Genomic DNA, 56,955 nt, shown 5'->3' with positions numbered 1-56,955 from the left:
TCGTGCGCCTGATGCAGATGCTCCAGCGCAACGAGGACGTGCGCCAGATCGAGGCCGCGCTCAAGCACGACGCGGTGCTCACCTACCGGGTGCTGCGCTACATCAACTCGCCGGCCATCGGGCCGGGCGTGGAGATCCAGTCGCTGCGGCATGCGGTCACCATGCTGGGCTACTCGCACCTGTTCCGCTGGCTGGCCCTGCTGCTGGCCACCAGCAACAAGGCCTCGACCTCGCCCTTCATGACGCGCAAGGCCATCATGCGCGGCCGGGCGGTGGAGCTCATGGGCAAGGGCATGCTCACGCCCACCGACGGCGACAACCTCTTCGTGGTGGGCATGTTCTCGCTCATCGACCAGTTGCTGGGCGTGCCCATGGAGCAGGTGCTGGCCAAGGTGCAGCTGGCCGAATCGGTGCAGCAGGCCATCCTGCATCGCCGCGGCGTGTACGGCCCCTTCCTGGCCTTGGCCGAAAGCTCCGAGCAGAACCCAGCGCAGACCGCGCGGCTGGCCGAGGACCTGTTCATGAGCCCCGGCCAGGTCAATGGCGCGGTGCTGTCGGCCCTGGTGTGGTCGCAGGAAGTGGGGGCCGCCGAGTCCCCGTACTGATGAAGGTGCGAGAAGGCGGACATTTGCCCGCCTGATCGGCCCATTGCATCGCCCGCCCGGCCCCTACATTGAAGCCTCGACTCCAGGGCGACCGTGAACACAGAATTCCTCTTCACCGAAAGCGACTTCACCCGCGTTCGGACCTTGATCCACCGGCGTGCCGGCATCGCCCTGGGCGAGCAGAAGCGCCAGATGGTCTACAGCCGGCTGTCGCGGCGCCTCCGCGAGCTGGGCCTGCCCGAGTTCTCCACCTACCTGGCCATGCTGGAATCGCGGCCCGATGGTGACGAGTGGCAGGCCTTCATCAACTCGCTGACCACCAACCTGACGTCCTTCTTCCGCGAGGCGCACCACTTTCCCGTGCTGGCCGACTTCGTGAAGCAACGCAAGCAGCCGCTGGAGATCTGGTGTGCCGCCGCGTCCACCGGCGAGGAGCCTTACTCCCTGGCCATGACGCTGATCGAGGCGCTGGGCGCATCAGCGGCCAGCAGCGCGCGCATCATCGCCACCGACATCGACACTGCGGTGCTCGCGCGCGCCGCGGCCGGTGTGTTCAACCTGGAGCAGGCGAGGGCGCTGGGCGAAACCCGCCTGAAGCGCTTCTTCAGCAAGGGCACCGGCGCCAACGCGGGCAAGGTGCGCATCCGGCCCGAAGTGGCGGCCATGGTGAAGTTCTCGCAGTTGAACCTGCTGGACCGCGCCTGGTCGGTGAAGGAGCCGGTGGACGCCATCTTCTGCCGCAACGTGATGATCTACTTCGACAAGCCCACGCAGAAGGAGATCCTCGACCGCTTCATGCCGCTGCTCAAGCCGGGCGGCCTGCTGTTCGCCGGGCACTCCGAGAACGCCTCGCTGGTCAACCCGGGCTTCAAGCCGCTGGGGCACACGGTGTATTCCCTGGGCGGCGCGCGGCGTGGGGTGGCGGCATGAGCGTTCTGGCCGCGAGGGCGGGCCAGATGGCCAGCCACCGCTACTTCGACCGCGACATCGGCTGCATGGCGGTCAAGCTGCTGCCTTCGGAGTACTACGTCACCGAGGACAACACGGCGCTGACCACCGTGCTGGGCTCCTGCGTAGCCGCCTGCCTGCACGACCCGCAGGCCGGCGTGGCCGGCATGAACCACTTCATGCTGCCGGCCGACGCCGACGAGCAGCCCCGCAGCCATGCCGACGCCATGCGCTACGGCGAATACGCCATGGACGTGCTGCTGCGCGAACTGCTGCGCTCCGGCGCCAAGCGCGAGCGGCTGCATGCTAAGGTCTTCGGTGGCGGCGCGGTGCTGCCCACCATGACCACCCTCAACATCGGCGACCGCAACGCCGACTTCGTGGTGCAGTACCTGCGAGAGCAGGGCATTGCCATCGCGGCGCAGGACCTGCGCGGGCCGCATGCGCGGCGCGTGTGCTTCCTGCCTTCCACCGGCAAGGCGGTGGTGCGCAAGTTGCGCACCCAGGCCGGCGTCCAGATGATCCAACGCGACGAGCAGGCGCTGATGCACCGGCTCGTCGGCGACGCAGCCCCGACCCCGGCGGCACGCCAACCAGCCAGCAGGCCCGCATGAGCAATCCCAAGATCAAGGTACTGTGCGTCGATGATTCGGCGCTGATCCGCAGCGTGATGACCGAGATCATCAACAGCCAGCCCGACATGACCGTGGTGGGCACTGCAGCCGACCCGCTGGTGGCGCGCGAGATGATCAAGGCCACCAACCCCGACGTTCTCACCCTCGACGTGGAAATGCCGCGCATGGACGGGCTGGAGTTCCTCGAGAAGCTGATGCGCCTGCGGCCGATGCCGGTGCTGATGGTGTCGTCCCTGACCGAGCGCGGCTCGGAGATTGCCTTCACGGCGCTGGAGCTGGGCGCGGTGGACTTCGTCACCAAGCCCAAGCTGGGCGTGCGCGACGGCCTGCTGAACTACACCGAGCTGATCGCCACGAAGATCCGCGCCGCCGCGGCCGCGCGCCTGCTGCCTTCGCGGCGCAACGCGGCAGCGAAGCCGGCCGGCAGCGCACACGTCGAGGCGCCGCTGCGCAGCCCGCTGCTGTCCACCGAGAAGCTCATCATCATCGGCGCCTCCACCGGCGGCACCGAGGCGATCCGCGACGTGCTCACGCCGCTGCCTTCGGACAGCCCCGCGGTGATGATCGCGCAGCACATGCCGCCGGGCTTCACCAAGTCCTTCGCGCAGCGCCTGGACGGCCTGTGCCGCATCACCGTGAAAGAGGCCGAGCACGGCGAGCGCGTGCTGCCGGGCTATGCCTACATCGCGCCGGGCGGCTTCCACCTGTCGCTGGCGCGCAGCGGCGCCAACTACGTGGCCCACCTCGACCAGGAGCCGCCGGTGAACCGGCACCGCCCCTCGATCGACGTGCTGTTCGACTCCGTCGCGAAGCATGCGGGGCGCAACGCCATCGGCGTGCTGCTGACGGGCATGGGCAAGGACGGCGCGGAGGGCCTGCTGCGCATGAAGCAGGCTGGCGCCTACACCCTGGCGCAGGACGAGGCCAGCTGCGTGGTGTTCGGCATGCCGCGCGAGGCCATCGCCCTGGGCGCGGCCGACGAGGTGGCGCCCCTGTCCGAGATGAGCCGTCGCGTGCTGGCCCACCTGCGCAGCTTCGGCGAGCGTGTGAACCGTGTTTGATTTTTGAAGACGAAACGAAATCTGTTGGAGCAACCGTGATTGACAAGAGCATCAAGATCCTGGTCGTGGATGACTTCCCGACCATGCGCCGCATCGTGCGCAACCTGCTGAAAGAGCTGGAGTTCCACAACGTCGACGAGGCGGAGGACGGTGCCGCGGGCTACGAGAAGCTGCGTGGCGGCGACTTCGGCTTCGTGGTCTCGGACTGGAACATGCCCAACATGGACGGGCTGACCATGCTCAAGACCATCCGCGCCGACCCCGCGTTGGGCAAGCTGCCCGTGCTGATGGTGACGGCCGAGGCCAAGAAGGAGAACATCATCGCGGCGGCGCAGGCCGGCGCCAACGGCTACGTCGTCAAGCCCTTCACCGCTGCCACGCTGGAAGAGAAGATCTCCAAGATCTTCGAGAAGCTGGCCAAGGAAGGTGCCTGACATGGCGAAGCAAATGCCCGAGGCCGCGGAACAGGGCGACACCGCCGAAGCGCTGCTGTCGCGCATCGGGCAGCTGACGCGGCAACTGCGCGAGGGCCTGCGCGAGCTGGGCCTGGACAAGCAGGTCGAGCGTGCCGCGCAGGCCATTCCGGACGCGCGCGACCGCCTGGCCTACGTGGCCACCACCACCGAGCGCGCGGCGCACCGGGCGCTCAACGCCATCGAGCTGGCCCAGCCCCTGCAGGAGCGCCTGGCCTCCGATGCCGGCGCGCTCAACGCCCGCTGGGACGAGTGGTTCGCCAACCCCATCGAGCTGAACCATGCCCGCGAGCTGGTGCTGGACACGCGCGGCTACCTGCAGGGCGTGCCCAAGACGGCGCAGGCCATCAACACGCAGCTGATGGAGATCCTGATGGCGCAGGACTTCCAGGACCTGACCGGCCAGGTCATCAAGAAGATGATGGAAGTGGTCAACGACGTCGAGACGCAGCTGCTGCAGGTGCTGATCGACAACACGCCGGCCGAGAAGCGGCAGGAAATCAGCAACAACAGCATGCTGAACGGCCCCCAGATCCACGCCGGCGCGCCCGATGCCGTGGCGGACCAGTCGCAGGTGGACGACCTGCTGGAGAGCCTGGGCTTCTAGTCGAACCCATTACCCGAGAAGCAGGCCTTTGCCGAGCTTCATCGGGCGATTGGTTCAGGCCTCTCCCTCGAATAATTTGTTCCGAAGCAGTCGCATTTTGCGGCTCGCGCTCGGAGCATGAATGTCAGAGGAAAGCGATCTCGAGAAGACGGAGCCAGCCTCCCAACGCCGCCTGGAGAAGGCGCGTGAGGATGGCAATGTGGCCCGCTCCCGGGAGCTGAGCACCCTGGTCCTGCTGGGTGCGGCGGTCGCCGGCCTGTGGAGCAGCGCCGGGTCGCTGGGCACCAGCATGCAGCACAGCCTGCGCGCCGGCCTGCACTTCGAGCGCGCCATCGGCTTCGACAACAACCGCATGCTGGCCCACGTGGGCAACATGGTGCTGGATGCGCTGCTGGCGGTCTTCCCGGTGCTGGCGGTGATGGTGGTGGCGGCATTGGTCGGGCCCATCCTGCTGGGCGGCTGGCTGTTCTCCACCAAGTCGCTCGCGCCTGACTTCAACAAGCTCAACCCCTTGTCCGGCATCGGCCGGATGTTCTCCACCCAGTCGCTGGCCGAGCTGGTGAAGGCGCTGGCCAAGTCCGGCCTGATCGGCGGCGTGGCCTGGCTGGTGATCAGCCGCGACCTGGACCATGCCATGGCCTTGCTCGCGCAGCCCGCCAGCGCGGCGCTGCCGCAGATGGTGTCGCTGGTGGCGCACGACTGCGCGCTGATCGTGGCGGCCCTGCTGCTGGTGGCGCTGATCGACGTGCCCTACCAGCTGTGGAACCACTACCGCAAGCTGCGCATGTCCAAGGAAGACCTGCGCCAGGAACACAAGGAAAGCGAAGGCAACCCGCACGTCAAGGGCCGCATCCGCAGCCAGCAGCAGCAGATGGCGCGCCGCCGGATGATGGCCGACGTGCCCAAGGCCGACATCGTGGTGACCAACCCCACGCACTTCGCCGTCGCCCTGAAGTACGACGAGCACGCCATGGGCGCGCCGCGCGTGGTGGCCAAGGGCATGGACGAGGTCGCACTGCGCATCCGCGAGATCGCCAAGGAACACAAGGTGGCGATCCTGGAGGCGCCGCCGCTCACCCGGGCCCTCTACAAGAACACCCGCCTGGGCCAGGAGATTCCCGCCGGCCTGTACAGCGCCGTGGCCGAGGTGCTGGCCTGGGTGTATCGCCTCAAGCGTTGGCAGAGCGAAGGCGGCGATGCGCCCAGCGAACCCGACGAACTGCCCATTCCCCCCGAACTTGAATACACCGTGAAGGCCGACTGAGCATCCACATGAATGCCATGACCCAACTGCTGCGCCAGCCGGCGCAGATCTTCCAGAACGGCCAGTTCAAGGGACTGACCGGGCCGATCCTGATCGTGCTGATCCTCAGCATGATGGTGCTGCCGCTGCCGCCGCTGCTGCTGGACCTCTTGTTCACCTTCAACATCGCGCTGTCGGTGATGGTGCTGCTGGTGAGCATGTACACGATGAAGCCGCTGGACTTCGCGGCCTTTCCGGCGGTGCTGCTGTTCTCGACGCTCCTGCGCCTGTCGCTGAACGTCGCCTCCACCCGTGTGGTGCTGATGCACGGCCACACCGGGCCGGACGCCGCGGGCAAGGTGATCGAGTCCTTCGGCCACTTCCTGGTGGGCGGCAACTTCGCCGTGGGCGTGATGGTGTTCATCATCCTGGTGGTGATCAACTTCATGGTGATCACCAAGGGCGCGGGCCGCATCGCCGAGGTCGGCGCGCGCTTCATGCTCGACTCCATGCCGGGCAAGCAGATGGCCATCGACGCCGACCTGAACGCCGGCCTGATCGACGAGAAGGCCGCCCGCCAGCGCCGCAAGGAAGTCTCGCAGGAATCGGACTTCTACGGCTCCATGGACGGTGCCAGCAAGTTCGTGCGCGGCGACGCGGTGGCGGGCCTGCTGATCATGGTGATCAACATCATCGGCGGCCTGGTGGTCGGCGTGGTGCAGCACGACCTGAGCTTTGCCGACGCCGGCAAGACCTACACGCTGCTGGCCATCGGCGACGGCCTGGTGGCGCAGATCCCGGCGCTGGTGATCTCCACCGCCGCCGGCGTGATCGTCTCGCGCGTGAGCACCGACCAGGACGTGGGCAACCAGCTCACCAGCCAGCTGTTCTCCAACCCGCAGGTGCTGCTGCTCACCGGCGGCATCATCGGCCTGATGGGCGTGATCCCCGGCATGCCCAGCTTCGCCTTCCTGGTGATCGCCGGCGGCCTGTTCTGGATCGCCCACAAGAAGATCAAGGGCGTACCCAAGGAAGCCGAGCAGAAGGCGCAGGCCGAGCGCGCCGCCGTTGCCGCCGCACCATCGGCCGAGCAGGCCGAGGCCAGCTGGGACGACGTGCAGCTGGTCGACCCGCTGGGCATGGAAGTGGGCTACCGCCTGATCCCGCTGGTGGACCAGTCGCAGAACGGCGAACTGCTGGGCCGCATCAAGAGCATCCGCAAGAAGATCGCGCAGGAACTGGGCTTCCTGGTGCCGGTGGTGCACATCCGCGACAACCTGGAGATCGGCCCCAACACCTACATCATCCGCCTCAAGGGCGTGGAGATCGGCCGCGGCGAGTCCTACCCCGACAAGTGGATGGCCATCAACCCCGGCCAGGTCACCGGCACCGTGCCCGGCGCGCCCACCCAGGACCCGGCCTTCGGCCTGCCGGCCGTGTGGATCGACGGCGCGCAGCGCCAGCAGGCGCAGATCTACGGCTACACCGTGGTGGACGCCTGCACGGTGATGGCCACGCACCTGAACCACCTGATCCAGACCCACGCGGCCGACCTGCTGGGCCGCCAGGAAGTGCAGCAGCTGCTGGACCAGATCGCCAAGACCGAGCCCAAGCTCACCGAGGACCTGGTGCCCAAGGTGCTCACGCTGAGCACGCTGCACAAGGTGCTGCAGAACCTGCTGGCCGAGGAAGTGCCCATCCGCGACATGCGCACCATCCTCGACGTGATGGCCGACAACGCGCCCACCGTGAAGGAGGCGACCGAGCTCACCTCGCTGACCCGCGTGGCGCTGGGCCGCTCGATCACGCAGCAGCTGTTCCCCGGCGACACGCAGCTGCAGGTCATCGGGCTGGACAGCCAACTCGAAGGCGTGCTGCAGCAGGCCATGAGCAACAACAGCGGCATCGAGCCGGGGCTGGCGGACAACCTGCTGCGCCAGACCCAGAGCGCGATGCAGCGCCAGGAGCAGATGGGCCTGCCGCCCGTGCTGCTGGTGCAGCACCCGCTGCGCACGCTGCTCGCGCGCTTCCTGCGCCGCAGCCTGCCGCAGCTCAAGGTGCTGTCGCACGCCGAGATTTCTGACGTTCACACCATCAAGGTCACCGCGATCATTGGAGGAAGAGTTTGACCACCACCAAAGCATTCAACGCAGGCGCAGCCGCCCGCAAGTTCTTCGCAATCAGCAGCCGCGAGGCCCTGCGACTTGCCCGTGAAGCCCTGGGGGCCGAAGCCATGGTGCTGAGCAGCCGCGTGCTGCCGCACGGCGTGGAAGTGGTGGCGATGGCCGCCGAACAGGTGGACGAGGCCGTGGCCCGTGCGCCCGGTGCGGCGCCCATTCCCGCGCCGGCGCCCCTGCCTTCGCCCGCGCCCATGCCGACCGTTGCACCTGTCTCCGCACCCGCCGTGGCGCCTGCCTACGCGTCCGGCACCGCGGTCGCACTGAGCCAGGCGATGGCGCGCGCTGTCGTTCCTGCACCCACCTTCGCACCCGTCGCGACAGCCGTGCCCGCGCCGCGCGAGTCGGCCGTCGCAGCACCGGTCGCACCTGCCGAACCCGCGGTTGCGGCAGCCCATGCCGCACCGGCCGGCGCCGAAGCCACCGACTCCGTCCTGAGCGAGCTGCACTCCATGCGCGGCATGCTCGAAGAGCAGATGGCCAGCATGGCCTGGAACGAGCAGCAGCGCCGCGACCCGGTGCGCGGCCGCCTGCTGCGCACGCTGCTGGGCGCCGGTTTCAGCGCCGGGCTGTCACGCGCCATGCTGGAGCGCCTGCCCACCGGCCAGAGCTATGCCAAGGGCATGGACTACGTGCGCAGCGAGCTGACGCGCGTGATGTCGGTGCGCGAGGACGAGGAAGCGCTGCTCGCCGAAGGCGGCGTGTACGCCCTGATGGGCCCCACGGGCGTGGGCAAGACCACGACCACCGCCAAGCTGGCCGCCCGCTGCGTGATGCGCTTCGGCGCCGACAAGATCGCGCTGGTCACCACCGACAGCTACCGGATCGGCGCCTACGAGCAACTGCGCATCTACGGCCAGATCCTGGATGTGCCGGTGTACGCGGTGAAGGATGCCGCCGACCTGCACCTGGTGCTCAAGGACCTGCGCGAGAAGCACGTGGTGCTCATCGACACCGTGGGCATGAGCCAGCGCGACCGCGCCGTCTCCAACCAGATCGCCATGCTGTGCAGCGGCGATCGGCCCGTGAAGCGGCTGCTGCTGCTCAACGCCACCAGCCATGGCGACACCCTCAACGAGGTGGTGCATGCCTACCGCAACGGCGCCGGTGGCGGCGAGCTGGCCGGCTGCATCTTCACCAAGGTGGACGAGGCCACGCACACCGGCGCGCTGATCGACACGGTGATCCGCCACCGCCTGACGGTGCACTACGTGTCCAGCGGCCAGAAGGTGCCCGAGAACCTGCTGCTGGCCGACCGCACCGCGCTGGTCGACGGCGTGTTCCAGCCGCGCCGGCATGCCGCCCTGTTCACCGCCGCGGGAGACACCGAGGCGCAGGACAAGAGCGCCGAGGTCGAGATCGCCAAGGCCCAGGCCGAGACCGACCGCCTGCGCCTGCAGTACCAGCAGCTGATCCGCGCCATGGCGCACGACGCCGAGGCGGTGGCCGATGCGGCCACTGCCTTGGGCGGCGCCGGCGTCGGCTTCGGGCCGGCGCACCAGCTGTGGCGCCAGGCCGGCAACGCCGACGCCGACCAGCGTGCGGTGCTCGAGACGCTGATGTCGATGGCGCGCGAGGAAGTCGCGGCCGGTTGCGGCCGCTACGTGCTGGCGATGAGCGGCCAGCTGGGCCTGCAGTCCAGCGAGAGCGGCGACCGCTACCTGTGCCAGGCCAGCCTGCTGCTGTCGGACCGCGACGGCCGCCCGCTGGCGGCGCCCCGCCAGTGGCTGTCCACCGCGTCGGTGCGCAAGCCCGGCCTGCGTCCGCTGCAGTGGCTGCGCGACCAGGACTTCGGCGAGAAGACGATGGTGCAACTGCTGCCACGCCTGCCGGCGGGCGATCAGATGGAGGCGCTGCAGGACGTGCGCTGGGTGTCGCGCGCGCTGGGTTCCACCTCGGTGGTCGACCTGCGCACCGGCTATTCGGCCGTGCTGTCGCGCTTGCCGCTGGACTTCGGCCCGGCCTTGCGCGTGCTGCACAAAGGCAAGCCCGCGCTTCAGGCGCTGGCCCAGGTGGAGGTGCGCCTGCGCTCCAGTGCAGAAGACGAGCCGGCCCTGCGCTGCGTGGTCACGCGTTTCACCGATCCGCGCAGCGGCAAGCTGCTTGCCCAGGGCTACGGCCTGAGCAACCTCGGACACGAGGTAAACGTGGACCAGCTCGCGCAATGGCTGGGCTGGGGCGCCGAGGCCGAGTCCTGCCTGCGCCTGGTGCGCCAGGGCCTGGCCCTGTGCGGCGGCATGGGTGAGCCGGGCGACCCTCACATGTTCAAGCGCCTGCTCATCGCGGCGCAGGTGGCCACCACCGTGTGGCGGGTGCAGGTGTCGACGCAGGCGTGGGCGGATCGCACGCGTACGCTGCTGGCGCAGCTCACCGGCAAGTCGGTGCGGCCCGGCCGGCCCGTGCCGGCCAGCGTGCTCTACACCGGCATGGACAAGCTCTTCTCGCTGCTGGACGCCCTGGGCACCGAGGCGTTCCAGCAGGCACCGGCTGCTGCCGTGGCGGCGGCACCCGCTGTACAACGCGACGCGGGCGCAAGCGCATCGGCATGAGCAAGATCGTTTCCGACCAGGCCGACGGCCTGCGCCGACTGCTGGCGCGTGCCCCGGTCCGCGTCATGGCCGTGGCCGGCCTGCTGCGCGGCATGGGCGTGACCTCGGTGGTGATGAACCTCGCGGCGGCGCTGGCGCAGCAGGGCCGCCAGGTGCTGCTGCTCGACGAGCACCACCCCGCGCCCGAATCCATCTGCAGCCTCTGGAACATCGCGCCCGCCGCGAGCCTGGCGGACGTGATGGCGCAGCGCATGGGCGTGGAAGACGCGATGGCGCGTGCCCCTTGCGGCGTCGGCGTGCTGCCGGCGCTGGAGCCGGTGAGCGCCCTCGACCCGGCGCGGCTGCAGCCGCACCAGGTGGTGCTGATCGACGCGCGGCTGGACCCCGCCGGCAACCTCTCGCCGCTGGCCCGCCTGGCGGGCGAACTGGTGCTGGTGCTGCGCGCGGATCCCACCGCCATCACCGCCACCTACGCAGGCATCAAGCGGCTGCACTACGCGCATGCGCTCAAGCAGCTGCGCTTCGTGCTCAACGGCATCGGCGACGTGCAGGACGCACAGCGCATCGGCCAGAACATGGCGCAGACCGGCAGCCGCTATCTCGGCGTGTCGCTGGAGTCGGCCGGCTGGGTGCGCTCGGACGCCGGCCTGGCCGCCGCGCGCCTGCAGCGCCAGACCGTGGTGGAGGCCTTTCCGGCCAGCCCCTCGGCCGAGGACCTGCGCCACATCGCCGTGGAGATGGGCCAGTGGCCCTGGCGCCCGGCGGAAGGACCGCAGCCGCGCCCCCAGCGGCCGGTCGCGCCGCAGAGCGCCATGAACCCGTCGAGTCTCAGCGCCGCCCTGGCCTGAGCAGACTGACAGACAGACAGACAGAAGACAAGGAACAAGGAGCTCCGTGTACACCGCACAGGGAACCATCGACAAATCGCATCTGCTGGCCCAGCATCAGCCCCTGGTCCGCCGCATCGCGCTGCAGATGATGTCCAAGCTGCCTGCCAACGTGGAACTCGACGACCTGATCCAGGTCGGCATGATGGGCCTGCTGGACGCGTCCAGCCGCTACGAGGACAACCGCGGCGCCCAGTTCGAGACCTTCGCCAGCCAGCGCATCCGTGGTGCCATGCTCGACGAGCTGCGCGCCAGCGACTGGGGCTCGCGCAACCTGCGGCAGCAGGCGCGCAAGGTCGAGCAGGCCATCCGCACGCTGGGGCACCAGCTGGGCCGCCCGCCCACCGAGGGCGAGATCGCCAGGGAGCTCAAGCTCAGCCTGGCGGACTACCAGCAGCTGCTGCAGGAAATACAGGGCGCGCAGCTTCTCTACGTGGAGGACTTCGCGCCGCCCGACGGCGGCGACAACCCGGTGCTGGAGCTTCGCTCGCAGGATTCGCGCGTCGACGACCCGATGCACATCCTGATGGAGAGCGGCTTCAGGACCGAGCTGGTGGAGGCCATCCGCAACCTGCCCGAGCGCGACCAGCTGCTGCTGAACCTTTACTACGAGGAAGAGCTGAACCTGCGCGAGATCGGCGCCATCCTGGAAGTGAGCCAGAGCCGCGTGTGCCAGCTGCACAGCCAGGCCATCAGTCGCCTACGCGCCAGTTTGAAAGAGCTGCTGTAGCCACAGCGCGCCGCGCGCCAGCCACAGCAGCGCGAACAGGCACGCGAAGACCACGCCCAGCTCGGTGGCGCTCACCGTTTCGGAGCGGCGCTGCCAGAAGTTGCGCGCAATGGGTTCCACGCGGCCCGTCCTGGCGTTGTAGCCGTCGCGGCCGATGCTGCCCACGTGCGAGTAGCAATCGGGCACCAGCAGCCCGTCCTGCGCGAAGGCGGCCGTGCGCGACTTCTCCAGCATCGCGAACACCAGCGCCACCTGGCTGCGGTAGGCGCTGACCAGGTAGTTGTCGGTGGCCGCGAAGTGGTACCACAGCAACGAAAGCAGCAGGCCGAAGAGCACCAGCAGGCCGAGGTAGAGGCTGTTGTCCTTGCCCAGCGAGTAGCCGAAGAGGGTGGCGCTGATGACCAGGAAGAAGTTGAAGCGCGTCCACATGCGGCCGAGGTGAGCCGTGAGGTAGTCGATCTTCAGCTTGTAGTCGGTGTTGAGCAGGTCGGTGGCGGAAGTGGCCATGGACTGATCCCTCCTGGGGCCTGCTGCCGTCTCCGTCGACCACCCGGCCCCGGGGTGGCTTGGCGGCCTTTCAGTTCTTGCGGGCTGGCATGAAGTCGGTGCTGTCCGGACGGCCTGACAGTCTCAGCGATGCCGAAGCGGGCGCGCTCTCGGCCAGCAGCTCGCCTTTGCGGAACACCTTCAGCCGTGCGGCCCGCAGCCGGATCGCCTCCACCGGATCCCGCGCCTGCAGCAGCACGAAGCTCGCATCGCAACCAGCGTCCAGCCCGTAGCCTTCGAGCCCGAAGATCCGCGCCGCATTCCCTGTCACCGCATCAAAGCACTGCCCGATCCCCGCCTGGCTCGTCATCTGCGCCACATGCAGCCCCATGTGCGCCACCTCCAGCATGTCCCCCGAGCCCATGCCGTACCACGGGTCCATCACGCAGTCGTGCCCGAAGCCGACGTTCACGCCAGCGGCCATCAGTTCCGGCACGCGCGTCATGCCGCGGCGCTTGGGATACGTGTCGTGCCGGCCCTGCAGCGTGATGTTGATGAGCGGATTGGCGATGACGTTCACTTGCGCCTCGGCAATGAGCGGCAGCAGCTTGCTCACGTAGTAGTTGTCCATGCTGTGCATGGAGGTGCAATGCGAGCCGGTCACGCGGCCCTGCAGGCCCAGCCGCTGGGTCTCGAAGGCGAGGGTCTCGATGTGGCGCGAAAGCGGGTCGTCGGACTCGTCGCAGTGCATGTCCACTGGAAGGCCACGCTCGGCCGCGATCTCGCACAGCAGCTTCACGCTCGCCGCGCCGTCTGCCATGGTGCGCTCGAAATGCGGAATCCCGCCCACCACGTCCACCCCCTTGTCCAGCGCGCGCTTGAGGTTGTCGACGCCGCCCGGGCTGCGCAGCACGCCGTCCTGCGGAAAGGCCACCAATTGCAGGTCGAGATACGGCGCGACGCGGTGCTTGACCTCCAGCAGCGCATCGACCGCCAGCAGGCTGGCGTCGCTGGTGTCCACGTGCGTGCGGATGGCCAGCAGCCCCTTGGCCACCGCCCAGTCGCAGTAGGCGAGGGCGCGTTCGATGAGTGCCTCCGCCTTCAGTAGCGGCTTCAACTCGCCCCACAGCGCGATGCCCTCCAGAAGCGTCCCACTCTGGTTGACGCGCGGCAGCCCGTAGCTGAGCGTGGCATCCATGTGGAAGTGAGGGTCGACGAAATGCGGACTCAGCAGCAGGCCCTGCGCATCGAGCTTCTCGCGGGCAGGGGCGTCGAGTCCCTCGGCGACTTCGGCGATGCGGCCGCCCTGCACGGCCACGGACATGTTCGTGCGTCCGTCGGGCAAGGTGGCGTTGTGAACGAGCAGATCGAGCATTTCAGCGCTCTCCCTTTCTGTAGGGCTTCATGAGGGCCTGCGGATAGCTGGCCTTGCGCGCCACCAGCACCAGCGCCAGGATCGACAGCAGGTAAGGCAGCATCAGGTAGAGCTGGTAGGGCAGCAGCGCGTCGCCCGATTGTTGCAGCCGCAGCTGCAGCGCGTCGAAAAAAGCGAAGAGCAGGGCGCCCAGCAGGGCCTTGCCGGGCCGCCACGAGGCGAACACCACCAGCGCCACGCAGATCCAGCCGCGGCCGTTGACCATGTTGAAGAAGAAGGCATTGAAGGCCGACAGGGTGAGGAAGGCACCCGCCACGCCCATCAGCGCCGAGCCGGCCACGATGGCGCCGGTGCGCATGCCCGCCACCGACACGCCCTGGCCCTCGGCCGCCTGCGGGTTCTCGCCCACCATGCGCAGCGCCAGGCCCAGCGGCGTGCGGTAGAGCACATAGGCCAGCACCGGCACGAGCAGCAGCGCGAAGAGCGTGAGTTCCGTCTGCGCCGAGAGAATGGGAATAGGGAGCCAGTCCATCGCCCCGAAGGGCGTGATGGTGGGCGGCGTGTTCACTTTCGGAAAGCTCACCCGGTAGCCGTAGTAGCTCAGCGCCGTCGCCAGCAGCGTGATGCCCAAGCCCGACACGTGCTGCGACCGCGCAAGCCCGACGGTGAGCAGCGCATGCAGCAGCCCGAACACCGCGCCCGTGAGTGCAGCCACCGCCACCCCGGCCCACAGGGGCGCGCCGGCATAAACCGCGAACCAGCCGGCAAAGGCGCCCGCCACCATGATCCCCTCGATGCCCAGGTTGAGCACGCCGGCGCGCTCGCACAGCAGCACGCCCAGCGTCCCCAGGATCAGCGGCGTGGCGATGCGCAGCACCGCCACCCAGAAGGCGGCGTTGCCGAGGATGTCCATGACGTCGCTCATGCCGCGTTCACTTCCACCGCAGCCGGAACTGCGTGAACAGCGCCGCCACGAGCACCGAGATGAGCGAGGCCGCCACGATGACGTCGGCGATGTACGTGGGCACGCCCACCGCGCGGCTCATGGTGTCGGCGCCCACCAGCACGCCGGCCACGAAGATGCTGGCGGCCAGCACGCCCAGCGGATGCAGGCCGGCCAGCATCGCGATCACGATGCCGCTGTAGCCGTAGCCCGGCGACATGTCGAGGGTGACGTAGCTGGTGCGCCCCGCCACCTCGATGGCGCCCGCGAGGCCGGCCAGCGCACCGGAGATCAGCGCCACCAGCACCACCGTGCGCGTCACCGGCACGCCGGCAAAGGCCGCGGCCCGCGAGTTGGCGCCCAGCGCGCGGATGTCGAAGCCCAGCACCGTGTGCTTGAACAGAAGCCACACCAGCACCGCCAGCACCCCGCCCCAGATGAGGCCGGTGTGCACCCGTGTCTGCGCGATCAGCCGGCCCAGTTCCAAGCCGTCCTGCAGCGACACGCTCTGCGGCCAGCCCATAGCAGTCGGGTCCTTCATGACGCCGTCGAGCAGGGCCGACACGCCCAGCAGCACGATGAAGTTGATGAGCAGGGTGGTTACCACCTCGTCCACGCCCAGCCGCGCTTTCATCAACGCCGGTCCCAGCAGCAGCAGGGCACCGGCGATGGCGGCGGCCAGCATCATCAGCGGGAACAGCACCCACAGCGGCCACTCGATGCCGGTGCCGCCGTGCAGCCCGCCCACCGCCACCGCGGCGAGGGCGCCCGCGTAGAGCTGCCCTTCGGCACCGATGTTGAACAGGCGCGCCTTGAAGGCGACGGTGGCCGACAGGCCGGTGAGGATCAGCGGAATGGCGCGGGTCAACGTCTCGCTCCAGCCGAAGACCGAACCGAAGCCGCCCTGCAGCAGCAGTGCGTAGGTGCGGCCCAGCGGCGCGCCGGCCCACAGCACCAGCAGGCCGCTCACCAGCATGGTGAAGCCGATGGCGCACACGGGCGCCAGCACCAGGGCGCTGCGCGAGGTGTTCTGGCGGCGCTCCAGCCTCATGCGGCCGCTCCCTTCGCGGGGCGGCGCGTGCCGGCCATGGCCAGGCCGATAGCTTCGCGGGTCCAGGCCGAGGCCGGGCGCGGCTCGCCGATGTGGCCGCCGTGCATGACCGCCACGCGGTCGCCCAGCGCGAGTACTTCGTCGAGGTCGTCGGAGATCAGCAGCACGGCGGCGCCCGCGTCCCGCGCAGCGATGAGCTGCTGCTGCACATAGGCCACCGCGCCGATGTCCAGGCCCCAGGTGGGCTGGTGCGCGACGATCAGCCGGGGCGCCGGTGGGCTGTCTTCGCGCGCCGTCTTGGAGGCGAGCAGCGAGCGCCCCAGGATCAGCTTCTGCATGTTGCCGCCCGAGAGCGAACGCGCCGGTGCATCCAGCCCCGCGCCGCGCACGTCGAAGGCCTTCTCGACCCGCTGCGCCTGATGGCGCGCCGCCGACCGCCGGACCCAGCGCAGGCCCGGCAGCAGCTTGCGCGAGAAGGCATCGGTGCGCAGCCGCTCGGAAACCACGTTCTCCCAGACCGGCAGGTCGCCGATGACGCCGACGGCATGCCGGTCCTCGGGGATGCGGGCCACGCCGCGTGCCACCAGGCGCGCAGGGGCCGCTGGCAGTGCACGTCCCATGAACTGCACCTTGCCACGCGCCGCGCGGCGCACCCCGCTCAGCACCTCGGCCAGCGCCACCTGCCCATTGCCCGAGACACCCGCAATGGCCACGATCTCACCGGCGCGCAGGCTCAGCGAGGCTTCGCGCAGGCGGTCGCGCCCATCGGCTTGCCGACCGGCTTCCTCTGTGCTCACATAGTCAAGCGAGCACACCACGTCGCCGACGTGCAGGGCGGGCTTGCGCTGCGGCGCCTGAACCGCATGGCCCACCATCCAGAGGGCCAACTGCTCCTGCGTGGTGCCAGCCGTGGGCGCCTGCGCCACCAGCTTGCCGTTGCGCAGCACCGCCACGCGGTGCGACACGCGCAGCACCTCGGGCAGCTTGTGGCTGATGAAGATGATCGAAAGGCCCTGCGCCACCATCTGCGCCAGCGTGGCGAAAAGGGCCTCGCTCTCCTGCGGCGTGAGCACCGCGGTGGGCTCGTCCAGGATCAGGATTCGCGCGCCGCGGAACAGCGCCTTCAGGATCTCCACCCGCTGCCGCTCGCCCACCGAGAGGCTGCCGATCATCGCATCCGGCGCCACGGGCAGGCCGAAGCGCTGCGCCACCTCCAGCAGCCGTGCGCGGGCGGCATGCCGCGAGGACCAGGGCTGCCACAGCGACTCGGTGCCCAACAGCACGTTGTCCAGCACGCTCAGGTTGTCGGCCAGCGTGAAGTGCTGGTGCACCATGCCGATGCCCGCGGCCAGCGCCGCCTTGGGCTGGCCGGGCGCCAACGGCTGGCCGAAGACCTCGATGCTGCCGGCATCCGCCGTGTAGTGGCCGAAGAGGATGGACATCAGCGTGGACTTGCCCGCGCCGTTCTCGCCCAGCAGCGCCAGCACCTCGCCGGCATCGAGCGATAGCGAGATGTCGTCGTTGGCCTGCAGCGCGCCGAAGCGCTTGCTGATGCCCTGGAGCGCGAGGACCGTCAAGGCCTCACGGCTTCCACGCCGCCAAAAAGGCCAGCAGCACCTTGGCCGAGTTGTCGGCCGCCACGTTCATGAAGGTGCCCATCTCGTTCTCGCCCTCGCCGCCGCCGGCCAGGTCGCTGAGCGAGCGGAAGGCCAGGTAGGGCACGCCGTTGCTGTGCGCCACCATGGCGGTGGCGGCGGTCTCCATGTCCAGCACGTTGGCCTGGAAGGTGCGGAAGGCGTACTCGCGGAAGGCCTTGTTGTCCACGAAGGCCTGGCCCGACACGCCGTTGCCGCCCACCACCAGCTGCGGCTTGTGGTTCAGGCACTTGCCGCTGGTGCCGCAGGAGGCCAGGTCCACGCTGCGCAGGCCGCGGGCGACCTCCAGCATCTTCGGATCGGCAGCGAACCAGAACTGCCGCTTCGGCTCGGTGTTGGCTGCGGTGCGGACCTCCACCGGGCGCGGGTACATCATCCCGAAGTTGGGCAGCGTCGCGTCCTTCATCCACGGCGGCGCGGCGAAGCGGCCAGGCGTCGTCTCGCGCGCCATCAGCACCTCCAGGTACTGGCCCCACTGCGTGGCCACGGTCACGTCGCCGATGTGCAGGGATGGGTTCACGCCGCCGGCGATGCCGCTGAAAACGATGCTCTTCACGTTGAAGCGGTCCAGCACCAGCTGCGTGTTCATGGTCGCGTTCACCATGCTGATGCCCGAGAGGAAGAGCACCACCGGCTGGCCTTCCAGCGTGCCAGTGGTGAACTCCACGCCGTTGAGCGTGGACTTGCGCGCACCCTGCACCCTGGACAGCAGCAGCGTCAGCTCGGGCTGGAAGGCCGAGATGACGGCGATGCGCGGCGTCTCGTCCAGTCGGACCGGCGTTCCGCCGCCCGGCACGCTGGCACAGCCGGCCAGCCAGGCGAAGGCGAGAAGCGCCAGGACGCGGCGCAGGCCGATGCCGAGGATACGCATCGGGGCTTACTTGGCGGCGCCGCTGGACTTGGGCTGGCCGTCGTCCACCTTCACGGTGAACTTGCCGGCGCGGATGTCGGCCTCCTTGGCCTTGACCTTGGCCGCCAGCTCGGCCGGCACCTTCTTCTCGAAGGTGCCCAGGGGCGAGAGTTCCGAGCCCTTGTTCTTCATCATCGAATAGGGGCCGTAGTCCTCGGCCGTGAACTTGCCTTCCTTCACCAGCTTGATGGCGCGGTCGACCGAGGGTTCCATGTTCCACAGGGCCGAGACCACCACCGTGTCGGGGTACTGGGCCTGCGTGTCGATCACGTTGCCGATGGCCAGCTTGCCGCGCTCCTTGGCCGCGTCGGACACGCCGAAGCGCTCGGCATACATCACGTCTGCGCCCTTGTCGATCATGGCGAAGGCGGCCTCCTTGGCCTTGGGCGGGTCGAACCAGCTGTTGATGAAGCTCACGCTGAACTCCACCTTCGGATTGACCTCGCGGGCACCGGCCATGAAGGCATTCATCAGCCGGTTGACCTCGGGAATGGGAAAGCCGCCCACCATGCCGATCTTGTTGCTCTTGGTCATGCCGCCGGCGACCATGCCGGTGAGGTAGGCGGGCTCCTGGATGTAGTTGTCGAACACCGAGAAATTGGGCGACTGCGGCTTGAGCGAGGAGCCCATCAGGAAGGCCGTCTTGGGGAAGTCCTTGGCGACCTGGCGAGCTGCCTTCTCCACGCCGAACACTTCGCCCAGGATGAGCTGGTTGCCGGCGGTGGCGTACTCGCGCATCACGCGCTCGTAGTCGGCGTTGGCCACGTTCTCGGTGGCCTTGTACTCGATCTCGCCGCGCGCCTCGGCGGCCTTCAGCGCCTTGTGGATGCGGCCCACCCATTGCTGCTCGAAGGGCACGGTGTAGACGGCCGCAACCTTGAGCTTGGCTTGCGCCATCGACAGGCCGGGCAGGCCTGCGGCGAGCGCGGTGGCCACGGCGGCCGAGCGAAGGATCCATTGACGGCGTTGTTGCTGATGCATTCTTCTTCTCCTCGTTGATGAATCGTTTCGCTTCGGCCCTGCTTTTTTTACTTGGTGCCGAAGATGCGGTCGCCGGCGTCGCCCAGGCCCGGCAGGATGTAGCCGTGGTCGTTGAGCTCGCGGTCGATGGCCGCCGTGTAGATAGGCACGTCGGGGTGCGCGGCCTGCATGGTCTTTACGCCCTCGGGGCAGGTCAGCAGGCAGACGAACTTGATGGACTTGGGCTGCAGTTCCTTCAGCCGCTCCACCGCCGCGACGGCCGAGTTGCCGGTTGCCAGCATCGGGTCGACCACCACGATGTCGCGCTCGTTCATCTCGCTGGGCATCTTGAAGTAGTACTCCACCGCGGTGAGCGTCTTGGGGTCGCGGTACAGGCCGATGTGGCCCACGCGGGCGCCGGGCACCACGCTGAGCATGCCGTCCAGGATGCCGGTGCCCGCGCGCAGGATGGACACGAAGACCAGCTTCTTGCCGTCGATGACCTTGGCTTTCATGGTCTCCAGCGGGGTCTCGATCTCGATGTCCTGCATGGCCATGTCGCGGGTGACCTCGTAGGCCATGAGCATGCTTAGTTCATTGAGCAGGCGCCGGAAGCTGTTGGTGGACGCGTCCTTGCGGCGCATCAGCGTCAGCTTGTGTTGAACCAGGGGGTGGTCGATCAGGTGGACATTGCTCATGGTCGAAAAGCGGACGCCGGGGCGCCACTGCATGTAGTAGTTATTGAAGGGGAGGTGCCGAGTCTAGAAGACGGTGCCGTCGCTTTCGATCTGCAGGGGTGGCAAACCGTCTCGCAAGCGCTGTGCCAGCGCGCGGCCGGCGGCCCAGGTTCCGCCCTCCAGCACGCAGGCCAGCGGCAGCTGCTCGACGGTGCGGTTCATCTGCTTGCGCACGCGCGGGGCCAGCTCGTCCAGCAGCGCCACGGTGAGCGCGCGCCATTCGACGATGCACTCGTCGCCCACGCGCCAGGTCTTCTGCAGCAGCGCCGGGTCGGCCGGCAGCAGCACGCCGCTGTCCAGGAACAGGCCGCCGTTGCGGTACTCGGGCAGGCCGGTGAGGGCGTCCAGGCCGCGAACCTTCACGCCCGCCCATTCGAAGGGCTCCAGCAGCGAGTAGGTGAGCCACTGCGAGAGCTTGTGGAAGGGCATCCAGCCGCGCGTGAGGCCAGGGCCTTCCACAGCACTGTGCCGCCAGCAGTCGCCCAGTGCCAGCTTGGGGTCGCCCGAGGGAATGCGGCCGCTCGAGTCGCTGCCGTCGGCGGCCAGGCTGTCGATGCTGTTGGCGGCCGGCCAGATGCCCGAGAGGCTGTCCAGCAGCAGGCGCAGGATCTGGTGCGCCGTGACTTCGGCGGTGGGCGGCGCTTCGGGGCCGTAGGGGCCGACCAGCTCGTCGAAGAGCCCGCCGGGGCGCCCGTCCTCGCCGAAGAGTTCGGGTTGCTCCTGCAAGGTCTCGCCCAAGCGGCGCAGCAGCGTGGCGCGACTGGCCAGTCCCAGCAGCGGATTGACCTCGCTGACCTGGAAGGCCGCGCCCAGCCGGTCGGTGATGAGGCCACGCAGCCCGGCGGCGTCCACCTGCAGCGGGCGATTCGGGTTGGAGGAAAACAGGCCGCTGGTGAAGGCATGGAAGCTCGCCACCGCCAGGCCCTCGGACCGCGCCAGCCGCTGGCCGGTGGCGGTCTCGACGTAGTGCCAGGTGGCGCCCGCGCCTGCATCCAGCAGCACGCTCACCACCGCCAGGTCGATCTGCACCCGGGCGCGCTCGCGCGGCGTGACCGAAGGTCCCAGCAGGCGGTCGAGTTCCTTGCGCCGGTCCACGCCGCCCGCCTCGAAATGACGCCAGCGGCTGTGATAGGGGATGTTGTCCCAGGGGTAGCGCTCGCGCGTCAGCTCGGCCACCGCGCGGGCGGCCTCGTCGAAGGCACTTTCCTCGCCGATGCGGAACCACTTCGATTCGCCCCGGCGAGCGCGCGCAAGCAGGGCATGCGCGCGCTCGCGGACGGCGCGCGTGGTTCGCAGTACGTCGACCGCGCCTTCGTTCTGGCTGGTGTCGGGCTCGAACTCCAGCGTCGGGTCCACGTGGCCGGCGTCGTCGGCGCCCTGCACGGCGCGGTTGTGGGTGGGCCGGTCGGGGTCCAGGCCGTAGTTGTCCTTCATGCGTGCATTTCCTTCTTCATGCGTCCAACCCCCGACCCTTGGCTTTCTTCAATTCTTCCGCGTCCGGCACCACGCCCGGGGTGAAGTAGCCGGCGGCCATCTTGGCGTCCATCTCGACCCGGGCGTCCGCAGGAATGAGCTCGTCCGGGATGTTGACCCGCGTGCCGATCTCGATGCCCGCACCGGTGATGGCGTCGTATTTCATGTTGCTCATCGACACCAGGCGGTGGATCTTGCGCACGCCCAGCCAGTGCAGCACGTCGGGCATCAGCTCCTGGAAGCGCATGTCCTGCACGCCGGCCACGCACTCGGTCCGGGCGAAGTACTGGTCGGCGGTGTCGCCGCCCACCTGCCGCTTGCGCGCGTTGTAGACCAGGAACTTGGTCACCTCGCCCAGCGCGCGGCCTTCCTTGCGCGAATAGGAAACCAGGCCCACGCCGCCGCGCTGCGCCCCCATGATGCATTCCTCGATGGCGTGCGTGAGGTAGGGGCGGCAGGTGCAGATGTCCGAGCCGAACACGTCCGAGCCGTTGCATTCGTCGTGCACCCGGGCTGTCAGTTCCACCTCGGGGTTGGCCAGGTCGTTGGGCTCGCCGAAGATGTAGACGGTCTGCCCGCCGATGGGCGGCAGGAAGACTTCCAGGTCGGGCCGCGTGACCAGTTCGGGGTACATGCCGCCGGTCTCCTCGAAGAGCACGCGGCGCAGGTCGTTCTCGGAGCAGCCGAAGCGCTTGGCCACGCCGGGGAGGTACCACACCGGCTCGATGGCCGCCTTGGTGACCACGGCTGCCCCGTTGGCGGTGAGGAACTTGCCATCGGCCTTCAGGCGGCCCTTCTGCAGCGCCTCGATCACCTCGGGCAGGATCACATGCGCCTTGGTCACGGCGATGGTGGGGCGGATGTCGTAGCCGGCCGCCAGTTCGGTAGCGAAGACCGAGGACACCGTGGCGCCCCAGGGGTCGATGGAGACGATCTTGCCCGGCTCCAGCCACTGCGGATAAGGCCCGATGGTGTCGGTGGGCGAGGTGTTGGTGAGGTCCGCCTTGTGCTGCGGGTTGAGCGCGCCCGCCGCCACGGCCAGCGCCCGGTACACGCTGTACGAGCCGCTGTGCGTGCCGATCACGTTGCGGTGCGAACGCGTGGTGGTGGTGCCCACGATGGGCCCGCGCTCGGCCGGGGTGGGCGCGCCCCAGCGGATGGGCAGCGCGCCGAAGCCGCCGGCATGCGAGGTCAGCCGGATGTGGCGCGATCCGGAAGAAGGGTTGGGGGGAGGGGAGGCGGTACCGGAAGAAGCCGGCACGGGAGTGGTCGGGGTTGCGTTTGCAGTGGAGTCAACGGACATTGCAGGCCCTCAAAAACTGCAATGTATCGAGCACCCCTGCGGCTGGCAAGGGCGCTCGGGGCCCGCGGGCTCAGCGGATGCCCATGGCGCGGTCCAGCGACAACAGCCCCGCGCCGCGGCCCGCCAGGTACAGCAGGATCGCGGCCCACGACAGGTGCGTGGGCCATGCGTCCGGGTAGACGAAGAGCTGGATCACCAGCGTCATGCCCAGCAGTGCCAGCGCCGACAGGCGCGTGAACAGGCCCAGTACCAGCAGCAGCGGGAAGAGATGCTCCGCGTACGCCGCGAGATGCGCCGCCACTTCGGGCGGCAGCAGCGGCACCTTGTACTCGGTGCGGAAGAGTTCGACGGCGCTGTCGGTCAAGGTGAGCAGGCCGCTGACCTTGGTGCGGCCCGAATAGAAGAAGATGGCTGCGATGCTGATGCGGCAAGCCAGCGCCAGCAGGTCATGCGGGAGCCAGCCTTGCAGCGCATCGGCCAGTGCGTTCCAGCGGCTGCGCAGGCCGCGGGGGTCCGGGGCTCGAGGCGTGGCGGTGATTTCGGCATGGGTGGCGATGGGCTTCATGACGGACTCCTTGGAAGGTCTGGAAGATCGACGGTGAGATCGGCCGTGAGTGCGCCGGAGTGCAGCAGGCGGGCCAGCACCGCGCCGGGGTCGGCCTGCGGACCGGCCTGCAGGGCGGCTTCGATGGCGTCGCCGAAGCCGCGGCCCTGCGCGCAGGCGTCGAGAAAGGCGCAGTCGGCCCGGTCCGCCGCAAACCAGCCGACCGTGTGTTCGGGGCGGGTCAGCAGCGCCCCTTCGGCGTGCCAGTCCAGCGCAGCGGGCACGTCCGCGTCCGCCAGCCGGTTGCGCTGCCAGATGGAGAAGACGGGCTGTTCGTCGAACCAGGCCCATCGCGCGGCGGGATGCGGAGCAAGCCGGCACTCCATCAGCGACTCGGGCTGCAGGCGGGCAAGTTGCGCGGCGTCCACCGGCAGGGCGTCGCCGGCCCCATGCGCTTCGGTCCAGAAACGGTCCAGCCGGGCGACATCGGCAAGATAGGGCAAGCCCGCCGCCGGAGCAAAGCCGCGCAGGAAGCCTGAAAAGCCTTCGCCGTAGTCCATCAACATGCCGTCCGCCGGCAGTTGGCCTCGCGCGAAGATCGCCGCCGCTGCGCGGAACCAGTCACGCCCCACCAGGCGCATGACGCTCGGGTAGTTGGCTTCCAGCGCATCGATGCAAGCCTTCATCACCGTGTTGCGGTAGACGGCGAAGGCAGGCTGCGCGGCCCATGCGGGCGCAGGCGGCGCATTGCCGTGCTGCGCGAGCAGGGCGCTGGCGAATTCGTCCTGGAAGATGGCCAGGGAGCGCATGTTTCAGGCCTCGGAGCTTTCTGTGGCGAGCGCGAGTTCCTCGCTGGCCACCTGTTGTTCCGCGAGCAGTTCGCCGAACGCCGGCAACTTGCCGTCCCGCTCGATCAGCGTTGGGCGCGGACCGCAGCGTCGCACCAGCCGCCTGTACAAGCGCCACACCTCGGGAGCGACCGCCTCGTCATGCGAGTCGATCAGCAGGCCGGCCCCCAGGGCCGGGTCGCGCGAATGGCCGGCGAGGTGGATCTCGGTGATGGCCCCGGCCGGCACGCGGTCGATGTAGCCGCCGGCATCGAAGTCCAGGTTGCTGGCCGATACATGCACGTTGTTCACGTCCAGCAGCAGGCCGCAGCCGGTGCGGCGCGCCAGCTCGGCCAGGAAGTCGACTTCGTCCCACGCATGTTCGTCGATGTGCAGGTAGTGAGCGGGGTTCTCGACGGCGATGCGCCGACCGAGCGCATCCTGCGTGCGCTCGATGTTGTCGGCGATGCGCTGCAGGGCGTCGTTGCTGCGCACGACGGGAAGCAGGTCGGGCAGGTAGTGGCCGCGCCAGCGCGACCAGGCCAGGTGCTCGGACACCAGCACCGGCTCGATGCGCCGCACCAGGCCGGCCAGGCGCGCCAGGTGCGAGGCGTCGGGTGCTTCGTCCCCGCCGAGCGAGAGCGACACCCCGTGCAGGGACACCGGGTGCGCCGCACGAATCGCTTCCAGCCAGTGCAGGCGCGGCCCGCCGGCGACGAAGTAGTTCTCGGGATGCACCTCGAACCACAGGCCCGGGCGGCTGCAGGCCAGCGCGCCATCGAAATGCTCGGGCTTGAGCCCGAGGCCGGCCAGGATCTTCTGCTCCGTCATGTCGGGCCGCGGCTGCCGGGGGCTCAGGACTTGATCGGTGTCAGCGAGCCCATGCCCTTGGGGGTCTTGATGGAGGCGCAGGTGCCCGCAGGCACGTTCTTCCAGGAATTGCCCTGGTAGTCCATCTTGGAGGTGCCGGCACAGGTGGTGCCGGGTCCAGCCGCGCAATCGTTCTTGCCGGCCATGGACACGCCGTAGCACTTCTCCATGGCGGTCTTGTCCTGCATGGCGGGCTTGGCGTTGTCCTGGGCGAAGGCGGCGCCGGCCACCAGGGCGCTGAGGCTGAGGGCGGTGATGGCAAAGGGACGGGTGTTCATGCTGAGTTCCTTGGGGTGTGGATGTTGCCGAATCGACCGCACCTGAATCGGCTCGGTCGTGCCTAGTTCGCCTGCTGTGTTCGGGCGGTTACGACACGCGGCACAATTCGCCCGGGTTTCTTTTTCGAGGCCCGCGTAACCCTTGGCCTTCATGACTCGAATACCAGAGGCACACCAGGCGCAGCCGAGCGACATCGAAGCAGTCCTGCGGACCTTGTTCCTGCAAGGCCTGGACGGCGATGCCGTGGCCTACCGCGCCTTTCTGCAGAAGTTGAGCCGGCATCTGCGTGCTTTTCTGGGCAAGCGCCTGTTCGGCTGGCCCGACGATGTGGAGGACCTTGTCCAGGAATGCCTTCTTGCCATGCACAACCAGCGTCACACCTATCACAGCGACCAGCCGCTGACGGCCTGGGTGCATGCCATTGCGCGCTACAAGATGATCGACCTGCTGCGCTCGAAGTCGGGGCGCGAGGCGCTGCACCTGCCGCTCGATGACGCGTCCGACCTGTTCGCGGACAACGATGCCAGCGCCGGCGAGGCCCGGCGAGATGTGCAAACCCTGCTGGGCACGCTCCCTGAGCGCCAGCGCCTGGCCATCGTGCACACCAAGCTCGAGGGCCTGTCGGTGGCCGAAACGGCCAGCCTCACCGGCATGTCCGAGTCGGCGGTGAAAGTGAATGTGCACCGGGGCCTGAAGGCGCTGGCCCGGTCATTGAAGGAGAAAGCATGAAGACCGACGACCTGATTGGCATGCTGGCCACCGGCGTCGAGCCCGTGCCGCGCAAGGCTGCCACTCGCCGGCTGGTCTGGGCGCTGCTGGCGGGCCTGCCGATTGCAGCGCTGGTGATGCTCACCCAGTTCGGTCTGCGGCGCGACCTGGTGCAGGCCATGTTCTGGCCCATGCTGTGGATGAAGATCATGTTTCCCTTCTTCATCGCCTGGGGCGGCTTCGTGCTGGCGCAGCGCCTGGCGCGGCCGGGGGTGCGCATCGGACACGCGTGGCTCACGCTGGTGGTGCCCGTCGTGCTCGTCTGGGGCATGGCGCTGGTGCGCTGGTTCGGTGCGCCCGAAGGCGAGCGCATGGAACTGCTGATGGGCCAGACCTGGAGAAGCTGCGCCCTGAACATCGCGCTGATTGCGCTGCCGGTGTTCGTGGCCGGCATGCTTGCCCTCAAGGGCCTGGCTCCCACACAGCCGGCCTGGGCCGGTGCGGCGGTGGGCGCGCTGGCGGGTGGGGCGGGAGCCACTGTCTACGCCCTGCATTGCACCGAGAGCACCGCACCCTTCCTGGCGGTGTGGTACCTGGCCGGCATGCTGATCCCGGTGCTGGCCGGCGCGCTGCTCGGGCCGCGGCTGCTGCGCTGGTAGCGGCGCGGCAGCCTTTCCAGCAGGTTAGAAGTCTTCCAGCGGCAGGCCGACGTAGTTCTCGGCCAGCGAGGTCGATGCGGCCTTCGAGTGCACCAGGTAGTCGAGCTCCGCTTCCTGGATCTTCTGGCCGAACTCGCCCGTGTCCGGGAAGCGGTGCATGAGCGAGGTGAACCACCAGGAGAAGCGCTCGGCCTTCCATACGCGGCACAGGCACAGGTCGGAATAGCGGTCCAGCGCCGAAGCGCTCTTCTCGCGGTAGTAGATTTCCATCGCCCGCGAGAGATAGCCCACGTCGGCGGTGGCCAGGTTCAGTCCCTTGGCGCCGGTGGGCGGCACGATATGCGCTGCGTCGCCGGCCAGGAACAGGCGGCCGAAGCGCATCGGCTCGGCCACGAAGCTGCGCAGGGGCGCAATGCTCTTTTCCAGCGAAGGGCCGGTCACCAGGCGTTCGCGCGCCTCCGGGTCGAGGCGGTTGCGCAATTCGTTCCAGAAAGCCTCATCGCTCCAGTTCTCCACTTTTTCTTCGAGCGGCACCTGCACGTAGTAGCGGCTGCGCGTGGCGCTTCGCATGCTGCACAGGGCGAATCCGCGCGAGGTGTTGGCGTAGATGAGTTCGTGCGACACCGGCGGCACGTCGGCCAGCACACCCAGCCAGCCGAAGGGGTAGACCTTCTCGTAGGTGTGCAGCGAATCGGGCGGGACGCTGGCGCGGCTCACACCGTGGTAGCCGTCGCAGCCGGCGATGAAGTCGCATTCGATCTCATGCGTGGCGCCGGCCTTCTGGTAGCGCACGCGCGGGCGGGTGCCGTCGAAGTCGTGCAGGCTCACGTTGGCCGCTTCGTAGACGGTGGCAAGGCCCTCGGCCTCGCGCGCCTGCATCAGGTCGCGCGTGACCTCGGTCTGGCCGTACACCGTCACCTGCTTGCCGCCGGTGAGGCCGTGCATGTCGATGCGGTGGCGTGCGCCCTTGAAGAGCAGCTCGATGCCTTCGTGCGGCAGCCCCTCGGCATGCGCGCGTGCATCGACGCCGGCACGCTGCAGCAGGTCCATGGTGACCTGCTCGAGCACGCCGGCGCGGATGCGGCCCAGCACATACTCGCCGCTCTGGCGCTCCACGATGATGTTGTCGATGCCGGCCTTGAACAGCAGCTGGCCCAGCAGCAGGCCCGCTGGCCCGCCTCCGACAATGACGACCTGAGTCTTTTTCATGATGGCAATTCGCTTGAGTCTCCGAATGGAGCGAGCGTAGGCCGCCGCACGCGCGCCAGGTAGGGGCGTCCATGCCCATTGTGCGATGATGGAACGCCGTGCGCGATGATCGCGCAACGGCGCATCGGCTCCTAGCAAAAACCACTCCCGACCGCCACGTTGCCGCCATGACCATCGACATCGCCAAGGCCGACTTCATCGAGGGCATCGCCAAGGGTATGGCGGTGCTGGAGAGCTTCGACACCGAGCGCCAGCGCCTGAACGCCACGCTGGCGGCCGAGCGTGCCGGCCTGACGCGCGCCGCGGCGCGCCGGCATCTGCTTACGCTGGCGCACTTGGGCTACCTGGAAACCGACGGCAGCTATTTCTGGATGTCGCCCAAGGTGCTGCGCTTCTCGGGGACCTATCTGTCGTCCTCGCGCTTGCCTCGCACACTGCAGCCCAGCTTGAACAGGCTGGCGGCGCAAACGGGGGAGTGGTTCTCGGTGGTGGTGCTCGACGGCGACGAGGTTGTCATCGTTGCGCGAAGCGGTTCGCCGAGCACGCCCACGCGTGTGCTGGCCTATGGCCTGCACCTGGGCGCGCGGTTGCCGGCGCACGCCATGTCCACGGGGCGCGTACTGCTGGCCGCGATGAGCGGCGCCGAACTCACGCGCTGGCTCAAGGGCCGCACGCTGCCGCGCCTGACGCCGCACACCATCACGCAGGCCAAGGCCTTGCGCGACGAGATTGCCAAGGTGCGTGCGCAGGACTTCTGCATTGCGACGGAGGAACATGAGATCGGTGTGCAGGCGCTGGCCATTCCTCTGCGCAACATGCAGGGCAAGACCGTGGCCGCACTCAATGTGGTCTTGTCGGGGACGATGCGAAGCGATGCCGTGATCGAGAGAGAATTGCTGCCTCATCTTCAGACCGCCGCACACGAAGTTCGAAGTTTGTTGTGAGCGAGTTGAAAGAGCGCCAAAAAGCGCGCTATAATCTGAGGCTTGTTCCCCGATAGCTCAGTTGGTAGAGCGCCGGACTGTTAATCCGTAGGTCCCTGGTTCGAGCCCAGGTCGGGGAGCCACTGAATACAAGGTGGTTCCTGGAAAGCCCGCTACAGAATATGTAGCGGGCTTTTTCTTTTGGGCGCCGGTCATCCTGCGCTGTGAGAGCGAGCCACGCCGTACGGCGTCGCGGCAGTGCAGTGCGACATCGAACTGCGGCTCGTCCGTCCAACGCGTGGGAGGACGCGCAGGTCGGCCTGATCGCGGTGTTGTCGCTGGCGGGCGTCCAGGATGTCACGCAGCCTCCGCTGGCGCGTCGCAAGTAGGCGCGTTGGGCCAGACGGTCAGGGAGATAGCGTTCGCGCCTCGGCTACTCAGCCCTTCGCAACGGCGGCAACCAGGTCGATCTCGACCGATGCCGACTTCGGCAGCTGGATGACGCCCACCGAGGTGCGGCTGTGCGCGCCGGCGTCGGCGCCCAGAATGCTCAGAAGCAGGTCGGATGCAGCGTCCGCAACTTCGCTTTGCTGTGTGAAGCTCGGCGCAGACTGGACGTAGACACCGATGCGCATGATCCCTTCAATGGGTTCGAGCGAGCCGAGGCTGCGCTTGAGCAAGGCCAGTGCCCGCATGATGCAGATGCTCGCGCCCATCCGTGCTCGCTCCAGCGGGACCTCGGCCCCCACCGCCCCGGTGACCACCACCGTATCGCGCACCCGGGGAATCTGGCCGCTCACGAAGACGAGGCCACCGTGGCGCGTCAGCGGGACATAGTTGCCGCCGATCTTGATCTCGTCGTCGAAGGAATAGCCGAGCCTGTCGGCGGCTTCCTTGAATCTTGAATCGCGTGACATGTTTTCTCCTCGAAAGTAGGGATCTCGAACCCGAAGGCCGTCAACTTGCGCGCAGCAGGCGAGCGAACTCGACGGCCGCCTTCTTCAGCGCATTCTCGGCGGGTGCAAGCTTGCTGAACCGTGACACCAGCTCGGTGATCGACGAAAAGTAGCCTGCGTTCAGCGCCGCCAGCTGCTGTCCGGTCTGCGCGTCTATGGCTTCGATCTCCACGGCCGCCCCACCGCGATCGAGCGGGACGAACAGCACCAGCGCGCTCACTGTATTGAGCGCGGGCGATACGGGCTCCACGCGGGTGATCGCTGCGCGCAACATGACGGCCCGACCATTGGAAACGGGCGGCAGGGCATCCACTTCTTGTCGAATCGCAGCCTCCAGCCGCCTCGAAAGTGCACGCCTTTCTTCGTCGACGATGTCGGCGCGCTCGGGCGCTCGCCACTGCACCTCGGCGAGCGTGACCTGGGACGGATCGACGGGTCCCGAGGCACGACGCGCGGCCGAAGGATCGCCCGTGACGGAAAGCCCGTCGTAGGTGCTGAGAAAGCCGCTCGGGTTGGCTGTCATCACCGAGCTGCAAGCTGTCGCTGCCATCGCCAAGAGCAGGGGCATGGCCCGGATTCCGGCCCGCAGCCTCGCGCGAAGGAGGGAGCCGGACGCCGTTCGGGCTGTCCGCAGTTTGCGGTTGAAGGAAAATCGTTCCATGGGTTCTCCACAAAGCAAGGATGAAGTCATGGTATTGAGGCCCGCACGCTCTGGATTGCCCGCGCACGCCAATGCCTGAACATCTCGCGCCATGATCGGGACAAGACCAGCTTGGCTGCCGGCCGCGACCGTGCGCAACCAGCTCCAGGGCCTGGCCACGCTAGGCCTCGACATGGGACGGCTGCGCGTAGCGGTGGGACCGATTCCTGAAGGCGCAGACGCACTGGTGCCGCAGCAGACCTATCTGACACTTTGGCGTGAAGCGCAGGACATGTTTGGCGACGAGGCGCTGCCCACGGCGCTGGCAATGGCCATCCCCTTTGGAGCCTTCGGTGCGCTCGACTACCTGGTGGGGAGCGCCGAGACCCTGGGCGGCGGCGTCGAGTCGGCCCGCCTCCACTTTGCGATGGTGGCCAGCGACGTGTGGCTGGACCTGCACCATCTCGAGGACGGCACGCACGTCGTCCAGGTTCGCGGCCTGGCCGACCTGACGGTGGTTCCACTCGAGTTCACCTTGGCTTCGATCTTCGGGCGCCTGCGCCATCTGAGCGGCGGCCGCTTCACACCGTTGCGGGTGGGCTTGCCGCTCGCGCGCCCGCTGCACGATCCGATCCGGGAGCGCATCTACGGCACTTCGATTCGGTACCACTACCCTTGCGCAGAGATCGCGATCTCTGCCGACGACTGGGACAGCGCCTGCATTGGCGCGGATCCGTATCTTCACTCGACACTCAACCAGTTGGCGAAGCAGTTGCAGGCCCACCGTCCCGCCGACTCGGCCCTGGAGAGTGCTGTGCGGATGCGACTGCGTGGCGCGCTGGCACAAGGCCAGGCCGACGTCGACCAGATGGCGCGGTTGCTCGGTGTATCCGAGCGCACGCTGCAGCGCCGCTTGAGCGAAATCGATCGTAGCTACACGCAGATCGTCGAGGACTATCGCCGCGAAGAATCGGCGAGATTGCTGTCCGATCGCAGTCTGCATCTGACGGAGGTGGCCAGCCGCCTGGGGTATGCGGAGCAGACTTCGTTCACGCGCGCGTTCAGGCGCTGGTATCAGACCACGCCTGCCAACTGGCGCCTGGGCCACGGCTGAGCATCCGGTGGCGAGTCGCGACAAGACCGCCCGCGGCCAGACCTGGGTCGCTGCGCGACCGAAGCTGCCGCAGCCCGGCGTTGTGCACACCTCAACGGCCACCGCACGACCATGGATCGCTCGCAACGACCGGGTTCGAGCGGTTCGCTCATCGGCTCCGTTGGGCGTCAGGTCGTGTGCTTGCTGCCGGGGCGAGGCCAGAAGACCGCAATTCCCTCGCGCGCGCACAAGGCGCGCGCCTCCAGCTCACTGAGCTCCGTAACGACTACGGCAGCGCGTTGAATGATCCGTGGCGTTACCGTGGGCAAGGAAAGCGGCGCCGGCTGACTGACAGCGGGCAAGTCTGGCTCGATGGTCGGGTCTACGCGGCGACGCCGCAGGATGGAACGCATCACGACAGTCTGAGGCAGCAGCGCCGCTCAGGGCGACCTGGTTTCAGAGGGTTTCCGGCGTTACCTTGGGCAAAGAACAGCTTGAAGAACTGCTTCGCCGGGTGAAGGCGGCACATCTCTGAGTTCAGCTGTGCTGGATGCTGGGGCGTTGGCATGACTCTCCGGATATCGGCAGGCAGCCAGCGAACTTTAGTGCTGTCAGGTACCTCGCCGGTGTCCTCCGAAGCCGGCGTCGCAACTGCAAGGGCCGCGGGCGCGGCGACAATGCTGCCATGACCAAAGGCAAGCGCATCTCGACAGACATCGGCGGCGACGCCTTGCACACGATTCGGGAGCCGGGCGTGGCCATCGGGCACGTGCTGGGCCTGCTCGCGCTCTACGCCATCGGCGTCAGCCTGCAGCAGCCGGCGGGCGGTTGAGCCATGGTCCTCATGCCGGCGAAATCCGCCACCATCGCCCTTCGCACGCTCCCCAACGGGGTGCGGCTGCTGGCCATCCCCATGCCCCATGTGCAAAGCGCCAGTGTGGGCGTGTTCCTTCGCGTAGGTTCTCGCGACGAAAGCCCGGAAAACAACGGCATCGGCCATGTCCTCGAGCACATGGCGTTCAAAGGAACCGCCACTCGTTCCGTGCAAGCCATCAACCTCGATGCGGAGCGGCTGGGCGCGGACGTCAATGCGTTCACCGGCAAGGACACCACCGGCTACTTCATGACCGGCCTGGGCCGGCACGCGCAGCATCTGTTGCGCATGACAGCCGACATCGTCCTCAACAGTGCGTTCCCGGAGGATGAACTGCAGCGGGAACTGGAGGTGATCCGCCAGGAGGCCATCGAGTACGAGGAAGACCCGCAGGACAGCTCCGACGAATTGCTCGACCGCGCAATCTGGGGCGACGACCCGATGGGCATGCCTGTGATCGGCACCGTCGGCAACATTGAAGGCTTTACCCGGGAAGACCTGGTGCGCCACGTGCGGACCCACTACGTGGCGCAAAGAACCGTCGTCGCCGCGGCCGGGAACTTCGACGTCGACGCGTGGCTGGCGCTGGCCGGAGACCTCTTTTCCGTGATGCCCTCATCGGCCCAGCTGCCTGCCTCGCCGCCGCCCGTGCCCGCGAAGTACGTCGGCCACGCGGTGGCCCGGCGCTTCACCCGGGTGTCCCAGGTTTTCCTCAACATCGCCTACCCGCTGACGCCCGAACGGCCGGATGAGACGACGCAGCAGCGCTGGCGCCTTGCGGCTTCGCTGGCGGCGAACTTGTTTGGAGGCGGGATGTCGGCACCCCTGGTCGACAGGGTCCGGGAGCAGCTCGGTCTGGCCTACACGGCCCAATCCACGATGGACAGCGGGGACGCCTGGGCCAACTTCGTGGTGCATGCGGTCACGACCCCGGACAAGCTCGACGCGCTGGTGACGGAGACGGGCGGCCTGCTGCGTGCGCAGGCTGCAGCCATCGATCCGGTGCACCTGGAGCGGGCGAAGAATCAACTGATCGTCGCGCGTGTGCGAGCCGCAGAGCGAACCTACGCAGCGATGGAGCAGGCCGTCGAAGAACTCCTCGCCACCGGGGCCGTGCTGCCCATGGCCAAGGCGATTGCGACGATCGAGGACATCGGCGCGGAAGAAGTGCGGGCCGTCTTCGGGCGGATGCTCGCCCATCCCCCCGCGCTGGCGATTACCGGCAAGGGCGCCAGCGCCCGAACCGCGCGGCACCTGGCGGCGAGCCTGCTTGCTGGTGTCCGGTAGCGGCCGGACGTGAACCTGGTGGGGCGCCTCGCACTACGTCGGCCTCGTCTGCGTGGGGCGTAGCACAAAGGTTCTCGGCGCTGGGAAAAAGATGGCTTTTCGGCCTTGTCGAGCAGGGCGCGTCGCTCATCGCGGCGCATGCCGGGGATGGCAGAGCGTGAGAACATCGCACTTCATCTCATTTGATACTTTGCTTGCAAATGCCGATTCCAGCCCCCATCAGCGTTGTCCTCGTCGAAGACGACCCGGCCCCGCTCGAGGCGTGGCAGATGGGCATCCTGTACTGAGGACGCGCGCCGCATGTCCTTTGCATCACTGCGATCGTCGGCCGGCGCGTGGCGCTGGCTCATCATCGGCATCGCGGTCCTCGTGATCGCCTCCGGCCTCTGGCTGGCTGCCAAGCCGCCGGTCGAGCCGGGAGGGGCCATCGTGGCCATCGATTCAGCGCAGGCCCGCTTCGAGCCCGAGGACGGCGTTCCCTTCGAGGGGCAGGTCGATCTTTCTCGGCGCTGGGATGGCGATTTTCCCGGACGCGGAGGCCGCGCGAGCTACCGGATCATGCTGCCGCCGCACGGTGGAACCCAGCCCATGGCGCTGCTGTTCTCCCGCGTGGGCAACCAGGTCGAGGTCAGCGTGAACGGCGGCATCGTCCAGCGCTGGGGCGAGCTGGGCGATCCGTTGTTCGACGCCGCCAAGCATCCGGTGATGGCGACGGTGCCGGCGGCCTTGCTGCGTGCCGACCGGCCCAGCGAGCTTCGCGTGGACGTGACGATCCAGCCGCAGCGTCTGGGTGGGCTCTCGGTTTTCCACTACGGGCCGCACGACGAGGTCGTGGCCATCTACGACACGCACCGGCGCTGGCGTGAGATTGCCTTTCTCGTGTTCGCGGTCAGCCTCCTGGGCATGGGCGCGTTGACCGGTGTGCTGTGGGTCCGCCAGCGCGTGCCGATCTACGGCTGGTTCAGCCTGGGAGCGATGCTGGGCATGCTGCGCATCATCGATCGCGCCTGGCCCGATGCGCCCGTGCCGTGGCCCTGGCTGGGGGCGCTGGCGGCGATCTGCTTCATGACGCACATGGCGCTGATGTGCCGCTTCTCGGTGCTCGCCACCGGGCCGGCCTCTCGCAACGTCGACCGCATGATCGACATGGCCATCGTCGCGAGCGCGGCACTCGCGCTGCTGTCTTTCGGACTGCGAAAGCCCTTGCTGCTGACGCTGGGCATGGCCACCATCGTGCCGATGTCGCTGGTCTCGCTGTGGACCGTCGCGCGCCGTGCCTGGACGGACGACGACCTCAAGGCCTGGCTGCTGGCCGCGGCGCTTGCCGCTTCGATCGCCGCCGGCCTGCACGACCTGCTGCTGATCCGGATCTCCCGCGCCAGCGGGCTGCGCTCCACCTATGTGCAGCACGCCATGTTCCTGTTCGTGCCCATCATGGGCTGGCTCATCGCCGAGCGCTACAGCCGCACCGTGGTCAGCTTCCAGGCGCTGAACGCGGACCTGTCGCGGCGCGTCGACGAGCGTGAACAGCAGCTCAAGGCAGCCTTCGACGTGCTGCGCGAGCAGCAGCAGCACCAAACCATCTCGAACGAACGGCAGCGGATCATGCGGGAGATCCACGACGGCGTGGGTTCGCAACTTGTCGCGTTGCTCAACATGGTGACGCGGCCCGGCGCGGACGCCCAGGCGCTGAAGGAACACGTCCAGCTGGCCCTGGACGAGACGCGCATGGCCATCGATTCGCTGCAGCCTGCCAACGACGATCTCGCCACGGTGCTGGCCACCTTGCGCAACCGGCTGCAGCCGCGGCTGGAGGCCGCGGGCATCGGCGTCGCCTGGGACGTGGCAGAGCTGCCGGGCTTGGACGAGATGCCACCCCATGCGGTCATGCACGTGCAGCGCATCGTGCTGGAGGCTTTCACCAACGTGCTCAAGCATTCCCGCGCGACACACATCGTGGTGCGTGCCCGCCTGCAGGAGGGCAGCTGCGCCGTCACGCTCCAGATCGCTGACAACGGCATTGGCTTCCGCGGGGCCGGGGCGCCTGCCGGACCAGGCCGGCGCCGCGGCGGGCGGGGCCTGGACATCATGCGTTCGCGAGCCGCGGCCATCGGCGCGCGCATTCATGTCGACCACCCCTACGGCGGGGGCGTCTGCATCACGCTCGACCTCCCGATCGAACGGGGCGATTCGGCTCTTGCCACGCTGTCAAGGCCGCTCGAGCTGAACTGAGCGCTATCGGGCATGCTGCAGCAGCACCTGCCGCAGCAGGTGGGGCGGCGGGTCCGCGCGCCGCGTGTGCACCTGCCTGCGGCTCCTTGCCTGGCGCAGCGCGGCGCCCCCAACCTGCTCGGGCTCGATCGCTCCGCCGCAATCACAGCGCGGCAAGCGGCAGCCCTCGTGCGGGTCGGCCTGGCACGGCAGATCCTGCGAGAGGTACACATGGCGCTGCGGTTCCAGCGGTGCCCAGCGGGACGCGTCGGATCCGCAACCCACCACCACGCTCGGCGTGCCGACGGCGGACGCCAGGTGCGAGAGCACGCCGTCGTTGGTAACCACCACCGCGGACGCTTCGACCACCGCGCCCAGGCTCCACCAGTCGGTGCGGCCCGCCAGGTCGATGGCTGGCTCGCGCATGTGCGCTGCCACCTGGGCGCACAACGCCCTTTCGTCCGCGGTGCCCAGGATGGCGATCCGGAAGCCTTCTCGCGCCAGGCGGTCGCCCACGGCGGCGAAATGGCGGGCGCCCCAGCGGCGCGACGGCAGGTCGGCGCCCGGATGCAGGCAGGCCAGCGGTGTGCCGATGGGAACCAGCTCTGCCGCCGCCGCACGGTCGCGCGCACGCACCGGCCAGTCCAGGTGCAGCCCGCGGCGAGGAATGCCCAGGTGATCGACCACCGCCAGCAGACGCAGGATCTCATGGCCCCGGCGCGGCAGGGGCACATGCAGCATCGGGTCTCCCGAGTAGCGACCTGGCTCGGCAAAGCCAGCCGTCTGGCGCGCGCCGCAGGCGGCGACCATCGGGTTCAGCGCCTCGCCGCTGTCATGCAACTGGATCAGGAGGTCGAAGCGCTCCTGCTGCATGCGCCGCAGGAAATGCGGCAGCAAGGCGGTTCGCGGACTCTGCTCCGGCATGCCGCCAGCCCGGAAACTCGATGAAGTGATGGATGCAGTTCTGGCGCAATGCCCAGTGGCGGGTCGATGGCAGGCCGATCAGCACCAGTTCCGCTTGCGGCCAGTGGGCGCAAAGGGCGCGCAGTGCGGGCAGGGCGCACATCATCCCATCCAGTGCCTGCGCCCGAAGGATGCCGATGCGCCGTACCGGGCCGTCCACAAGCGAGCGGGCCTGAGGGGTTGATGCATCGGCGGCATCGGTTGTCGATCGGGATACCGCCTCGGGCGCGTGTGGGGTCATCGGGTTGTCGTGGCGAACGGTAGTCGTGTCGATCGCCAGCATGAACGACCGCCAAGCGTGCGCCGGTAGGAAAGCGGCGGGGCTTGATGACGGACAAGGCAGGACGCCGCCACCACCGGCGGCGTCCTTCACCATTGCGTAGCGACGGCCGACAACGCCCCGTTGGCGACGGCGTTAACTTGCGTTCCAGAACCCTCACCGAACACAGGAGAACACCATGCCCGACGACCTTGGAAATGCAGGCGCACAGGACCGCAGCCGCGTGAACGTCAACGAGCCGCACGAGGTGCGCTACTGGACCCAGCGCTTCGGCGTCAGCGAAGACGCGCTGCGGCGTGCCGTGGCCGAAGTCGGGGTTTCGGCCGACGCGGTCGCCCAGCACCTGGGCAAGCATTGAATCTTCACGGCTGGCGTCGCACGCGGCCCGCGTCGTGCGCCAAGCCTGCCCGCACGCCATCACCACCCATGGGACCTCGCGACGCTCTCGCTCTTTGCCGCAAGTCGGTCAATGCCTGGATCGATGATTTCGCGCCCAGCATGGGCGCCGCCATCGCCTACTACACGGTTTTTTCGCTGGCGCCCCTGCTGGTGATCGTCATCGCGGTCGCCGGCGCAGTCTTCGGGCAGGAGGCGGTGCAGGGCGAGATCGCATCGCAGCTCACCGGCATCATCGGCCGCGAGGGTGCCCTGGCCGTGCAGGGGCTGGTGCGCAGTGCCAGCGAGCCCGACCGTGGCCTGATCGCAGGCGCCATCGGGCTGGTTGTGCTGCTGGTGGGCGCGACCACCGTGTTTGCCGAACTGCAAAGTGCGCTGGACCGCATCTGGCACGTGCCCGAGCGCGAAAAGCCCCAGGGCGTCTGGGCGGTGCTGCGCGCGCGGCTGCTGTCCTTCGGCCTGATCCTCACGCTGGCCTTCCTGCTGATGGTGTCGCTGGTGGTGAGCTCCGTCATCGCTGCCTTCGGAAGCTGGGCGGGAACGCTCATGCCCGGCGCGGAAACGCTGCTGCTGGTGCTGAACTTCGCCGTGTCCCTGGTCATCCTGACGATGCTCTTCGCGATGATCTACAAGTTCATGCCGTCGGCGCCCATCGGCTGGCGCGATGTGTGGATCGGCGCACTGGTCACCGCCGTGCTTTTCGAGGTTGGCAAGCTGCTGATCGGCCTGTATCTGGGCAAGAGCGGCGTGACCGAGTCCTTCGCCGCGGCGGGTTCGCTGGTGCTGCTGCTGGCCTGGGTCTACTACGCGGCGCAGGTGTTCCTGCTCGGCGCGGAGTTCACGAAGGTGCATGCGGATGCGCATGGCAGCCGTGCCGGCGAAAAGGCGGTTGCCGCCACCGAGATGGTGGCCGAGGAAGCACGCAACGGCGTGCTGCCGGCGCAGCGCCAGGCCGCGCGGCCGCAGGCGTCTCTGGGCGGGGAAACCAGTCCGGACGAGGAACTTGCGCTGCAGGAAGGAACGCGGCGCGATGTGAGCCGGCGCATCGAGCGCGTCAGGCAGGACCTGGCGCAGCAGTTGCTCGTCCTCTTGGCGTTGACCGCCACCCGGGCGGTGGTCAGGAAATGGACCCGGCGCCAGGAGCGCAGGGGGCCGAAGGCGCGATCGCAGTAGGCCGCGCCACGCGCGGCCGTCGCGCTGCCGGCCCGCGCATCAGGTGTGCGCAGCCGGCACGAGCACTGCGCCCGGGAAGTTCGTGAGCAGCCGGCCCAGCGGCATCTCGGCTTCCGCGATGCGGTTCTCGCCCGTCAGACAGTCCCGCAGTGGCTGGCCGATCCATTCGGGCGGCAATTGGACGCGGGTGCGCCCCCAGAGGTTGTCGCCGCGCCATGCCACCGGTGGAACCACGTGGTCTCCGATCACGCCGGCAGCCAGCGCCAGGAACAGCCGGACCACGACGACCACCACGAAGCTGCCTTCGCAGCGCCGCGCGAAGGCGATCACGTGCGGGGCCCGCTCGCCCAGCACGGGTAGCGGCTCGTAGCTGCCATAGCGGAACAGCTCGGGCATTTCCTGCCGCAGGCCGAGCAGCCGCCAGGAAGCCCAGAGCTTGGCCCGGCCATCGCCCGCGTGGTCGACCAGTGCGGCTACGCCTTGCGCGACGTTTTCGCCGTCCGCCAGTTCGTGCAATTGCGTCAGCGCCTGCTGGCGGGCAGCGAAGTCGACCGGCCGCCGGTTGTCCGGATCGACCAGGCTGCGCTCCAGCAACTCGCAGCCCTGGTAGACGTCGGGCACCCCCGGCGAGGTGAATTTCAGCAGCATCAGGCTCAGGGCGGACAGGGCGCAGAAGGGATCGAGCAGCCGCACGAAGGCGCGCAACTCGGACAGGAAGGCGTTGTGGCCGTCGTCCTTCAGCGTGGTCTGCACGAAGTGCTCCAGCGCCTCTTCGTAGTGCGCCTCGGGGTGCGTCCAGCTGGTGTGCGTCTTGCCCTCGCGCGCCGCCTTGCGCATGTAGCCGGCCAGGCGCTGCGCAAAATCCCCGGCGTCGCAAGCATGCAGCGGCAGGGCGCCCAGGGCGGCCTGGTAGAAGAGGTACTCGTGCAGCGGCGCGACCGGCGCGGCCAGCGGTGAGTTCATGCGGCTCCAGCGCCGCAGCGTCGCGCGCCAGGTCCACGGGCATTCGGACAGCACGTTGATGCGCAGCCGCACGTCCTCCGAGCGCTTGTTGTCGTGCGTGGAGGTGGCCAGCATGGTGTGCGGCCAGCGACGCTGCCGGTCCAGGCTGGCTTCGTGGAAGGCCTCGACCGAGAGGCCGATGTGTTCGGGGTCCCCTCCCACCTCGTTGAGGGAGCTCAGGGGGAAGTAGCGATAGAAGGCGGTGTCCTCCACGCCCTTGGCGGCCACCGGCGCGCTGTACTGCTGGAAGCGCCGCGCAAAGCGCCGCACCGCCGGCTGCAGTTCGTCGGGCACGCCTTTCACCAGGCGGCCGAGCAGCGATTCGCGCATGAAGTCCCAGATGCCCGGCTCCGCCGCGTCCAGGTGGCTTCGTGCGCCGTCGATGGCGCTTTCGACGAAATGCTCGTCCTGCGCGCTCGCCGTGTCGCCGTTGTAGGTGCGGTAGACCGGCATCGCCGCCGCCACCGCAGAGATGGTGTCGCGCAGGCTGTTGAGCGTGTGGTCGCGCGTGCGCCGGTCGGCCTTGGCGATGCGATGCAGGGCGTTGGCCAGCGTCTCCAGGTCCGAGGCCAGGGTGGTGGTCGCCACGGTGTGGCGGGCCTGGTAGACCACCTCCGGAAAGGGCTGGCCTTGGCCGGTGAACTCGCGCCAGATGGCCTGCAGCGGCTCGCCGCCGCGGGTGTCCACCAGCACGCTGTTGGCCACGTTGGCGAAGCGGTAGCCGGTGGTGCCGTGGATGGCCCAGGACACCGGCACGTCCTCGCCGGTGGCGGCAATCTTCTCGGCGACCACGTACAGCGGCGCCTCGGTGCGGCCCGATGCGTCCAGGCGCGCCGCGTAGCCGGCCTGCAAGCGATCGAAGTAGGCAGCCGGGTCCAGCAGGCCGTCCGGATGGTCGATGCGAAGTCCGTCGACCCAGCCGCGCGCGGCCAGCTCCAGCGCCATGGCGTGGGTGGCGCGGAAGACGTCCTCGCGCTCGGTGCGCAGCGCCGCCAGTTCGTTGACGTCGAAGAAGCGGCGGTAGTTGATCTCGTCGGCGGCGCAGCGCCAGTGCGCAAGGCGCCAGGACTGCGCTTCCAGCAGGGCATGCAGGGCGTCGCGGCCCAGCGGGCCGTTGAGGTGGGCCAGGGCCTCATCCAGTGCATGCGCATCGCCACTGGCGGCGGCTTCATGCAGCGGCGCGAACAGGCTGCTGGGCGCCAGCGGAAAGCGGTGCTCGAAGTAGTGCGCGAACCAGCGGCCGGTGCGCGCCTCATGCCCGACGCTCAGCTCGCCGCGCGCCAGCACCTCGCCGTAGGGCGCGCCCAGCACGGGCAGCAGCACCTTGCCCGCCAGCCCCGGCGTGGCCGATTGCCAGTCGATGTCGAAGTACGCGGCGTACGGCGAGGCCTGGCCCTTTTCCAGCACGTCGTTCCACCAGTCGTTGTCGGCGCCCAGGACGCCCATGTGGTTGGGCACCAGGTCGATCAGCTGGCCCATGCCCTGGGTGCGCAGCGCCTCGCTGAAGCGGACATAGGCAGGCATGCCACCCAATCCCGGGCTGATCTCGTCGTGCGCCACCACGTCGTAGCCATGCAGGCTGCCGGGGCGGGCGCGGTGGATTGGCGAGCAGTAGACGTGGCTGATGCCCAGCTGCGCCAGGTAGGGAACGATGGCCGCCGCCTCGTCGAAGTCGAAGCCCTTGTGCAACTGCAGCCGGTAGGTGGCGCGCGGGATACGGGCCGCGCTGCGCGGCGGCCGCTCCTTGTCGAGGGCGGAGACGATGGCCTTCGCCGCCTCGCCCTGCCACAGCGCGTGCAACGGCGGCGCATAGCGGCGGCGCCAGTTGGGATGCTGCACCGTGGTGCCGGGCAGGTTGGCCTGCTCGACCTGGCCCACCAGGTCTTCCAGCTGCACGGCCATCAGGCAGGAAGGGGCGCGGCCCAGGTAGGCATGCACGGCGGCCGCCAGTGCGGGAGAGGGCGGCTCGCCATCGGGCCGCGGCGCTTCCACCGGTTGGCCCAGGGCCTCGGCGAGGCGCTCGCGCTCCTGCGCGCGCTGGGCCAGCGAGTCGTCCAGCGGCAGGCCCTCGGGGCCCATGCCCAATGCGGCCTGCGCATGCATGTCGGTGGCGCTCCACCAGCCGGCGAAGGTGGGCAGGTCATGCGTGCTCACCGCCACCACCGCCTCTCGCGGATAGGCCTGGGGGGGCTGGAAGGCGCCCTGCGCGTCGCGCTCGAAGTACAGGAGGCGATACGACAGCACCCCGTGCCGGCGCATGGCTTCGCGCATCGTCCCGGGCACGGTGCCCAGGTCCTCGCCGATCACCATGCAGCGGTGGCGCCGGCTTTCCAGCGCGAGCACGGCGAACAGTTCCTGCCAGGGGTAGTGCACGTAGGTGCCGTCCAGCGCCTTGCCGCCGGCGGGAATCCAGAACAGGCGCATCAGCATCATCACGTGGTCGATGCGCAGCGCGCCGGCCGGCCGCATGTTGGCGCGCAGGGCCTCGATGAAGACCGTGTGGCCGCTTTCGCGCAGGCGGTCTGGCCGCAGGGGCGGCAGGCCCCAGTCTTGTCCCTGGCGGTTCAGCAGGTCGGGCGGCGCGCCCACGCTGGCGCCCAGGGCGAAGCTGTGCTGGTGGCGCCAGGTGTCGGAGCCGCCCCGGTCCACCGACACCGCCAGGTCCAGGTACAGGCCGATCTGCATGCCCGCCAGCCGGCAGGCCCGTGACGCCTGCGCGAGTTGGCGCGCGGCCTGCCACTGCAGGTATTCGAAATACTGCACCTGCTGCTCATGCTCGCGCGCGAAGGCATCGACCTGCTCGTTGGCCGGATCGCGCCACGCCTCGGGCCAGGCGGGCCAGCCCCAGATCCCTTCGTCCTGTCCGCGAAAGTGGGCCTGCAGGGCCTCGAAGAGCGCATGCCCGCGCAGCGCCTCCCCGCCCTGGGCCTGGTGGCGCTGGAAGGCCTGCAGCTCGGGGTCGTCCGCCGATACGCGCTCGCGAAAGCGCAGGTGCAGGAGTGCCAGAACCTCGTGCTTTGCGGCCGACACGCCGGCATAGTCGACCAAGGGGGAATCGCGTAGCGCGGCCAGCCGCTCCTGGAAGGCGGGCGATGCCACCAGGGCCTGCGCCGCCTTGCAGCTGACGAAGTCCGGTACGGCTTCGACGTCGATGTAGAGCACGTTGAGTTGCGCGCGCGACGATGGGCTGTAGGGACTCGCATGGTCCGGGTTGCCGGGAAAGAGCGCATGCAGCGGGTTCAGGCCGACGAAGGCGGCGCCTTCGCGCGCGGCCGCGGGCACAAGCTCCTTCAGGTCGCCGAAGTCGCCGATGCCCCAGTTGCGGGCCGAGCGCAAACCGTAGAGCTGCAGCGACACGCCCCACAGCCGCGCGCCCTTGGCCAGCACCTCGGGCTCGTGGCAGCGCTCGGGTGCGCAGATGACCAGCGCGGAACCGGCGAGGCCTTGCAACGCCAGACGGTGGTAGCCCCAGGGCAGGGATTGGGTGATCTCGATCTGCCCGTCGTTGACGCGCGCCCGACCCTCGTGAGCCAGTCCTTGTTCCTCGACGAGGTGCCAATGCAGTTCGCCGCCGTCCTGCGCCGGCGACAGGTGCAGGACCACGGTGAAGGCACTGCTGCCTTCAGCGACCAGGACCACGGGCGGCAGCGCCGGTGGCTCGCCGCTTTCATCCAGCGCGCCGGCGTCTCGCAGCAGGGCGTGCAGGGCCTCGGGCGCCACCTCGCGCCGCTGGCCGAAGGCATCGTCGTAGGCGGTGGCCATGCCATGGGCCTCGGCCAGGGCCTGGAGCTCTTGCGGCGTGGGGTCTTCAGTCATCACGCGGCTCCTCCAGGCTGGCGAAGACGCCGCCGCGCTCCAGCAGAAGCTTGCGCGATCCGTTGTCCTTTGCCGCGACATGCAGCGAATGGACGACCTGGCCCGGTGGCCGCGGCAGGGTCTGCCCCGCCTGGCCGAAGTTGGCGAGCAAATGCAGCTGCGCCCGTCCGCCGTCCACGGTCCAACTCACGCTCAGCACCCCGTCACCGTCGACTTCGTGGCGCAGCCCGCGGCTGCCCCGCGCCAGGTGCGGCACAAGGCGTTGCCGGCGGGCCGACAGCAGCTCGCGCACTTGGCGCAGCACCGCTGCGTGCGCCGGCAACTCGCGTTCCTGCCAGTCGAGCTTGGCTGCATCGAAGGTCGCGTCGGCATTGGGATCGGGCACCTGCACCTCCGGCGAATTCCCGGCAAAGGCGGCGAACCCGGCGAATTCGGTGCGGCGCCCTTCGGTCACGGCCCGGCCCAGCGGCGTCTCGCCGTAGTCGCAGAAGTAGAGGAAGGGCGTCAGGGCAGCGTATTCCTCGCCCATGAACAGCATGGGTACGTGGGGCGAGAGCAGCACGCAGGCCCGCGCTGCCTGCACCAGCCGCGGATCGGCCAGCCGGTCGATGCGATCGCCCAGCGCGCGGTTGCCCACCTGGTCGTGCGTCTGCAGGTAGGAGACGAAGGCGGCCAGCGGCAGGTCCTCGCACGGCTCGCCGCGCAGCTGACCCTGACGGAAGGCCGAGGGCTCGCCCGCGTAGACGAAGCCGCGCGCCAGCGCCAGTGCGAAGCGGGCGAGGGCATCGTCGGCGAAGTCGATGTAGTAGCCGTCCTTCTCGCCGGTGAGAAAGGCATGCGCCGCATGGTGCAGGTCGTCGTTCCACTGGGCGGTGGCGGTGCGCGCGCGGCCTTGCTCGTCGCGCGTGAGGCGGTGCGATTCGTTGCGGTCGTTCTCCAGCACCACGTGTACCTGCCGCGAGCGGCCGGGGCCCTGCTGCAGCGCCAGGCAGATCTCTTCCACGATGGCGGGCCGGCTGCGGTCGCTGATGGCATGCACCGCGTCCATGCGCAGGCCGTCGAAGCGGAACTCCTCGATCCAGTACAGCGCGTTGTGCACGAAGAAGCTGCGCACGGGCCCGGAGCCCGCCCCGTCGAAATTGATCGCCGCGCCCCAGGGCGTGGGCGTGGCCGCGTCGAAGAAGTCCGGGCAGTAGGCGTGCAGGTAGTTGCCGTCGGGGCCGAAGTGGTTGTAGACCACGTCGATCAGCACCATCAGCCCCAGGCCGTGGGCGGTGTCGACGAAGTGCTTGAGATCCTCGGGCGTGCCGTAGCTTGCGTCGGGCGCGAAGTGCAGCACGCCGTCGTAGCCCCAGCCGCGGCGGCCGGCGAAGTCTGCCAGCGGCATCAGCTCGACCGCGGTGATGCCCAGCGCCGCCAGCTCTGGCAGGCGCTCGCGTGCGGCGGCGAAGCTGCCCTCGGGCGTGAAGGTACCCACGTGAAGTTCGTAGACCACCGCCTCGTGCCAGGGACGGCCGTGCCAGTGCGCGTCCTGCCACTCGTAGGCCTGCGGGTCGACCACGCGGCTGGGGCCATGCACGTCCTGCGGGTTGGCGCGCGAGGCCGGGTCGGGCACGGCCAGTTCCTCGGTGACGCGAAAGCGATAGTCGTCGCCCGCCGCCGCGTCGGGCAGCACCAGTTCGTACCAGCCGTCGCCGATGGCGGGTAGGGCAGCCGCGCGCCAACTGTCGCTGCCAGCCGGTCGATGCTCCAGCACCGGCATCGACGCGCCCGGCGCCCACAGCGCAAAGCGCACGCCACCACCGTCCTGCAACTCGGCGCCGAAGGGCATGTGATGCCGGTGCTGTGTCACGGCGCGCCTTCCTCGCGGCGATCGCAGAACAGGGCAAGCGATCGGCCCTGCAACGCGTAGACGTCTTCCGGCACTTCAGCGAGGCCGCCGTCGTCGTGCGCGGTGTCGATCAGCCGGCACCAGGGCGGCCCTTCACGCGTGGGCATGTGAAAGGGCACCGGCTCATGGTGCGCGTTGACCAGCAGCAGGAAGTCGTCGTCGCGCTGCGCTTCGCCACGCGGCCCGACGTCGATGAGGCCGTTGCCGGAGAACAGCATGCCGAGGCAGCGTGCATGCGGGTCGTCCCAGTCGGGCGGGCTCATCTCCTGGCCATCGGGGCGCAGCCACACCACATCCTTGGCAGGGCTCTGGTCGGCCAGCTTGCCGCGAAAGAAGCTTCGCCGCCGGAAGGAGGGGTGCCTGCGGCGCAGCGCCAGCAGGCGGGCCACGAAGTCACGCAGCGCCTCGGCCTTGGGCTCGGGCGTCCAGTCGATCCAGGAGGTCTCGTTGTCCTGGCAGTAGACGTTGTTGTTGCCGCCCTGCGTGTTGCCGCGCTCGTCCCCGGCCAGCAGCATGGGCACGCCCTGCGACAGCAGCAGGGTGGCCAGCAGGTTGCGCTTCTGCCGCTCGCGCAGCGCATTCACCTCGGGGTCGTCGGTGGGGCCTTCGGCGCCGCAGTTCCACGACAGGTTGTTGCTGTTGCCGTCGCGGTTGTCTTCGCCGTTGGCCTCGTTGTGCTTGTCGTTGTAGGAGACCAGGTCGTGCAGCGTGAAGCCGTCGTGCGCGGTCACGAAGTTGATGCTGGCGTGGGGCTTCTTGCCCGACCAGCCGTAGATGTCCTGCGAGCCCGCCAGCCGGTTGACCAGTTCGCCGGCCACGCCGCCATCGCCTTTCCAGAAGCTGCGCACGGTGTCGCGGTAGCGGTCGTTCCACTCGGCCCAGCCGGCCGGGAAGTTGCCCACCTGGTAGCCGCCGTGGCCCAGGTCCCAGGGTTCGGCGATGAGCTTCACGCAGCTGAGCACCGGGTCCTGCCGGATGGCGGCAAAGAAAGTGCCCAGGTTCTCCACCTTGCCGGCCTCCCGCGCCAGGGCCGAGGCCAGGTCGAAGCGGAAGCCGTCCACGTGCATCTCCTCCACCCAGTAGCGCAACGAGTCCATCACCAGCTGGAGGGCGCGCGGGTCTTCCAGGTTGACGGTGTTGCCGCAGCCGGTGAAGTCGTCGTAGTAGCGCCGCCGCCCGCCGTTGAGGATGTAGTAGCTGGCGTTGTCCACCCCGCGCATCGAGAGCGTGGGGCCCAGGTGGTTGCCTTCGCAGGTGTGGTTGTAGACCACGTCCAGGATCACTTCCAGGCCCGCGGAGTGCAGGCTCTTGACCATGGTCTTGAACTCCTTGACCTTGCCCGATGCGCTGTAGCGCGGCTCGGGCGCGAAGTAGGCCAGCGTGTTGTAGCCCCAGTAGTTCTGCAGGCCCTTCTCGGCCAGGTGCCGGTCGTTGAGGAACGCATGCACCGGCAGCAGTTCCACCGTGGTCACGCCCAGGCGCTGCAGGTAGTCGATGACCGGCAGGCTGCCCAGCGCGCCGTAGGTGCCGCGCAGGTGCTCGGGCACCAGCGGGCTGAGCTTGGTGAAGCCGCGCACGTGCAGCTCGTAGATCACCATGTCCTGCCAGGGCACGTTGGGCCGCTTGTCGTTGCCCCAGGTGAAGGCCGGCTCCAGCACGCGGCTCTTGGGCATGAAGGCGGCGCTGTCGCGCCGGTCGAAGGACAGGTCCTCGCGCTTGCTGCCCACCGAGTAGCCGTACAGCGCATCGCTCCAGCGCAGCTCGCCCACGATGTCCTTGGTGTAGGGGTCCAGCAGCAGCTTGTGCGGGTTGAAGCGGTGGCCTTCCTCGGGCTTGTAGCGGCCGTGCACCCGGTAGCCGTAGGCCATGCCCGGGCGCGCCTGCGGCAGGTAGCAATGCCATACGTCGTTGGTGCGCTCGCGCAGTTCGATGCGCTGCTGCTCGTGCTTGCCCTTGTCGTCAAAGACGCACAGCTCCACCTTCTCGGCGTGCTTGGAGAAGAGCGCGAAGTTCACGCCCTGGCCGTCCCAGGTGGCGCCCAGCGGGTAGGGGTGGCCGGGCCAGACGGTGTCCAGCGCAAGGTGGGCGCGCCGGCTCACGGATGCGCCCGGTCTTGCGGATCGCCCGAGCGGTCAGGCCAGGTGCCGGTGGCGGCAGGGCGGCGGATGGGGGCGACGGTCGGCCGGACCCCACCGGGGCCGTCGCCCGGGCCTGCGGGCGGCGGGTCGGGCGTCACCTCGGGCGGGCGCACCGTGCGGCTGTCGATGCCGCCTCGGCGTGGCCACCATTCCTGGATGCGGTCGGCCGCCCAGTCCCTGCCTGCCAGGCCGAAGGCCAGTGCCAGCGCGAATACGACGCCGGCCAGGATGATGAGGAAGCTCTGGCGCACGATGTCGCCACCCACCTTGACCTGGTCCAGCGCGATCAGCACCACGAAAAGCATGATCGCGCCCTGCGCCAGCTTGCCCAGCAGCATCGAATCCTGCATGCCCGACTGGCGCCCGAAGGTGCTCACCGCATCGCCCACGAAGCGCGCGAAGTAGGCACCGAAGGCCACGATGACCAGCGCCACGATCACATTGGGAATGAACCACAGCACCCGGCTGAGCAGGTCGGTGACGTAGGCCAGCCCCAGCGTGTTGAAGGCGATGGTCAGCGAGGCCAGGATGATCAGCCAGTAGGCCAGCATCGCCAGCACCCCGCTGGTGTCCGTGGCCATCCCGCCCTGGCGCAGGAAGTTGTCGATGCCCGCGCGCCCGGTCAGCACGTGGAAGTTGATGGCATGCAGCCCGCGCACCACCGTGAAGCGGGCGGCCTTGGCCACGAGCCAGCCCACCACCACCACTGCGACCGCGAGCAGCACGCGCGGCAGGTAGGCACCGATCTGGAACAGGAACGCGCGCAGCGGCTCCAGGTGGATCGAAAGGTTTTCCATGGCGTCCTCCTCGTTTCCTGTCTATGTCAGCCGTGCGGTGCCGCGGGGCGGCTGGCGTTGGTCACCATCGCCAGGATGCCCTGCAGCGGCACCGACAGCCAGTCGGGCCGGTTGTTGAGTTCGTAGCGCAGTTCGTACCAGGCCTTCTCCAGCTCGAAGAGCGAGAGGAGCTGCGGGTCGGGCTCGCCCAACGCCGGGTCCAGCGCGCTGCCGTAGCCTTCCAGGAATGCGGCCACGGTCTGCGACTTCCATTCGGCGGCCGCGCCGGCCAGGCGCACCAGTTCGTCCGCGTTCTGCGCCGTGCGGCGCAGGGCCGTCCAGCGGGCGTAGTCGAAGGAGCGCACCATGCCCGCCACGTCCTTCAGCGGCGAATGCTTGGCGCGCCGCTCTTCCAGCGGCCGGGTCGGCTCGCCCTCGAAGTCGATGATGTAGAAGTCGTTGCGCGAGACCAGCACCTGGCCCAGGTGGTAGTCGCCGTGGTAGCGCGAGCGGTAGCCCTTGGCCTGGGCGAAGCGGATGCCGTCGACGTGCGTTTGCACCGACCCGGCCACGTCTAGCAGGCGCTGCACGTCGTGCTGCAGTTCCTGAGGCAGGGACTGCGCATTGGTGCGAAGCATCTCCAGCGTCTGGCGGCCATCCTCGCGCACCGCGCTGCGGATGCCCTCCAGCTCGGCCGCGTCCATCGGCTCGGGGTCGAATGCCGGGTCACCGGTGCGCAGGGCCAGCGCGTTGTGCAGCTCGCCGGTGCGCTGGCCCAGGATCTGCACCAGCGCCAGGAAGGCGCCGTGCGCGTCTTCCCGTGGCGGGCCGTCGCTGTCGCGCAACTCGGCCAGGTAGCGTTCCAGGTAGGCCAGGGTGTAGCTCCAGCCATCACCCTGGTTGACCACGTAGGACTGCAGCAGGCCCAGCGTGCCGATGTTGCCGTCCGCGCCCTCGTACTCGATGGCTCCCAGCACCGGCACCGCGTTGGGGAAGCGTGCCACCTCGGTGAGGAAGCGGCCCATCTCCAGCTCCAGGTTCACGCCGGCGCGGATCTGGCGGTAGCCCTTGAGGAACAGGCTCTCGTTGAGCATGACCACGGTATTGCTCGACAGCGCCGTGGGCGGGCTTACCGGCATGGTGTCGAGTTCCGCTTCATCCAGTTCGCGCGCCAGGTGGGTGGCGCGGAAGTGAAGCTCGCCCTGGGCCGTCTTGATGCTGCGGCCCCGCAGGATGCCGCGTACCAGCGCGCGGCAGAAGGCCTCGTCGAAGAAGGCATCACCCATCAGGCCCACCGTGGCCTGCTGGCGGATCTTGGCGATGGCGGCGCGCCCCAGGCTCTTCACGCGCTCTTCCTCGCTCTCTTCCCAGGCGATGGCCAGCGGCATGAAATAGGTTGCGGCCTCGGGCGGGCCCTCCAGGTCGAGCAGCGGCAGCATCCAGCGCTTGCCCCCGTCCTCGAAGATGGCGTGGTCGCGCAGCCTGGCGCGCGTGATGATCGAGCTCTTGTAGCCGTACCAGCGCTGCACCTGGATGTGCGGCGGCAGCGTGTCGCGCTCGAACTGCTGGCGCAGGCGATCGGCGAAACCGATGCGCCAGGGCATCACCTGTTCCTTGAACAGGCTGGTCCAGCCGTCGAAGAGCACCAGCACCGGCCGGTCGCGCAGGCCCACATTCTCCTGGTGCCAGGCGGGCATGGGCGCTTCTTCGGCCAGGCGGAACCAGTAGAAGCCGTGCGAGGGCAGGGTGAGCAGGTAGGGCAACTCGCCGATGGGCGGGAAGGAGGTGCGCCCCAGCATCTCCACCGGCACCCGGGTCTTGTAGGCCGACAGGTCCAGCTCGACCGGCTGCGCGGCGCGAGAGAGATTGAACACGGCCAGGATCACATCGCCGTCGTGCTCGCTGATGTAGGCCAGGATCTTGCGGTTGCCGGGCTTGAGGAAGATGCGCTTGCCGCGGCCGAAGGCCCGACTGGTCTTGCGCACCGCCAGCATTCGGCGCGTCCAGTGCAGCAGCGAGCTCTTGTCGCGCAGCTGCGCCTCGACGTTGAGCGCCTCGTAGCCGTACATCGCGTCCATGATGGGTTGCAGGTACAGGCGCTGCGGGTCGGCGCGCGAGAAGCCGGCGTTGCGGTCGGGGCTCCACTGCATGGGCGTGCGCACGCCATTGCGGTCACCCACGAAGACGTTGTCGCCCATGCCCAGCTCGTCGCCGTAGTAGATGATGGGCGAGCCCGGCATCGACAGCAGCATGCCGTTCATCAGCCGGATCGCGTCCTTGTTGTTCTCCATCAGCGGCGCCAGCCGCCGGCGGATGCCCAGGTTGATGCGCGCCTGCATGTCCGCTGCGTAGGTGGTGTACATGTAGTCGCGCTCGCGGTTGGTCACCATCTCCAGCGTGAGCTCGTCGTGGTTGCGCAGGAAGATGGCCCACTGGCAGCCCTCGGGGATGTCGGGCGTCTGCTGCAGGATCTCGACGATGGGGTCGCGGTCTTCCTGCGCGATGGCCATGTACATGCGCGGCATCAGCGGGAAGTGGTAGGCCATGTGGCACTCGTCGCCTTCGCCGAAGTACTCGCGCACGTCCTCGGGCCACATGTTGGCCTCGGCCAGCAGGAAGCGGTTCTCGTAGTTGGCGTCGATGGCAGCCCGCAGCTGCTTGATGACCACGTGCGTCTCGGGCAGGTTCTCGTTGCTGGTGCCGTCGCGCTCGATCAGGTAGGGAATGGCGTCCAGCCGGAAGCCGTCCACGCCCATGTCCAGCCAGAAGCGCATGACCTTGAACACCGCCTCCAGCACGGCCGGGTTGTCGAAGTTCAGGTCCGGCTGGTGGCTGAAGAAGCGGTGCCAGAAGAAGGCCTTGGCCACCGGGTCCCAGGTCCAGTTGGACTTCTCGGTGTCGGTGAAGATGATGCGCGTGCCCTGGTAGAGCTGGTCGGTGTCGCTCCACACGTAGAAGTCGCGCTCCGGAGAACCGGGCGGTGCGTTTCGCGCGGCCTGGAACCAGGGGTGCTGGTCGGAGGTGTGGTTGATGACCATCTCGATGATCACGCGCAGCTCGCGACGGTGCGCCTCCTCCAGCATCTCGCGGAAATCTTCCAGCGTGCCGTACTGCGGGTTCACGCCTTCGTAGGCGGAGATGTCGTAGCCGTCGTCGCGCAGCGGCGAAGGAAAGAAGGGCATCAGCCAGATGGTGTTGACGCCCAGCTCCTTCACGTAGTCCAGCTTGCTGGTCACGCCCTTGAAGTCGCCGATGCCATCGCCGTTGGAGTCGTAGAAGGCCTTGACGTTGAGCTGGTAGATGACGGCGTCGCGGTACCACGTGGGGTCGCCGGCAGTGTCGATCTCGGTGGTTTCGAGGGCAAGCCGGGGCAGGGGACCGCTCATGGGCAAGCTCCTCTCAAAGGTAGTAGTCGAAATCGCGCTCGTCGCGCTGGCGGCGGCGAACCACCATCACGTGAGCGGGCAGGCGCTGCGGATCGAGCAGGATGTAGTGGTGCCGCCCGCGCCAGACGAAGCGCTGGTCGGTCAGCAGGTCGTGCATCTGGAAGGGCTTGTCGTCGTCCAGGCCCAGGTCGCGCGGGTCCAGTGCGAGCCAGCCGGACTGGGCGTTCCACGGGTCGAGGTTGACCACCGTGACGATGACGTTGCTGCCGTCCTCCGACTCCTTCATGTAGGCGATGAGGTGGTCGTTGGCAATGTCCAGGAACTTCAGGCCGCGGTTGTCCTGCAGCGCCGCGTTGTGGTGGCGGATCTCGTTGATGCGCCGGATGAGCGGGCGCAGGCCGGCGTCGGGGTCCCAGTCCCAGTGGCGAAGCTGGTACTTCTCGGAGTCCAGGTACTCCTCGCTGGCCGGGCCGCGCGGCTTGTGCTCGAAGAGTTCGTAGGCCGGGCCGTACATGCCGTAGCTGGCTGCCAGCGTGGCCGCGAGGATCAGGCGCGACTTGAATACCGCCTCGTGCCCACCCTGCAGCGCGGAATGCAGGATGTCCGGCGTGTTGGGCCACACGTTGGGACGGAAGTAGTCCACGCCCGGCGCCTGGACGAGCTCGGTGAAGTACTCGGTAAGCTCCTCCTTGCTGTTGCGCCAGGTGAAGTAGGTATAGGACTGCGAGTAGCCCAGCTTGGCCAGGCGGTGCATCACCTTGGGCCGGGTGAAGGCCTCGGCCAGGAAGATGACCTCGGGATGATCGCGCTTGACCTCGTTGATTGCCCATTCCCAGAAGGCGAAGGACTTGGTGTGCGGGTTGTCCACGCGGAAGACTTTCACGCCCTGCGCGATCCAGTGGTCCAGCACGCTCTTGAGCTCGATCCACAGGCCCCGCCAGTCCTCGCTCTCGAAGTTGAAGGGGTAGATGTCCTGGTACTTCTTCGGCGGGTTCTCGGCGTATTGCACGGTGCCGTCGGGCCGCCAGCGGAACCACTGCGGATGCTCCTTGACGTAGGGGTGGTCGGGCGCGCACTGGAAGGCGATGTCCATCGCAATCTCCAGCCCCAGGCTGGCCGCGTCTGCCACGAGGGCCTGCATGTCCTGCGCCGTGCCCAGTTCCGGCAGGATGGACTTGTGCCCGCCTTCCTGCGCACCAATGGCCCAGGGGCTGCCCACGTCGCCGGGCTCGGTGCTCAGCGCGTTGTTGCGGCCCTTGCGCTGCAGGCGGCCGACCGGATGGATGGGCGGCATGTAGACGATGTCGAAGCCCATCTCGGCAATCAGCGGCAGCCGCTTGGCCACGTCGCGCAGCGTGCCGTGCTGGCCGGGCGTGTCGCCGGCCGAGCGCGGGAACAGCTCGTACCAGGTGCTGAAGCGGGCGCGCAGGCGCTCCACCATCAGCGGCAGGTCGGTGGCGAAACGCGTCTCCAGCCGGCGGTCGGGGTGGCGGCGGGCCGTGGCGGATCGTTCCTTGTCCAGCGCCAGTTCCTTGAGCGCGACAGCGTCCAGCGCGAGGTCGGCGGCGCCTTCCTCCAGCGAACGCGCCCATGCGCTCAGTTCATCGCGGTCGCTGCCGCTGGCGCGCGTCGCGGCTGCGGCGATCTCGTGTGCGCCCACGCGGGCGGCGATGCGGATGTCGTCCGGCTGAACGCGGCGCTCCAACTCGTGGTGCCAGGACTCGAAGGCATCCACCCAGGCCACCACGGTGTAGAAGTAGCGGCCGGGCGAGGGCGCGACGAAGTGCGCGTGGTACTCGTCGTTCCACTTGAGCTTCATCGGCAGCTCGGTACGGCGGGCGCTGCCTTCCTTCCACCATTGCAGCATCACGCGGGGCACGTCGTGCCCGTCGGTGAAGACATGGGCCTCGATGTCGATGCGCTCGCCGGCCACCCGCTTGGCAGGGAAGCGGCCGCCGTCGACCACCGGAAGCACGGCGTCCACGACCGCCCGGGCGCGGCCGTCCGGTGCATCGAGGGATCGAGGCGCGCGCTCGTCGGCGGCCGCTTCGGCAGGCGCGGCGGCCCCCCGGCTCGTCAGCGCATCGCGCAGCAGTCCCAGGCCCTTAGACATCGGCATCTCGCTTCAGGTAGAGCGTCGAAAGCGGCGGCAGGGTCAGGTACAGGGCGTGGCGATGGCCGTTTGCGGCCAGCGGTGCGGTGCGCACCTCGCCCAGGTTGCCCCAGCCCGATCCGCCGAAGGGCTTCGCGTCGCTGTTGAGGATTTCGCGCCAGGTGCCGCTCAGAGGCACGCCCAGGCAATGGTTCTGCCGCGGCACCGGCGTGAGGTTGCACACCACCAGCACCGCCTGGCCGTCACGCGACTTGCGCAGGAAGGCCAGCACGCTGTTGTCGCGGTCGTTGGCGTCCACCCATTCGAAGCCGGCTTCGTCGAAGTCGAGCTGGTGCAGGGCTGCTTCGCCGCGCAACTGCTTGTTCAGTTCGCCCACCAGGAGCTGCATGCCGCGGTGCTCGGGCTGGTCGGTCATCCACCATTCGAGCTCGCCCTCGTGGGTCCACTCGCGGCGCTGCGCGAACTCGCCGCCCATGAAGAGCAGCTTCTTGCCCGGATGCGCCCACATGTAGGCCAGCATCAGCCGCAGGTTGGCGAATTGCTGCCAGCTGTCGCCCGGCATCTTGTTGATGAGCGAACCCTTGCCGTACACCACCTCGTCGTGCGAGAGCGGCAGCACGAAGTTCTCGTGGAAGGCGTAGACCATCGAGAAGGTGATGCGGTCGTGGTGCCAGCGTCGGTGCACCGTCTCTTCCCTCATGTAGGCCAGGGTGTCGTGCATCCAGCCCATGTTCCATTTCAGGCCGAAGCCCAGGCCGCCCATCTCGATGGGCCGTGAGACCTTGGGCCAGGCGGTGGATTCCTCGGCCACGGTGAAGGTGTCGGGATGGTCGCGGTAGCAGGCGCGGTTGAGCTCCTGCAGGAAGTCGATGGCTTCCAGGTTCTCGCGCCCGCCGTGCACGTTGGGAATCCACTCGCCATGCTTGCGCGCGTAGTCCAGGTAGAGCATGGAGGCCACCGCGTCCACCCGCAGGCCGTCCAGGTGGTAGTGGTCCAGCCAGAACAGGGCCGAGGAGATCAGGAAGCTGCGCACCTCGTGGCGGCCGTAGTTGAAGATGGCCGAGTTCCACTCGGGGTGGAAGCCCTGGCGCGGGTCGGCGTGCTCGTACAGCTGCGTGCCGTCGAAGTGCGCCAGGCCATGCGCGTCGGTGGGGAAGTGCGAGGGCACCCAGTCCAGCAGCACGCCGATGCCGCGCTGGTGCAGGTGGTCCACGAAGTACATGAAGTCCTGCGGCGTGCCGTAGCGCGCGGTGGGCGCGAAGTAGCCGGTGGTCTGGTAGCCCCAGGAGCCGTAGAAGGGATGCTCGGTCACCGGCATCAGCTCCACGTGGGTGAAGCCGAGGCCCGCCACGTAGTCGGCCAGCGCGTGGGCCAGCTCGCGGTAGTTCATGAACTGGCCGTCCTTGCGGCGCCACGAGCCCGCATGCACCTCGTAGGTGGACATGGGCGCATCCAGCGCGTTGGCGGCGCCGCGGGTGCCCATCCAATGCGCGTCCTGCCAGTCGTATTCCAGCGTCCAGATGCGCGAGGCGGTGGCGGGCGGTTCCTCGGCAAGAAAGGCGAATGGGTCGGCCTTCTCGAGCACGTCGCCGTTGCGCGTGCGAATGCGGTACTTGTAGGCCTGGCCGTGGCGCGCGCTGGGGCAATGCGCCTGCCAGATGCCGCTGCCGTCGGCGCGTGCGCGCATGGGGTCGGCCAGGTCGCTCCAGTGGTTCCAGTCGCCGATCACCGCGACCTCGGTGGCGTTGGGCGCCCACACGCCGAAGCTTGCGCCTTCGCCGCCGGGTGACAGCTGGGCGCCCAGGCGCCGATACAACTGGGCGTGCGTCCCTTCGCGGAAAAGGTAGACGTCCGTGTCCCCGAAGGACGCCTGAACTGGGGGGGGAGTGAGCGAGGACGGCACCCGTCGTTTCTAAATGCCAGGAGCGGCTTGCGCAAGCAGGACGAATGCCTCGCATCACTGTCGGCGCGAGCGTAGGCGGCGTAGGCGAAGAACTACATGCAATCGAGATTTCGCCCGATTCAATCCGCACGAGGAGCGCGCCAAATCCCTGCACGGCACAGGAGACAACTCACCATGGTGGAAGCGATCTATTGCTACGACACGGCTTGCGTGCGCTTTGCCGTTTACGAGGAAGGCAGGCGCATCCTGGTGGATATCGGCGAGGACGCGCTGCGCGATGTATTCGGCGCGTGCGGCGGTGGCGAATCGCTGCTGGACAGCTACCGGCAGCATGCCCCGCTCATCGACGCGCTTGCGCTGGAGCGCCACCACGCGGCGCCGGGCGCGCCCATCCTGCTGGGCATTGCCGATTTCGGCGCGATCCCCAGCGTGGTCGCCTGAGGGCTTCGCGGCCGGCGGGTCGTCCCGGTGACCTGCCGCGCTGTAACAGAATTCAAACGCCTTGGACAAGGCGGGATGCGCCTGCGATAGTGACTTGAGCAGCGGGGCATCCACGAACCCTGCCGGGATGGGACCATGCGCACACCGGAACAGTTTCAGGCGGTGCTGACGGCGGAGGGGCCGGCCGCGGCACTGGCGTATCTGAACCAGGGCGTTGCGCATCGTTACTCCGCCATCTACCGCTTCGACGGCGAGTTGCTTCGCAACGTGCTGCTGTGCGACAAGCGCGAGCAGGTGCGCCCGGATTTCCTGCTGGTCGTGCCCTTTCGCCACAGCTTCTGCCAGTTCGTCCTGCGCGACCAGGCCTTCCGAACCGAGGATTCGCGGCAGGACCCACGGCTGGCGGACCATCCGTACCGGGGCGTGGTCATTTCCTATCACAGCGTGCCGCTGGTGGACGAGCAGGGCGCGCTGTGGGGAACCCTCAGCCACTTCGACATGCATAGCCATCCGCTGGCCGACGAGGAATTCCGGCTCATGGAGCGCGCAGCGCCGGTGTTCGGCCGAAACCTCGCGCTGCTCGAGCCCTGAGCTGCACGCCTTCAGCCCTGCCAGACGCCGTAGCCGCGTGCGCGCAGTGCGATGCCCAGTTCCACCTCCATGTCACGCGCCTTCTCGTAGGGCATCGGGTTGAAGCGCTCGTACAACTCGGGCAGCAGATGCAGCCCGTAGTCCCGCACGAAGGTGCTGGCCTGGATGCCGGCCTTGTGCTTGTCGAAGCGTACGTCC

49 protein-coding genes and 1 tRNA gene (2 of these 50 cut by a window edge) are annotated in these 56,955 nt (G+C 68.5%); 23 read left to right on the top strand and 27 right to left on the bottom strand.

Translation table 11 applies throughout. From position 1 onward, the window contains the following. The 11 genes from BM345_RS14095 to BM345_RS14045 form a co-directional block, all read left to right on the top strand. Positions 1-605 carry the 3' end of an EAL and HDOD domain-containing protein gene (locus BM345_RS14095; protein ID WP_093380427.1) on the top strand. It extends 631 nt beyond the left edge of the window, so 605 of the gene's 1,236 nt are visible here — the last part of the coding sequence; the start codon falls outside the window, past its left edge; the stop codon is at positions 603-605. Between the two features lie 93 nt (positions 606-698). Further along, the gene (locus tag BM345_RS14090; protein WP_093380426.1) at positions 699-1,535 is read left to right on the top strand and encodes a CheR family methyltransferase; all 837 of its coding nucleotides are present in this window, start codon (positions 699-701) and stop codon (positions 1,533-1,535) included. Then, positions 1,532-2,167 carry a chemoreceptor glutamine deamidase CheD gene (gene cheD, locus BM345_RS14085; RefSeq protein ID WP_093380424.1) on the top strand — a complete coding sequence of 212 codons (636 nt, stop codon included), beginning with the start codon at positions 1,532-1,534 and terminating at the stop codon, positions 2,165-2,167. Before BM345_RS14090 ends, cheD begins: the two co-directional genes overlap by 4 nt. Beyond that, positions 2,164-3,249 (top strand): protein-glutamate methylesterase/protein-glutamine glutaminase, encoded by a 1,086-nt coding sequence (locus BM345_RS14080; RefSeq protein WP_093380423.1) that lies wholly within the window; start codon positions 2,164-2,166, stop codon positions 3,247-3,249. Before cheD ends, BM345_RS14080 begins: the two co-directional genes overlap by 4 nt. Positions 3,250-3,284: 35 nt before the next feature. Beyond that, positions 3,285-3,683, top strand: a complete 399-nt coding sequence (cheY, locus tag BM345_RS14075; RefSeq protein ID WP_093380421.1) for a chemotaxis response regulator CheY — start codon at positions 3,285-3,287, stop codon at positions 3,681-3,683. A gap of 1 nt (position 3,684) precedes the next feature. Further along, positions 3,685-4,329 carry a protein phosphatase CheZ gene (gene cheZ / locus BM345_RS14070; RefSeq protein ID WP_093380419.1) on the top strand — a complete coding sequence of 215 codons (645 nt, stop codon included), beginning with the start codon at positions 3,685-3,687 and terminating at the stop codon, positions 4,327-4,329. 121 nt (positions 4,330-4,450) lie between these two features. Further along, a complete protein-coding gene (flhB, locus tag BM345_RS14065; RefSeq protein ID WP_093380417.1) occupies positions 4,451-5,593 on the top strand; it encodes a flagellar biosynthesis protein FlhB in 1,143 nt (380 codons plus the stop codon). Between the two features lie 8 nt (positions 5,594-5,601). After that, positions 5,602-7,701, top strand: coding sequence for a flagellar biosynthesis protein FlhA (gene flhA / locus BM345_RS14060; RefSeq protein WP_093380416.1), 2,100 nt, complete (start codon positions 5,602-5,604; stop codon positions 7,699-7,701). Next, positions 7,698-10,298, top strand: coding sequence for a flagellar biosynthesis GTPase FlhF (flhF, locus tag BM345_RS30755; protein ID WP_302847545.1), 2,601 nt, complete (start codon positions 7,698-7,700; stop codon positions 10,296-10,298). The genes flhA and flhF overlap by 4 nt, the downstream gene beginning before the upstream one ends. Next, positions 10,295-11,146 (top strand): MinD/ParA family ATP-binding protein, encoded by an 852-nt coding sequence (locus BM345_RS14050; RefSeq protein ID WP_254789731.1) that lies wholly within the window; start codon positions 10,295-10,297, stop codon positions 11,144-11,146. The genes flhF and BM345_RS14050 overlap by 4 nt, the downstream gene beginning before the upstream one ends. A 46-nt stretch (positions 11,147-11,192) precedes the next feature. Then, a complete protein-coding gene (locus BM345_RS14045; RefSeq protein ID WP_093380414.1) occupies positions 11,193-11,915 on the top strand; it encodes an RNA polymerase sigma factor FliA in 723 nt (240 codons plus the stop codon). On the opposite strand, the gene BM345_RS14040 is transcribed toward BM345_RS14045, so the two are convergent. The 14 genes from BM345_RS14040 to BM345_RS13975 form a co-directional block, all read right to left on the bottom strand. Beyond that, positions 11,886-12,422, bottom strand: a complete 537-nt coding sequence (locus BM345_RS14040) for a RipA family octameric membrane protein (protein WP_093380412.1) — start codon at positions 12,420-12,422, stop codon at positions 11,886-11,888. The two genes, BM345_RS14045 and BM345_RS14040, sit on opposite strands and share 30 nt — an antisense overlap. Before the next feature lie 70 nt (positions 12,423-12,492). Next, complete coding sequence (locus tag BM345_RS14035) at positions 12,493-13,776, bottom strand: amidohydrolase family protein (protein ID WP_093380410.1); 1,284 nt, start codon at positions 13,774-13,776, stop codon at positions 12,493-12,495. Between the two features lies 1 nt (position 13,777). Continuing rightward, on the bottom strand, positions 13,778-14,701 hold the full coding sequence (locus tag BM345_RS14030; RefSeq protein ID WP_093380408.1) for an ABC transporter permease: 924 nt from the start codon (positions 14,699-14,701) through the stop codon (positions 13,778-13,780). A gap of 7 nt (positions 14,702-14,708) precedes the next feature. Next, on the bottom strand, positions 14,709-15,770 hold the full coding sequence (locus tag BM345_RS14025) for an ABC transporter permease (RefSeq protein WP_093380406.1): 1,062 nt from the start codon (positions 15,768-15,770) through the stop codon (positions 14,709-14,711). Further along, positions 15,767-17,347, bottom strand: a complete 1,581-nt coding sequence (locus BM345_RS14020) for an ABC transporter ATP-binding protein (RefSeq protein WP_093380405.1) — start codon at positions 17,345-17,347, stop codon at positions 15,767-15,769. The genes BM345_RS14025 and BM345_RS14020 overlap by 4 nt, the downstream gene beginning before the upstream one ends. 4 nt (positions 17,348-17,351) lie before the next feature. Continuing rightward, positions 17,352-18,296: a 5'-methylthioadenosine/S-adenosylhomocysteine nucleosidase gene (locus BM345_RS14015; RefSeq protein ID WP_093380403.1), complete on the bottom strand. Its 945-nt coding sequence runs from the start codon at positions 18,294-18,296 to the stop codon at positions 17,352-17,354. A gap of 6 nt (positions 18,297-18,302) precedes the next feature. After that, the gene (locus BM345_RS14010) at positions 18,303-19,316 is read right to left on the bottom strand and encodes a BMP family protein (RefSeq protein WP_093380402.1); all 1,014 of its coding nucleotides are present in this window, start codon (positions 19,314-19,316) and stop codon (positions 18,303-18,305) included. A 47-nt stretch (positions 19,317-19,363) separates the two neighbouring features. After that, complete coding sequence (upp, locus tag BM345_RS14005) at positions 19,364-19,993, bottom strand: uracil phosphoribosyltransferase (RefSeq protein ID WP_093380733.1); 630 nt, start codon at positions 19,991-19,993, stop codon at positions 19,364-19,366. Positions 19,994-20,056: 63 nt separating this feature from the next. After that, positions 20,057-21,466 carry a URC4/urg3 family protein gene (locus BM345_RS14000; RefSeq protein ID WP_093380401.1) on the bottom strand — a complete coding sequence of 470 codons (1,410 nt, stop codon included), beginning with the start codon at positions 21,464-21,466 and terminating at the stop codon, positions 20,057-20,059. A gap of 16 nt (positions 21,467-21,482) precedes the next feature. Further along, a complete protein-coding gene (locus BM345_RS13995; RefSeq protein ID WP_093380400.1) occupies positions 21,483-22,808 on the bottom strand; it encodes a GTP cyclohydrolase II in 1,326 nt (441 codons plus the stop codon). 70 nt (positions 22,809-22,878) lie between these two features. Further along, complete coding sequence (locus BM345_RS13990; protein WP_093380731.1) at positions 22,879-23,364, bottom strand: DoxX family protein; 486 nt, start codon at positions 23,362-23,364, stop codon at positions 22,879-22,881. A gap of 5 nt (positions 23,365-23,369) precedes the next feature. Continuing rightward, entirely contained in the window at positions 23,370-24,161 is a 792-nt protein-coding gene (locus BM345_RS13985) for an HvfC/BufC family peptide modification chaperone (protein ID WP_093380398.1), read from the bottom strand. A 3-nt stretch (positions 24,162-24,164) separates the two neighbouring features. Then, complete coding sequence (locus tag BM345_RS13980; protein WP_093380396.1) at positions 24,165-25,010, bottom strand: MNIO family bufferin maturase; 846 nt, start codon at positions 25,008-25,010, stop codon at positions 24,165-24,167. Positions 25,011-25,033: 23 nt separating this feature from the next. Then, positions 25,034-25,327, bottom strand: coding sequence for a BufA1 family periplasmic bufferin-type metallophore (locus BM345_RS13975; RefSeq protein WP_093380394.1), 294 nt, complete (start codon positions 25,325-25,327; stop codon positions 25,034-25,036). Between the two features lie 151 nt (positions 25,328-25,478). On the opposite strand from BM345_RS13975, the gene BM345_RS13970 reads away from it, so the two are divergent. Together BM345_RS13970 and BM345_RS13965 are read left to right on the top strand one after the other, a co-directional pair. Continuing rightward, on the top strand, positions 25,479-26,057 hold the full coding sequence (locus tag BM345_RS13970; RefSeq protein ID WP_093380730.1) for a sigma-70 family RNA polymerase sigma factor: 579 nt from the start codon (positions 25,479-25,481) through the stop codon (positions 26,055-26,057). After that, complete coding sequence (locus tag BM345_RS13965; protein WP_093380392.1) at positions 26,054-26,695, top strand: DUF1109 domain-containing protein; 642 nt, start codon at positions 26,054-26,056, stop codon at positions 26,693-26,695. Before BM345_RS13970 ends, BM345_RS13965 begins: the two co-directional genes overlap by 4 nt. 24 nt (positions 26,696-26,719) lie before the next feature. Here the strand turns inward: BM345_RS13965 and pobA are convergent, their stop codons facing one another. After that, positions 26,720-27,904 carry a 4-hydroxybenzoate 3-monooxygenase gene (gene pobA, locus BM345_RS13960; protein WP_093380390.1) on the bottom strand — a complete coding sequence of 395 codons (1,185 nt, stop codon included), beginning with the start codon at positions 27,902-27,904 and terminating at the stop codon, positions 26,720-26,722. A gap of 167 nt (positions 27,905-28,071) precedes the next feature. Between pobA and BM345_RS13955 the strand changes: the two genes are divergently transcribed. Both BM345_RS13955 and BM345_RS13950 read left to right on the top strand, forming a co-directional pair. Then, the gene (locus BM345_RS13955) at positions 28,072-28,848 is read left to right on the top strand and encodes an IclR family transcriptional regulator domain-containing protein (RefSeq protein WP_175545010.1); all 777 of its coding nucleotides are present in this window, start codon (positions 28,072-28,074) and stop codon (positions 28,846-28,848) included. Positions 28,849-28,894: 46 nt separating this feature from the next. After that, a tRNA-Asn gene (locus tag BM345_RS13950) sits at positions 28,895-28,970 on the top strand. A gap of 294 nt (positions 28,971-29,264) precedes the next feature. Here BM345_RS13950 and BM345_RS13945 read toward each other — a convergent pair. Together BM345_RS13945 and BM345_RS13940 are read right to left on the bottom strand one after the other, a co-directional pair. Further along, positions 29,265-29,744 carry a RidA family protein gene (locus tag BM345_RS13945; RefSeq protein ID WP_093380389.1) on the bottom strand — a complete coding sequence of 160 codons (480 nt, stop codon included), beginning with the start codon at positions 29,742-29,744 and terminating at the stop codon, positions 29,265-29,267. Between the two features lie 40 nt (positions 29,745-29,784). After that, positions 29,785-30,444: a DUF3313 family protein gene (locus tag BM345_RS13940; protein WP_254789730.1), complete on the bottom strand. Its 660-nt coding sequence runs from the start codon at positions 30,442-30,444 to the stop codon at positions 29,785-29,787. 91 nt (positions 30,445-30,535) lie between these two features. On the opposite strand from BM345_RS13940, the gene BM345_RS13935 reads away from it, so the two are divergent. From BM345_RS13935 to BM345_RS13925, 4 genes are all read left to right on the top strand, one after another. Continuing rightward, positions 30,536-31,537, top strand: coding sequence for a helix-turn-helix transcriptional regulator (locus BM345_RS13935; protein ID WP_093380386.1), 1,002 nt, complete (start codon positions 30,536-30,538; stop codon positions 31,535-31,537). 664 nt (positions 31,538-32,201) lie between these two features. Then, positions 32,202-32,348, top strand: a complete 147-nt coding sequence (locus BM345_RS30125; protein WP_175545009.1) for a hypothetical protein — start codon at positions 32,202-32,204, stop codon at positions 32,346-32,348. Positions 32,349-32,351: 3 nt separating this feature from the next. Continuing rightward, positions 32,352-33,677: a M16 family metallopeptidase gene (locus BM345_RS13930; RefSeq protein WP_254789729.1), complete on the top strand. Its 1,326-nt coding sequence runs from the start codon at positions 32,352-32,354 to the stop codon at positions 33,675-33,677. A gap of 300 nt (positions 33,678-33,977) precedes the next feature. Further along, entirely contained in the window at positions 33,978-35,909 is a 1,932-nt protein-coding gene (locus BM345_RS13925) for a sensor histidine kinase (RefSeq protein WP_093380384.1), read from the top strand. Between the two features lie 3 nt (positions 35,910-35,912). On the opposite strand, the gene BM345_RS13920 is transcribed toward BM345_RS13925, so the two are convergent. Both BM345_RS13920 and BM345_RS29715 read right to left on the bottom strand, forming a co-directional pair. Continuing rightward, on the bottom strand, positions 35,913-36,761 hold the full coding sequence (locus tag BM345_RS13920; RefSeq protein ID WP_175545008.1) for a glycosyltransferase family 9 protein: 849 nt from the start codon (positions 36,759-36,761) through the stop codon (positions 35,913-35,915). Further along, positions 36,721-37,134 carry a glycosyltransferase family 9 protein gene (locus BM345_RS29715; RefSeq protein WP_139237521.1) on the bottom strand — a complete coding sequence of 138 codons (414 nt, stop codon included), beginning with the start codon at positions 37,132-37,134 and terminating at the stop codon, positions 36,721-36,723. Before BM345_RS29715 ends, BM345_RS13920 begins: the two co-directional genes overlap by 41 nt. 175 nt (positions 37,135-37,309) lie before the next feature. Here BM345_RS29715 and BM345_RS13915 point away from each other — a divergent pair, with 175 nt between their 5' ends. Both BM345_RS13915 and BM345_RS13910 read left to right on the top strand, forming a co-directional pair. Then, positions 37,310-37,489 carry a DUF3606 domain-containing protein gene (locus BM345_RS13915; RefSeq protein ID WP_093380381.1) on the top strand — a complete coding sequence of 60 codons (180 nt, stop codon included), beginning with the start codon at positions 37,310-37,312 and terminating at the stop codon, positions 37,487-37,489. A 68-nt stretch (positions 37,490-37,557) separates the two neighbouring features. Continuing rightward, positions 37,558-38,700, top strand: a complete 1,143-nt coding sequence (locus tag BM345_RS13910) for a YihY/virulence factor BrkB family protein (protein ID WP_093380380.1) — start codon at positions 37,558-37,560, stop codon at positions 38,698-38,700. 39 nt (positions 38,701-38,739) lie between these two features. Here BM345_RS13910 and treY read toward each other — a convergent pair whose 3' ends face one another. From treY to glgB, 7 genes are read right to left on the bottom strand one after another with little or no spacing between them, the layout of a single operon-like run. Continuing rightward, a complete protein-coding gene (treY, locus tag BM345_RS13905) occupies positions 38,740-43,518 on the bottom strand; it encodes a malto-oligosyltrehalose synthase (RefSeq protein ID WP_175545007.1) in 4,779 nt (1,592 codons plus the stop codon). Then, positions 43,511-45,370, bottom strand: a complete 1,860-nt coding sequence (gene treZ / locus BM345_RS13900) for a malto-oligosyltrehalose trehalohydrolase (RefSeq protein WP_254789728.1) — start codon at positions 45,368-45,370, stop codon at positions 43,511-43,513. Before treZ ends, treY begins: the two co-directional genes overlap by 8 nt. Next, positions 45,367-47,508 (bottom strand): glycogen debranching protein GlgX, encoded by a 2,142-nt coding sequence (glgX, locus tag BM345_RS13895; protein WP_093380377.1) that lies wholly within the window; start codon positions 47,506-47,508, stop codon positions 45,367-45,369. Before glgX ends, treZ begins: the two co-directional genes overlap by 4 nt. Continuing rightward, entirely contained in the window at positions 47,505-48,344 is an 840-nt protein-coding gene (locus BM345_RS13890) for a mechanosensitive ion channel family protein (protein WP_093380375.1), read from the bottom strand. The genes glgX and BM345_RS13890 overlap by 4 nt, the downstream gene beginning before the upstream one ends. Before the next feature lie 26 nt (positions 48,345-48,370). Next, positions 48,371-51,709 (bottom strand): maltose alpha-D-glucosyltransferase, encoded by a 3,339-nt coding sequence (gene treS / locus BM345_RS13885; RefSeq protein WP_093380374.1) that lies wholly within the window; start codon positions 51,707-51,709, stop codon positions 48,371-48,373. 13 nt (positions 51,710-51,722) lie between these two features. Further along, positions 51,723-53,828, bottom strand: coding sequence for an alpha-1,4-glucan--maltose-1-phosphate maltosyltransferase (locus tag BM345_RS13880; RefSeq protein WP_254789727.1), 2,106 nt, complete (start codon positions 53,826-53,828; stop codon positions 51,723-51,725). Then, on the bottom strand, positions 53,815-55,725 hold the full coding sequence (gene glgB / locus BM345_RS13875; RefSeq protein WP_093380370.1) for a 1,4-alpha-glucan branching protein GlgB: 1,911 nt from the start codon (positions 55,723-55,725) through the stop codon (positions 53,815-53,817). The genes BM345_RS13880 and glgB overlap by 14 nt, the downstream gene beginning before the upstream one ends. Before the next feature lie 174 nt (positions 55,726-55,899). Here glgB and BM345_RS13870 point away from each other — a divergent pair, with 174 nt between their 5' ends. Then, positions 55,900-56,166 (top strand): DUF1488 family protein, encoded by a 267-nt coding sequence (locus BM345_RS13870; protein WP_093380369.1) that lies wholly within the window; start codon positions 55,900-55,902, stop codon positions 56,164-56,166. A 135-nt stretch (positions 56,167-56,301) separates the two neighbouring features. Beyond that, positions 56,302-56,757, top strand: coding sequence for a GAF domain-containing protein (locus BM345_RS13865; RefSeq protein WP_093380367.1), 456 nt, complete (start codon positions 56,302-56,304; stop codon positions 56,755-56,757). A gap of 11 nt (positions 56,758-56,768) precedes the next feature. Here the strand turns inward: BM345_RS13865 and BM345_RS13860 are convergent, their stop codons facing one another. Further along, positions 56,769-56,955 carry the 3' portion of a hypothetical protein gene (locus BM345_RS13860; RefSeq protein ID WP_093380366.1) on the bottom strand. Its footprint extends 140 nt past the window's final position, so 187 of the gene's 327 nt are visible here — the last part of the coding sequence; the start codon falls outside the window, past its right edge; its stop codon occupies positions 56,769-56,771.

This window comes from Variovorax sp. OV329 (genome assembly GCF_900114785.1).
GTDB lineage: Bacteria > Pseudomonadota > Gammaproteobacteria > Burkholderiales > Burkholderiaceae_C > Variovorax.
The sequence above is the reverse complement of the archived record's forward strand: the minus strand, read 5'-3'. Positions and strand labels throughout refer to the sequence as shown.

Coding starts and splice junctions, on each gene's coding strand:
- cheD (WP_093380424.1), top strand. CDS start 1,532: ATGAGCGTTCTGGCCGCGAGGGCGGGCCAGATGGCCAGCCACCGCTAC.
- BM345_RS13870 (WP_093380369.1), top strand. CDS start 55,900: ATGGTGGAAGCGATCTATTGCTACGACACGGCTTGCGTGCGCTTTGCC.
- pobA (WP_093380390.1), bottom strand. CDS start 27,904: ATGAAAAAGACTCAGGTCGTCATTGTCGGAGGCGGGCCAGCGGGCCTG.
- BM345_RS14000 (WP_093380401.1), bottom strand. CDS start 21,466: ATGAAGGACAACTACGGCCTGGACCCCGACCGGCCCACCCACAACCGC.
- BM345_RS13985 (WP_093380398.1), bottom strand. CDS start 24,161: ATGCGCTCCCTGGCCATCTTCCAGGACGAATTCGCCAGCGCCCTGCTC.
- BM345_RS14015 (WP_093380403.1), bottom strand. CDS start 18,296: ATGCGTATCCTCGGCATCGGCCTGCGCCGCGTCCTGGCGCTTCTCGCC.
- BM345_RS13980 (WP_093380396.1), bottom strand. CDS start 25,010: ATGACGGAGCAGAAGATCCTGGCCGGCCTCGGGCTCAAGCCCGAGCAT.
- BM345_RS14035 (WP_093380410.1), bottom strand. CDS start 13,776: ATGCTCGATCTGCTCGTTCACAACGCCACCTTGCCCGACGGACGCACG.
- flhA (WP_093380416.1), top strand. CDS start 5,602: ATGAATGCCATGACCCAACTGCTGCGCCAGCCGGCGCAGATCTTCCAG.
- BM345_RS13970 (WP_093380730.1), top strand. CDS start 25,479: ATGACTCGAATACCAGAGGCACACCAGGCGCAGCCGAGCGACATCGAA.
- cheZ (WP_093380419.1), top strand. CDS start 3,685: ATGGCGAAGCAAATGCCCGAGGCCGCGGAACAGGGCGACACCGCCGAA.
- BM345_RS13890 (WP_093380375.1), bottom strand. CDS start 48,344: ATGGAAAACCTTTCGATCCACCTGGAGCCGCTGCGCGCGTTCCTGTTC.
- BM345_RS13940 (WP_254789730.1), bottom strand. CDS start 30,444: ATGGAACGATTTTCCTTCAACCGCAAACTGCGGACAGCCCGAACGGCG.
- BM345_RS13995 (WP_093380400.1), bottom strand. CDS start 22,808: ATGTCCGTTGACTCCACTGCAAACGCAACCCCGACCACTCCCGTGCCG.
- flhB (WP_093380417.1), top strand. CDS start 4,451: ATGTCAGAGGAAAGCGATCTCGAGAAGACGGAGCCAGCCTCCCAACGC.
- BM345_RS13955 (WP_175545010.1), top strand. CDS start 28,072: ATGACCATCGACATCGCCAAGGCCGACTTCATCGAGGGCATCGCCAAG.
- BM345_RS13865 (WP_093380367.1), top strand. CDS start 56,302: ATGCGCACACCGGAACAGTTTCAGGCGGTGCTGACGGCGGAGGGGCCG.
- upp (WP_093380733.1), bottom strand. CDS start 19,993: ATGAGCAATGTCCACCTGATCGACCACCCCCTGGTTCAACACAAGCTG.
- BM345_RS13880 (WP_254789727.1), bottom strand. CDS start 53,828: ATGCCGATGTCTAAGGGCCTGGGACTGCTGCGCGATGCGCTGACGAGC.
- BM345_RS13910 (WP_093380380.1), top strand. CDS start 37,558: ATGGGACCTCGCGACGCTCTCGCTCTTTGCCGCAAGTCGGTCAATGCC.
- treS (WP_093380374.1), bottom strand. CDS start 51,709: ATGAGCGGTCCCCTGCCCCGGCTTGCCCTCGAAACCACCGAGATCGAC.
- BM345_RS14025 (WP_093380406.1), bottom strand. CDS start 15,770: ATGAGGCTGGAGCGCCGCCAGAACACCTCGCGCAGCGCCCTGGTGCTG.
- BM345_RS13920 (WP_175545008.1), bottom strand. CDS start 36,761: ATGCAGCAGGAGCGCTTCGACCTCCTGATCCAGTTGCATGACAGCGGC.
- BM345_RS30125 (WP_175545009.1), top strand. CDS start 32,202: ATGACCAAAGGCAAGCGCATCTCGACAGACATCGGCGGCGACGCCTTG.
- BM345_RS13925 (WP_093380384.1), top strand. CDS start 33,978: ATGTCCTTTGCATCACTGCGATCGTCGGCCGGCGCGTGGCGCTGGCTC.
- BM345_RS13930 (WP_254789729.1), top strand. CDS start 32,352: ATGGTCCTCATGCCGGCGAAATCCGCCACCATCGCCCTTCGCACGCTC.
- BM345_RS29715 (WP_139237521.1), bottom strand. CDS start 37,134: ATGCTGGCGATCGACACGACTACCGTTCGCCACGACAACCCGATGACC.
- BM345_RS13975 (WP_093380394.1), bottom strand. CDS start 25,327: ATGAACACCCGTCCCTTTGCCATCACCGCCCTCAGCCTCAGCGCCCTG.
- BM345_RS13915 (WP_093380381.1), top strand. CDS start 37,310: ATGCCCGACGACCTTGGAAATGCAGGCGCACAGGACCGCAGCCGCGTG.
- BM345_RS13945 (WP_093380389.1), bottom strand. CDS start 29,744: ATGTCACGCGATTCAAGATTCAAGGAAGCCGCCGACAGGCTCGGCTAT.
- BM345_RS14030 (WP_093380408.1), bottom strand. CDS start 14,701: ATGAGCGACGTCATGGACATCCTCGGCAACGCCGCCTTCTGGGTGGCG.
- BM345_RS14010 (WP_093380402.1), bottom strand. CDS start 19,316: ATGCATCAGCAACAACGCCGTCAATGGATCCTTCGCTCGGCCGCCGTG.
- treY (WP_175545007.1), bottom strand. CDS start 43,518: ATGACTGAAGACCCCACGCCGCAAGAGCTCCAGGCCCTGGCCGAGGCC.
- BM345_RS14080 (WP_093380423.1), top strand. CDS start 2,164: ATGAGCAATCCCAAGATCAAGGTACTGTGCGTCGATGATTCGGCGCTG.
- BM345_RS14050 (WP_254789731.1), top strand. CDS start 10,295: ATGAGCAAGATCGTTTCCGACCAGGCCGACGGCCTGCGCCGACTGCTG.
- BM345_RS13965 (WP_093380392.1), top strand. CDS start 26,054: ATGAAGACCGACGACCTGATTGGCATGCTGGCCACCGGCGTCGAGCCC.
- BM345_RS13935 (WP_093380386.1), top strand. CDS start 30,536: ATGATCGGGACAAGACCAGCTTGGCTGCCGGCCGCGACCGTGCGCAAC.
- BM345_RS14040 (WP_093380412.1), bottom strand. CDS start 12,422: ATGGCCACTTCCGCCACCGACCTGCTCAACACCGACTACAAGCTGAAG.